The sequence below is a fragment of the Paenibacillus sp. FJAT-27812 genome (assembly GCF_001273905.1).
Taxonomy (GTDB): Bacteria; Bacillota; Bacilli; order Paenibacillales; family Paenibacillaceae; genus Pristimantibacillus.
In genome coordinates this window covers 2,776,318-2,833,988 of sequence record NZ_LIGH01000001.1, presented here as the reverse complement: position 1 = coordinate 2,833,988, position 57,671 = coordinate 2,776,318, and the positions used below count along the sequence as shown (strand labels likewise).

General features: G+C 46.1%; 45 protein-coding genes, 12 tRNA genes and 2 pseudogenes (1 of these 59 running past the window's edge). 8 read left to right on the top strand and 51 right to left on the bottom strand.

Going from position 1 to position 57,671, the window contains the following annotated elements; translation table 11 throughout:
• The 4 genes from ADU23_RS12105 to ADU23_RS12090 all read left to right on the top strand — a co-directional run.
• Nucleotides 1-953 carry the 3' portion of a response regulator gene (locus tag ADU23_RS12105; protein WP_053373971.1) on the top strand. It extends 295 nt beyond the left edge of the window, so the window shows 953 of its 1,248 coding nt (coding positions 296-1,248); the start codon falls outside the window, past its left edge; it ends in the stop codon at nt 951-953.
• A gap of 95 nt (nt 954-1,048) precedes the next feature.
• The gene (locus ADU23_RS12100; protein ID WP_331459238.1) at nt 1,049-2,008 is read left to right on the top strand and encodes a serine hydrolase domain-containing protein; all 960 of its coding nucleotides are present in this window, start codon (nt 1,049-1,051) and stop codon (nt 2,006-2,008) included.
• 296 nt (nt 2,009-2,304) lie between these two features.
• Nucleotides 2,305-2,685, top strand: a complete 381-nt coding sequence (locus ADU23_RS12095) for a MerR family transcriptional regulator (protein WP_053373969.1) — start codon at nt 2,305-2,307, stop codon at nt 2,683-2,685.
• Nucleotides 2,686-2,773: 88 nt separating this feature from the next.
• A complete protein-coding gene (locus ADU23_RS12090) occupies nt 2,774-3,535 on the top strand; it encodes an SDR family oxidoreductase (protein WP_053373968.1) in 762 nt (253 codons plus the stop codon).
• A gap of 69 nt (nt 3,536-3,604) precedes the next feature.
• Here ADU23_RS12090 and ADU23_RS12085 read toward each other — a convergent pair whose 3' ends face one another.
• The 9 genes from ADU23_RS12085 to ADU23_RS12045 all read right to left on the bottom strand — a co-directional run bounded on the left by ADU23_RS12085 (nt 3,605) and on the right by ADU23_RS12045 (nt 14,255).
• A complete protein-coding gene (locus ADU23_RS12085; RefSeq protein WP_053373967.1) occupies nt 3,605-4,186 on the bottom strand; it encodes a GNAT family N-acetyltransferase in 582 nt (193 codons plus the stop codon).
• Between the two features lie 165 nt (nt 4,187-4,351).
• The gene (locus tag ADU23_RS12080; RefSeq protein WP_053373966.1) at nt 4,352-6,592 is read right to left on the bottom strand and encodes an FAD-dependent oxidoreductase; all 2,241 of its coding nucleotides are present in this window, start codon (nt 6,590-6,592) and stop codon (nt 4,352-4,354) included.
• A 29-nt stretch (nt 6,593-6,621) separates the two neighbouring features.
• A complete protein-coding gene (locus ADU23_RS12075) occupies nt 6,622-7,449 on the bottom strand; it encodes a carbohydrate ABC transporter permease (protein WP_053373965.1) in 828 nt (275 codons plus the stop codon).
• Between the two features lie 15 nt (nt 7,450-7,464).
• Nucleotides 7,465-8,349 (bottom strand): carbohydrate ABC transporter permease, encoded by an 885-nt coding sequence (locus tag ADU23_RS12070; RefSeq protein ID WP_063845981.1) that lies wholly within the window; start codon nt 8,347-8,349, stop codon nt 7,465-7,467.
• Between the two features lie 79 nt (nt 8,350-8,428).
• Nucleotides 8,429-9,745, bottom strand: a complete 1,317-nt coding sequence (locus tag ADU23_RS12065; RefSeq protein WP_053373964.1) for an ABC transporter substrate-binding protein — start codon at nt 9,743-9,745, stop codon at nt 8,429-8,431.
• A 105-nt stretch (nt 9,746-9,850) separates the two neighbouring features.
• Nucleotides 9,851-10,612 carry a response regulator transcription factor gene (locus ADU23_RS12060; protein WP_053373963.1) on the bottom strand — a complete coding sequence of 254 codons (762 nt, stop codon included), beginning with the start codon at nt 10,610-10,612 and terminating at the stop codon, nt 9,851-9,853.
• Nucleotides 10,590-12,395: a sensor histidine kinase gene (locus ADU23_RS12055; protein WP_231637360.1), complete on the bottom strand. Its 1,806-nt coding sequence runs from the start codon at nt 12,393-12,395 to the stop codon at nt 10,590-10,592. The genes ADU23_RS12060 and ADU23_RS12055 overlap by 23 nt, the downstream gene beginning before the upstream one ends.
• Nucleotides 12,396-12,716: 321 nt before the next feature.
• The gene (locus tag ADU23_RS12050) at nt 12,717-13,112 is read right to left on the bottom strand and encodes a VOC family protein (RefSeq protein ID WP_053373962.1); all 396 of its coding nucleotides are present in this window, start codon (nt 13,110-13,112) and stop codon (nt 12,717-12,719) included.
• A 333-nt stretch (nt 13,113-13,445) separates the two neighbouring features.
• Nucleotides 13,446-14,255 (bottom strand): heparin lyase I family protein, encoded by an 810-nt coding sequence (locus ADU23_RS12045; RefSeq protein WP_053373961.1) that lies wholly within the window; start codon nt 14,253-14,255, stop codon nt 13,446-13,448.
• A gap of 220 nt (nt 14,256-14,475) precedes the next feature.
• Between ADU23_RS12045 and ADU23_RS32745 the strand changes: the two genes are divergently transcribed.
• Nucleotides 14,476-14,643: a hypothetical protein gene (locus tag ADU23_RS32745; protein WP_197286062.1), complete on the top strand. Its 168-nt coding sequence runs from the start codon at nt 14,476-14,478 to the stop codon at nt 14,641-14,643.
• A 343-nt stretch (nt 14,644-14,986) separates the two neighbouring features.
• Here the strand turns inward: ADU23_RS32745 and ADU23_RS12040 are convergent.
• Nucleotides 14,987-15,812 (bottom strand): annotated as a pseudogene (locus ADU23_RS12040) (IS110 family transposase); the annotation flags it as partial.
• A 506-nt stretch (nt 15,813-16,318) separates the two neighbouring features.
• On the opposite strand from ADU23_RS12040, the gene ADU23_RS12035 reads away from it, so the two are divergent.
• On the top strand, nt 16,319-16,804 hold the full coding sequence (locus ADU23_RS12035; protein WP_331459237.1) for a GlcG/HbpS family heme-binding protein: 486 nt from the start codon (nt 16,319-16,321) through the stop codon (nt 16,802-16,804).
• A gap of 56 nt (nt 16,805-16,860) precedes the next feature.
• Here ADU23_RS12035 and ADU23_RS12030 read toward each other — a convergent pair whose 3' ends face one another.
• From ADU23_RS12030 to ADU23_RS12005, 7 genes and pseudogenes are all read right to left on the bottom strand, one after another.
• Nucleotides 16,861-18,000 (bottom strand): zinc-dependent alcohol dehydrogenase, encoded by a 1,140-nt coding sequence (locus tag ADU23_RS12030; protein WP_053373960.1) that lies wholly within the window; start codon nt 17,998-18,000, stop codon nt 16,861-16,863.
• A gap of 97 nt (nt 18,001-18,097) precedes the next feature.
• Nucleotides 18,098-18,226 (bottom strand): annotated as a pseudogene (locus ADU23_RS33535) (IS3 family transposase); the annotation flags it as partial.
• A gap of 221 nt (nt 18,227-18,447) precedes the next feature.
• Nucleotides 18,448-18,948 (bottom strand): hypothetical protein, encoded by a 501-nt coding sequence (locus ADU23_RS12025; RefSeq protein WP_053373959.1) that lies wholly within the window; start codon nt 18,946-18,948, stop codon nt 18,448-18,450.
• Nucleotides 18,949-19,339: 391 nt separating this feature from the next.
• A complete protein-coding gene (locus ADU23_RS12020) occupies nt 19,340-19,927 on the bottom strand; it encodes a DUF1349 domain-containing protein (RefSeq protein WP_053373958.1) in 588 nt (195 codons plus the stop codon).
• A 212-nt stretch (nt 19,928-20,139) separates the two neighbouring features.
• Nucleotides 20,140-20,436 carry a hypothetical protein gene (locus tag ADU23_RS12015; protein WP_053373957.1) on the bottom strand — a complete coding sequence of 99 codons (297 nt, stop codon included), beginning with the start codon at nt 20,434-20,436 and terminating at the stop codon, nt 20,140-20,142.
• A gap of 169 nt (nt 20,437-20,605) precedes the next feature.
• Nucleotides 20,606-21,142, bottom strand: coding sequence for a hypothetical protein (locus tag ADU23_RS12010; protein WP_053373956.1), 537 nt, complete (start codon nt 21,140-21,142; stop codon nt 20,606-20,608).
• A 269-nt stretch (nt 21,143-21,411) separates the two neighbouring features.
• A complete protein-coding gene (locus tag ADU23_RS12005) occupies nt 21,412-21,591 on the bottom strand; it encodes an NUDIX domain-containing protein (protein ID WP_231637593.1) in 180 nt (59 codons plus the stop codon).
• 397 nt (nt 21,592-21,988) lie between these two features.
• Here ADU23_RS12005 and ADU23_RS12000 point away from each other — a divergent pair, with 397 nt between their 5' ends.
• Nucleotides 21,989-23,194, top strand: coding sequence for an IS110 family transposase (locus tag ADU23_RS12000; protein ID WP_053373954.1), 1,206 nt, complete (start codon nt 21,989-21,991; stop codon nt 23,192-23,194).
• A gap of 374 nt (nt 23,195-23,568) precedes the next feature.
• Here ADU23_RS12000 and ADU23_RS11995 read toward each other — a convergent pair whose 3' ends face one another.
• From ADU23_RS11995 to ADU23_RS11875, 26 genes are all read right to left on the bottom strand, one after another.
• Nucleotides 23,569-24,057, bottom strand: a complete 489-nt coding sequence (locus ADU23_RS11995; protein WP_053373953.1) for a hypothetical protein — start codon at nt 24,055-24,057, stop codon at nt 23,569-23,571.
• A complete protein-coding gene (locus ADU23_RS11990) occupies nt 24,050-25,813 on the bottom strand; it encodes a sensor histidine kinase (RefSeq protein WP_053373952.1) in 1,764 nt (587 codons plus the stop codon). Before ADU23_RS11990 ends, ADU23_RS11995 begins: the two co-directional genes overlap by 8 nt.
• Nucleotides 25,810-26,490, bottom strand: a complete 681-nt coding sequence (locus tag ADU23_RS11985) for a response regulator transcription factor (RefSeq protein WP_053377594.1) — start codon at nt 26,488-26,490, stop codon at nt 25,810-25,812. Before ADU23_RS11985 ends, ADU23_RS11990 begins: the two co-directional genes overlap by 4 nt.
• 334 nt (nt 26,491-26,824) lie before the next feature.
• Nucleotides 26,825-27,163, bottom strand: a complete 339-nt coding sequence (locus tag ADU23_RS11980) for a hypothetical protein (protein ID WP_053373951.1) — start codon at nt 27,161-27,163, stop codon at nt 26,825-26,827.
• The gene (locus ADU23_RS11975; protein ID WP_053373950.1) at nt 27,163-27,363 is read right to left on the bottom strand and encodes a hypothetical protein; all 201 of its coding nucleotides are present in this window, start codon (nt 27,361-27,363) and stop codon (nt 27,163-27,165) included. The genes ADU23_RS11980 and ADU23_RS11975 overlap by 1 nt, the downstream gene beginning before the upstream one ends.
• Nucleotides 27,364-27,570: 207 nt before the next feature.
• Nucleotides 27,571-27,879 (bottom strand): hypothetical protein, encoded by a 309-nt coding sequence (locus ADU23_RS32735; protein WP_157265739.1) that lies wholly within the window; start codon nt 27,877-27,879, stop codon nt 27,571-27,573.
• A 464-nt stretch (nt 27,880-28,343) separates the two neighbouring features.
• Nucleotides 28,344-30,176 carry a glutamine--fructose-6-phosphate transaminase (isomerizing) gene (gene glmS / locus ADU23_RS11970; protein WP_053373949.1) on the bottom strand — a complete coding sequence of 611 codons (1,833 nt, stop codon included), beginning with the start codon at nt 30,174-30,176 and terminating at the stop codon, nt 28,344-28,346.
• A gap of 567 nt (nt 30,177-30,743) precedes the next feature.
• Complete coding sequence (glmM, locus tag ADU23_RS11965) at nt 30,744-32,084, bottom strand: phosphoglucosamine mutase (RefSeq protein WP_053373948.1); 1,341 nt, start codon at nt 32,082-32,084, stop codon at nt 30,744-30,746.
• 62 nt (nt 32,085-32,146) lie between these two features.
• Complete coding sequence (locus tag ADU23_RS11960; protein ID WP_053373947.1) at nt 32,147-33,541, bottom strand: CdaR family protein; 1,395 nt, start codon at nt 33,539-33,541, stop codon at nt 32,147-32,149.
• Nucleotides 33,534-34,376, bottom strand: coding sequence for a diadenylate cyclase CdaA (gene cdaA / locus ADU23_RS11955; protein WP_053373946.1), 843 nt, complete (start codon nt 34,374-34,376; stop codon nt 33,534-33,536). Before cdaA ends, ADU23_RS11960 begins: the two co-directional genes overlap by 8 nt.
• Before the next feature lie 141 nt (nt 34,377-34,517).
• On the bottom strand, nt 34,518-35,156 hold the full coding sequence (locus ADU23_RS11950; RefSeq protein WP_053373945.1) for a zf-HC2 domain-containing protein: 639 nt from the start codon (nt 35,154-35,156) through the stop codon (nt 34,518-34,520).
• A 123-nt stretch (nt 35,157-35,279) separates the two neighbouring features.
• A complete protein-coding gene (gene sigW / locus ADU23_RS11945; RefSeq protein WP_053373944.1) occupies nt 35,280-35,846 on the bottom strand; it encodes an RNA polymerase sigma factor SigW in 567 nt (188 codons plus the stop codon).
• A 720-nt stretch (nt 35,847-36,566) separates the two neighbouring features.
• Entirely contained in the window at nt 36,567-37,709 is a 1,143-nt protein-coding gene (locus tag ADU23_RS11940; RefSeq protein WP_053373943.1) for a S1C family serine protease, read from the bottom strand.
• A gap of 165 nt (nt 37,710-37,874) precedes the next feature.
• Entirely contained in the window at nt 37,875-38,519 is a 645-nt protein-coding gene (locus tag ADU23_RS11935) for a class I SAM-dependent DNA methyltransferase (RefSeq protein WP_053373942.1), read from the bottom strand.
• A gap of 190 nt (nt 38,520-38,709) precedes the next feature.
• Nucleotides 38,710-41,514: a phosphoenolpyruvate carboxylase gene (ppc, locus tag ADU23_RS11930; RefSeq protein ID WP_053377593.1), complete on the bottom strand. Its 2,805-nt coding sequence runs from the start codon at nt 41,512-41,514 to the stop codon at nt 38,710-38,712.
• Between the two features lie 323 nt (nt 41,515-41,837).
• Complete coding sequence (locus tag ADU23_RS11925; RefSeq protein WP_157265736.1) at nt 41,838-47,144, bottom strand: choice-of-anchor I family protein; 5,307 nt, start codon at nt 47,142-47,144, stop codon at nt 41,838-41,840.
• A gap of 636 nt (nt 47,145-47,780) precedes the next feature.
• Nucleotides 47,781-47,854, bottom strand: a tRNA-Gly gene (locus ADU23_RS11920).
• 18 nt (nt 47,855-47,872) lie between these two features.
• Nucleotides 47,873-47,949 (bottom strand) — tRNA-Pro (locus ADU23_RS11915).
• Between the two features lie 34 nt (nt 47,950-47,983).
• Nucleotides 47,984-48,060, bottom strand: a tRNA-Arg gene (locus ADU23_RS11910).
• A 6-nt stretch (nt 48,061-48,066) separates the two neighbouring features.
• Nucleotides 48,067-48,141 (bottom strand) — tRNA-Gly (locus tag ADU23_RS11905).
• 318 nt (nt 48,142-48,459) lie between these two features.
• Nucleotides 48,460-49,308: an ABC transporter ATP-binding protein gene (locus ADU23_RS11900; protein WP_053373940.1), complete on the bottom strand. Its 849-nt coding sequence runs from the start codon at nt 49,306-49,308 to the stop codon at nt 48,460-48,462.
• A 199-nt stretch (nt 49,309-49,507) separates the two neighbouring features.
• Nucleotides 49,508-50,545: a protein-glutamate methylesterase/protein-glutamine glutaminase gene (locus ADU23_RS11895; protein WP_231637359.1), complete on the bottom strand. Its 1,038-nt coding sequence runs from the start codon at nt 50,543-50,545 to the stop codon at nt 49,508-49,510.
• A 27-nt stretch (nt 50,546-50,572) separates the two neighbouring features.
• Nucleotides 50,573-51,391 carry a CheR family methyltransferase gene (locus tag ADU23_RS11890; RefSeq protein WP_053373939.1) on the bottom strand — a complete coding sequence of 273 codons (819 nt, stop codon included), beginning with the start codon at nt 51,389-51,391 and terminating at the stop codon, nt 50,573-50,575.
• Nucleotides 51,392-51,393: 2 nt separating this feature from the next.
• Nucleotides 51,394-53,121: a methyl-accepting chemotaxis protein gene (locus ADU23_RS11885; protein WP_053373938.1), complete on the bottom strand. Its 1,728-nt coding sequence runs from the start codon at nt 53,119-53,121 to the stop codon at nt 51,394-51,396.
• A gap of 16 nt (nt 53,122-53,137) precedes the next feature.
• Nucleotides 53,138-53,635 (bottom strand): chemotaxis protein CheW, encoded by a 498-nt coding sequence (locus ADU23_RS11880; RefSeq protein WP_141680477.1) that lies wholly within the window; start codon nt 53,633-53,635, stop codon nt 53,138-53,140.
• Between the two features lie 7 nt (nt 53,636-53,642).
• The gene (locus tag ADU23_RS11875) at nt 53,643-55,616 is read right to left on the bottom strand and encodes a chemotaxis protein CheA (RefSeq protein ID WP_269433166.1); all 1,974 of its coding nucleotides are present in this window, start codon (nt 55,614-55,616) and stop codon (nt 53,643-53,645) included.
• A 446-nt stretch (nt 55,617-56,062) separates the two neighbouring features.
• Here ADU23_RS11875 and ADU23_RS11870 point away from each other — a divergent pair, with 446 nt between their 5' ends.
• A complete protein-coding gene (locus ADU23_RS11870) occupies nt 56,063-56,422 on the top strand; it encodes a helix-turn-helix domain-containing protein (protein ID WP_053373935.1) in 360 nt (119 codons plus the stop codon).
• A 208-nt stretch (nt 56,423-56,630) separates the two neighbouring features.
• Here the strand turns inward: ADU23_RS11870 and ADU23_RS11865 are convergent.
• From ADU23_RS11865 to ADU23_RS11830, 8 genes are all read right to left on the bottom strand, one after another.
• Nucleotides 56,631-56,713: transfer RNA gene (locus tag ADU23_RS11865), tRNA-Leu, on the bottom strand.
• A gap of 85 nt (nt 56,714-56,798) precedes the next feature.
• Nucleotides 56,799-56,881: transfer RNA gene (locus ADU23_RS11860), tRNA-Leu, on the bottom strand.
• Between the two features lie 15 nt (nt 56,882-56,896).
• Nucleotides 56,897-56,972: transfer RNA gene (locus tag ADU23_RS11855), tRNA-Lys, on the bottom strand.
• An 11-nt stretch (nt 56,973-56,983) separates the two neighbouring features.
• Nucleotides 56,984-57,058: transfer RNA gene (locus tag ADU23_RS11850), tRNA-Gln, on the bottom strand.
• Nucleotides 57,059-57,067: 9 nt separating this feature from the next.
• A tRNA-Val gene (locus ADU23_RS11845) sits at nt 57,068-57,143 on the bottom strand.
• A 35-nt stretch (nt 57,144-57,178) separates the two neighbouring features.
• A tRNA-Glu gene (locus ADU23_RS11840) sits at nt 57,179-57,253 on the bottom strand.
• A gap of 40 nt (nt 57,254-57,293) precedes the next feature.
• Nucleotides 57,294-57,369: transfer RNA gene (locus ADU23_RS11835), tRNA-Thr, on the bottom strand.
• Between the two features lie 4 nt (nt 57,370-57,373).
• Nucleotides 57,374-57,449: transfer RNA gene (locus tag ADU23_RS11830), tRNA-Asn, on the bottom strand.
• Nucleotides 57,450-57,671: the final 222 nt, after the last annotated feature.

Genomic DNA, 57,671 nt, shown 5'->3' with positions numbered 1-57,671 from the left:
TCGAAGATTATTTGCTCAAGCCTATTGACGCATCAGAGCTTACCGAAATTATAGCCTCCTGCACAGAACGCTTTCAGGGGCAATATATTGCCGAGCAAATGCAGCGAGAGTCGTTCCAATTGTTGAAAAATAATATTTTGCTTCGCTGGGTGCAAAACCGGATTCAGCATGATCAGCTGCGTGAAAAGCTGAAATTTTTGCAATTGCCCCTGCTGATGAATGAACGGTACCAAATTTGCATCATTGATTGGCGTAACCCGCAGGAAGGAGAGCTGCCCCGGAATGAGGAGCAATACCGCTCATTTGCTATCCTTAATAGCGTGGAGGAAGTGCTGCAGGAAAGCGGACGCGGAATTGCCTTTCTTAATGAGCACAGGCAAATTATTGTGCTGTTCACGGACGAAGGTCATGATGCCGACCGGTTCAGCGAGAGCAATCACAGCTGGATGACCGACATTTCCAAGCGGTATGGTGAAATACTGAAAACCCCCTGGATCAATTACTTTGGGAAGGTCACCTGCCTGCCTAGCCAGCTGCATGAATCGTATAATGAAGCGCTGGCACTCTGCAATAATAAAGTATTTCTTGAGACAGACCGGGAAATGAACCTGATCTCACAGAACCCGATAGCCAGGCAGGTAGAACGATATGTACAGAAAAACTATAGCGAGGAGTTATCCTTGCAGCTGCTGTCGCTGCATTTTAATGTGAATAATGTTTACCTTGGAAGACTATTCAAGAAGGAAACGGGAGAGTTCTTCAATGATTATCTTAACCGTGTCAGATTAAGCCATGCCAAAAAAATGCTTGCCGTTACGCCATTAAAGGCATCAGAAATCGCCACCGCAGTCGGATTTCTTGACCCTAATTATTTTTTTCGCAAATTCAAGCTGGTGCATGGCGTCTCTCCCTCCGACTATCGGCTATCCGTTAATAACCTCACGGAGCAGTAGCGGGCTGCGTCCCCCTTTGCTTGACCCTCCTTTTTGTTTGAGCTATTGTTAATATGCTTTTGAGAGCACATAACGAGAATAAAGGAATGGAATGCATGAACCTATCTGAACTATCATCAGCCATTGAACCCATAGACTTGAGAAGCTGCCTGATCACCCAAAGCAACCGGATGCTGTTTGAGCACTATCGGGATCCGTCCATTCCGGCAGTAATCTCCAAAATAAACTCCTGCACAAAGAGCGTTCTATCGGCTCTGGTTTGCATCGCCATGGATCAAGAAATATTACCGGAGGCTCACACTCCTATCTCCGATTTTTTCCCGCAGCTTCTTGCGGATCCAGATCCCCGAAAAAGTGAAATCACGCTGGAGCATCTCTTGACGATGACTCCGGGGTTCGATTGGAACGAGTTCGGCGGGCAAAAGTCATTTCCGCGCATGACACGGTCCAGCGATTGGGTTGATTTTGTATTGAAGCAGCCCCTGTCCGTCGCTCCGGGAACCCGGATGGAGTACAACTCCGGGGCATCCCAGCTACTGTCTGCCATTCTTGTACAGGCAACCGGCATGCCTACAGCCCGCTTTGCCGAGGAGGAGCTGTTTGCCCCGCTTGGCATCGAAGACTATAAATGGGAAGCCGATCCCCAAGGCATCCATACCGGAGGATACGGCTTGCAGCTGCGCCCTGCGGATATGCTGAGGTTCGGGCTGCTGTACCTGCAGCAGGGACGATGGGAGCAGCGGCAGCTGATTTCCAAGAAACGAGTGCTTCATTCCGTACAGCCCGCCATTCTCGCAAGTTCGCCAAACCGCGGCTTTTACGGCTGGCATTGGTGGACGGATACGTTCGGCGAGAATAGGGTTGATGACCAGGAATGGTCCTCCCCTTCGCCTTCTTTTGACTACTATTACGCCAGGGGATATGCCGGACAGTTCATTTATATGATTCCCGTCTTGGATATCGTAGTGGTACTCACCGACGATAAACGGAAAAAGGATCGGCATCCATCAAATGTGTTCCGTGATTTTATCGCTCCTTTGCTGCTTAGCGCTTGAAGTAAGCTGCAAAGTAAATATTTTACGAGCATTGAACAATCCAATTGGCACAACCCCATTTCCTACCGTTCGCCTCCTCAGGCTCTTCGTCGTCCTTGTGGCTGTCTTCCGCGACCTTCAAGAGCCTGGGAAAGAACACAGCTTGCCCCGTTAAGGCTTCCGAATCTCCCTCGAAATCAGCATACGCATCTGTAACTATCTTATATATTTTATTGTTTTTTTTGTTGACTTAAACCATGGTTTAAGTCGTATCCTATTCCTGTCGACAATGAAAGATAAAATTTGGAGGTCTCCAGATGAAGTATTGTTCCATTAGCGAAGCTTCAGCCAAATGCAATATTCCCGAATCAACGTTACGTTATTATGAAAAAAAAGGACTGCTACCGCTAATTGAACGTGATGAAGCCGGCAGGCGGTTATTTTCAGAAGATCAAATTGCGCTCCTCGAAACCGTTATTTGTTTAAAAAACACGCATATGCCTATAAGCGGTATTAAGCAATATATGGATTGGGTAATAGAAGGAGATCGCACCATTGAACTTCGATTTGAAATGATGAAAAATCACAAGCAAACCGTGCTTGGCGAACTTGCGTTGATAACAGAATCCTTAAGAGGGATTGACGTAAAAATTACCCGTTATACAAATCGCATTCAAGAAAAATCAGAAGAAGGATAAGATGATACAAGTGTTCGTAACCGGCGCATATAAAGGAATTGGCTTTGTTTTTATGAATTGAAGAACATCAAAGAGAAGAGGAACGAGAATGAAGCTTTCAGGAAATACAATACTAATTACAGGCGGAAGCTCTGGAATAGGATTAGCTTTTGCAGAACGCTTTATTAAGGCTGGAAATAAAGTCATTGTTTGTGGACGACGTGAACATGTACTTCAAAATGCGAAAGAAAAATTCCCTAGCATGATTACTCGCGTAAGCGATTTGGATATTGAATCCGAGCGTGTCGCATTGTTTGATTGGGTAACAGAAAACTATCCGGACGTGAATGTGTTAGTCAACAATGCAGGGATTCAACAACGCTTTAATGTTTTAAAAGCGGATGCGAGGAACAATTGGCGTTATTTCAGTAAAGAAATCACAACCAACCTTGAAGCGCCTTTCCATCTCTCCATGCTGTTCGCTCCATATTTTGCAACGAAAGAAGAGGCTGCTATCCTTAACGTGACATCTGGGTTAGCTTTTACACCGTTTGCGATTGCTCCAATTTATTCGGCAACGAAAGCGGCGCTTCATTCATTTACGATGAGCCTACGGCACCAGCTTTCTGATACTTCTGTAGAGGTAATCGAAGTTGCTCCTCCGGCAGTGAATACAGATTTAGGCGGTGCAGGGCTGCATACGCAAGGAGAACCATTAGATGCCTTCGCAGACGAAATTTTCAAAGGATTAGAAGGGCATAAACAGGAAATCGGATATGGTACCTCTGTGAATCGCTTGCGCATGTCACGAGATGAAGTCGACGAATACGTAGAAAATATGTATAAGGCAACGAAAAGCACAATTGAATAACTACACTTATTCTTATTCAGCATAACAACGAGGCTGCCATTAGATCCTATGGCAACCTCGTTGTTTCGTTTATTTAGGCTCCCGTTCTCCTTTAGAACGACGATACGCTTTTTCATGGAATCGAGTAATGCTGCGAAACAGCAGCTTCCCATCATCCGGCAGCCGAATATCCTCTTCGAAATTCAAATACATCGCCTGATAGGGCTCTGGAACCCAAATGTACTGGTGAATATAAGCAGTGAGATGGAAACCGTTTGATTCCCAGAAATGGATTCGCCGGCTGTTTTCCTCGGTTGGTTCGGATTCCACTTCGACGATGATCCCTTTGCAGTTCGCAGCTGTACGCGCCCATTCCTTGATACGGTCAAGAAATAGTCGGCCGTATCCGCTGCCGCGAAAGTCCTTACGAACCGCTATATAATCAATTAGCAAAGCTCCAGCATGCTGATCGATTCCGGTCAATGCCATACCAACCATTTCTGAGTCCTGGGCCATTGTGTGTAGCTGGCACATCCGTTTTTCAAACATGCGACGAACGATATCACGGCTTTTCTTGCCGTCAAGGGGAAACGCTTGCTCGTAGATTCGCTCTGCTGCGATCCACCGAGCTTCATTCCATTCGTCGGTAATGCTGTATTCCAAAGCCTCCAATGATATTCACCGCTTTCGAAATCCTAATCGATATTCCTTTACGAGATCACGTTATTATGCCCGTAAGCCGAGCTTACTTTACTTGTTAGTTCAAGAGTTGGTAATCGGGAAACAGCCTTGCAGATTTCTGCACGGCTGTTCTTATCCCGCTTCATTATTTCGCATTTACTCATAAGCCCGTATTTCAATAATTTCTGCATAAGGGCATCCATTTGTAGCTTCAATTACAACACGTATCTTATTTGTAAGGGTAGGCACCAGCTGATGAGTCCGCTTACGTTTCTTATTATCCGTCTCACGCAGCAGTACCTTCCACTGCTCATCGACAAAAGCCTCAATCCGATAATCCTTCACCAGCTCAGGAATAACCTCAAATGGCGTCCTATGATGATGCAAATTGATGAGATCCTCATTCACATCATCATTGAAGGTAATATGAATGTCTGACAGGCACACGGAGGAATCCCACTCAAGAGAAAGCCATTCCGGCTTATTCGTTTCCATTCGATTAGATACCCATGTATGAGGACCGGCATAAGGTCTTGTGTATCCATCAATAGCAGATACCGCTTCATATGCTGTAGTCTCTGGGAATACTTTGAAGCAGAAAGGGGTGCGGTTTAGAGCTTTCATTTGCCAAGCCATGGTCTGCTGCGTATCCGAGAAACTGGAGAAATCAGCGGATGAATCGATCTTATTCTCGAAGCACAACACACCGTAAAGCGGTGTTTCAGACGTATACAATTGCAGCTCTTTGTTCGACTGAATCACAACGAATAAATTGATCATTTCTTCCGTCCGGTAATCAAGCGCAAAATCAACCCACTGCTTCGTTCCCTGCGTTACGTTCACTGTATGCTTGGAGATAAGTCCCGTTGGAATGTAGTTTTCTTTCTTTCCGGTAGAATGCAGCTCAATCGTCATTTCTGTATTCGCCAAAGCATCAACTAGCAGAGAAAGCTTATTTAGCTCCGCTGTGACCGGGAACGTTATCCCGGCCGGATTAAGCAAAGAATAGACCTTAGACGCATCATCTATATGCACGTTTCTCATCGTGCTTGAAGCAGTCGCTTTGGCGATTCTCCCTAGATCGCTGGCCTCTTCATTTCGAATACCGATAACGGAAGCATCTTGTCTAATCAGCGTTTGCTGCAGCTCTGCAAGATGAGACTGACCTAGCTCTCTTGGTGTAATTCCCTTCATAGCAGAGAGGGCAGCTCCCGTTCCAGCCGCTTCTCCCATTACCGCGCAGGTTGCCATCACTCTGGTCGTGCCAAAAGCAACATGTGTCGCACTAACATTCCTGCCGGCGAACAATAAATTGTTAACGTTGCTGGAATAAAGCGAACGGAACGGAATGTGATACGTGCCGTCTGCGTGGAAGTGCTTGGAGCCGCTCTCTTCCGCGTACATGCCTTTCGGCGGATGCAAGTCGATGGACCAGCCTCCGAAGGCTACGCGATCCTCAAATTGCTCTTGAGCTACGATATCATTCTGATTTAGGATATAATCACCGACAAATCTCCTGTATTCCCGTTTGCCAGGAAGAGAACCTACCCATTCCAGAGTCATATTTTCCGCTTCAAATTTGCCTGAGTTCTTAATGTAATCCCAGATTCCATAAATAACGGACCACAGCTCATCCCGTATTCTCTCATTCTCATGAACGGTATCCAGCTCGCCGCCCCATTCGATCCACCAGTAATGACAGCCCGAATCTCCGCTTCGCATCACCCGACGTACCGGTATGGAGGTTTGGGAGATATCCTTGGCAAAGCTTGGCGGGATATATTTGACTGGCTGGCCAGCATCCTTTGTATAAAATAAAATCGTGCTTCCGAGCGTAATGTCATCCGCAGCCTCAGGAGCCCAATCCTCCTTAAATTCATGCTGCGCTTCCCGTCCAATTCGAAACTTTGCTCCTGCTAGAAATCCTACCAGACCGTCCCCGGTACAATCTAAAAAAACTTTGCTCTCAAAGCGAATTCTGCGTTCAGATCCCATCATCCAGCCTGTCACGGAATGAATGTGGCGATCCGCCTCTGAACCTGTTGCCTCCACCTCATGTACATCCGTATTGAGAAACAGCTCTATATTTTTCTCCGCTTTAACGGCTTCTAATACGATTAAATCCCAAAGATAAGGATTGCCATCCGGATTACGATACTGATTCTCGACGAACAATTCACCCATAATACCCGTTTCTCTGGCATAACGATTCACGCCATGCCCTGTAGCGCCGCATACCCAAACGCGCACCTCGCTGCTGGAGTTGCCGCCCAAAACAGGACGGTTTTGCACCAAGGATACCGTTTGTCCCAATCTTGCCGCAGCAATGGCAGCGCAAACGCCGGCGAGCCCGCCTCCAATGACGGTTACTTCTGTCTTCATGTTCTCAGATCTCATGTCAGCACGCTCCTATTCTTTATGAGTGATCAGCCCTTAACGGCAGAGCCGGATATGCCCTGAATAATATATTTTTGACCTATTATGAAGATTAGGATCATTGGGATGATCGCAGCGGTTGCCGCGGCCATCATGCCGTTGTAATCGACGTTATTTTCCAAAATGAAATTCTGCAAGCCAAGTGGAATCGTATACAAATTCGGGCTGGATAAAAATACGAGCGCATTCTCAAAGTCATTCCAGTGCCACGAGAAATCGATAATCGTAAAGGTAGCTAGCGCGGGCTTTGCTAAAGGCAGAACAAGCCTAAAGAAAATACGAAAATGACCGGCACCGTCTATAAAAGCAGATTCCGTAATTTCCTTCGGGATGCTCATGAAAAATTGCCTTAGCATAAATACGCCAAAAATCGAGAACAAGCCCGGCAGTATAAGCGCCCAATGAGTGTTGTATATATGCATCCAGTTAAACATGATGAACTTGGGAACAAAAATAACCTGTGGCGGTATCATCATCATGGATAAGTAGACGAGGAACATCGCATTTCTGCCCCTGAACTCGATTCTTGCAAAGCCGTATGCAGCGAATGCGGACAGAAACACTGCGCCGACTGTGCTGATAATGGAGATTTTAATAGAATTCATATAATAAGTAATGAAGCTATAGTTACCTGTCCAAATCCGTTCATGGCTTCTCCAATCAAGCTTAGAGGGCAGCCATCTCGTAAATACTTCGCTTGGACTCTGCAGGGACGTGCTGACCATCCATAGAAACGGAAGTATCATGAACACGCCGCAAACGAGCATGAGTACAGTTAACGGCATCTTGGTTTTGAAAGAGCCGGCTAGATCGTTCATTGAAAACTCCCCTTTCTAATAGTGGACCCAGTGCTTCTGGCTAAACCATTGAATGACGGTTATCCCCATAATAATGGCGAATAAGAACCATGATATCGCTGAGGCATAGCCCATTTCATAATAGCTGAAGGCTGTTTTGTAAATGTAAAGCGATAAGATCGTCGTACTGCCGCTGGGGCCGCCTTGTGTGATCGCTTGAATTAAGGAGAAGGATTTCATCGTCATGATTAAGCCCGTAATGAGCAGCATAAATGTAGTCGGGCTAACGAGCGGCCATACTATGCGCCACGTGATGGTTCTGCTTTTTGCGCCGTCAATCTTTGCTGCTTCCAGCAGCTCAGGCGATACTTCTTGAAGGGCAGCAAGATAAATAATCATGTTGTAGCCTAACAAGAACCATATCTGTATGATATCGATCGCATACATCGCAGTCTCGGCATCTGCGAACCAGCCTGGCGGCGATACAATGCCAATCCAGCGGAGTATTTCATTGATCGGTCCTTGAGAGGGCTGAAACAAGAGCATCCAAACGAATGCAACAGCTACCCCGCTAGAAATATAGGGAAGAAAAAACATCCCCCGCAACAGCCCTTTCAAATAAACATTCTTATTCAGAACGAGTGCGACGACAAAGGCCAGCCCAAGCGACACCGGAACGGAAAGAAGGAATATCGCGGTATTCTTAATGGCGTTATAGAACTGTTCATCCTGAAACATTCGCTTAATATTGTCTAGGCCCGTGAACGAAACATTGGGATTCGAAAATTGATAATCGGTAAAAATCAGTCCAAAGGAGAATAATGCAGGCACGACGAAAAACAACAACACTCCCAGCATATTCGGAAGAATAAACACATATCCCAACCAGCTTTGCTTGCGCAGCCAGTTCGTTTTAATCATAACAACCCGCCTTTCTTCGTTCACCGATAAAAAAAAGCAAGAAGGACTTGGCCGCTCCTTCTTACTCTCTTTACGCAGCTTATTTCTTGATAAATTGGTTGTGCCGCTCTGCCATGTTTTTCAACGTCGTATCGATGTCTTGCTTATTAAGGAAATACTTCTCATATTCCTCTTTGCGCGCATCGATAACTTGCTGAGGCACGTTAAGCTGGAATGATTCAAATTGGCCGAATACCACTTTATTTAGAGAATCCCGATCATACATGTCCTCATATCCTTTTAGGAGCAAATCGATAGCTTCCGTGCTGTCTACGCTTTTGGATGACGGAATTCGTCCTCCCGGAGCCATTGGCAGCATACCGCCATCAGCGTACCATTTCACAAACTCCCAAGCCGCTTCTTGATTTTTGGACTTCGCATTTACGGATAGCACGTCGCCCAATCCGCCTGGATATTTGAAGTTTGTTTGATCCTTGGAGATACGCGGAATGGGTGCAAAAGCAATTTTGAAATCATGCGGGAAATCGACTAGATTGTTCGCATTGCGGAAAATAAATTCACCAGCCGTCAGCATCGCTGTCTCGCCTTTTAGGAACATCGTATCCACCGGCATCTTGCTGGTCAGCTGCTCGCCATATTCCGGAGTCGATTTATCCTTGAACATCATGTTGTGCAGAATTTCAAACCCCTGCTTCCAGTAAGCATTATCGAAGTTAGATGTGCCGTCTGCTTTCACATACCCGTCTCCACCGATCGTGCCGTCGAATTGCGTAGTAAATGCAGCATCATGCTGGAGGAGGCCCCATACATTAGGTTGTTTCAATTTCAATGCATATTCCTGTACGTCAGACCAAGTCCAATCTAGCGGAGGAATAGGCAGACCCGCGGCATCAAGCATATCTTTGTTCAACCAAATAAATGCCATGTTCTTCTTTGTAGGCATGCCGTAATACTTGTCATTAATCATCCATTGCTTGGCATCAGGACCCATTTGCTCGTCAATGTTATAATCCGTCTTTGCGCTCATATCTACGGCTACACCCGCATCTATTCTCTTTTGAAGACGCGAGAGGGTGTAGTTTATGTAAAGATCTGCGTCTTGCCCAGCAATCAAAGCGGTATCCAGCTTTAAATTGCCTGCATCATCATTAACGAACCGCACATATTCCACTTGTACGTTTGGATTTTTGGCATTCCATTCGTCAACAACCGCTTGCGGCCCCGCTTCAGGAGGCACGCCGCCCCATAACGTAAGCTTAATCTTCTTAGTTGATGTGGCGCTACCGTCTGTTGGCGTTCCCGAAGCATTGTTATTGTTGTTTCCACCGCATCCAGCGATCAGAACCATGACAAGAATAAGAGAAAGCGCGGTCATCAGCATTCTGTTTCTTTTCATTTCTTTGCCCCCTAGAAACTTGTTTAATTGCTTAGTTAAATCTTATCACCGGGCATTTCGCGGGGTAAGGAACGATATTTGGCGATTGATGATACATTCTTTGGATCATTTATTTTGCTCTTTGCGAAATTCGCTTGGCGTCGTGCCGCACCATCGTTTAAATATTTTAATAAAATAGTTGTCATTCTCGAATCCTACTTGCCTCGCAATCTCGCCTACCGATTGGCTTGTTTCCGCGAGCAGCATCTTTGCTGCCTCAACACGGCGGTTCTGTACATAGTGAATCAAAGTTTGGCTCGTTTTTTTCTTAAACAAATCGCTCACATAGCTTGCATCCATCGAGATGAGCTCAGCTACACGCTTTAGTGTAATTTCCTCAGAGTAATGCTCCTCAATATGCCGAATAATCTTATTCATTTCAGGATGGTCCGTAGGTTCAGTCACATTTTTCCTCGGAAACCACTTGGCTGCTTTTCTTAATTGTTCTCGCTGCTCTAGTTCAAGGGCTACCTTCTCCAGGGCCTGCTTCAATCCGCTCACATCCATCGATAGCTTAAGTAAATAGCTGGACGCCCCGAACTCCAGCGACTGCCTTGCATACTCGAATTCATTCATGCAGGTAAGCATGACAAACCGGCAATCAAGCCCTGCTTTCCGCACAGACTTCAGCAGCTCTACTCCGTCCATCAAGGGCATATCAATATCGGAAATAACCACGTCTGGCTGCAATGCTCGAATCGCCTGCAACGCTTCCTCGCCGTCATTAGCCGTGGCTACGATTTCAAATGGAAGATTAGCTTTGCTCATCAGCTTGCTGAGACTCGCTCTCGCATGCTGTTCATCATCAACGATCAATACGGTCCACATCGCCGTCAGCCTCCTTTAAATAGGGTTTCGATAACAATAGAGGGAGATGCATCATGACCTTCGTTCCCTCGTCTGATGACGCAAGAGACAAGCCTGTACTCTGATTTTTGAAGAGCAGCTCCAGGCTTTCCCGGATATTTTGAATACCGATGCTTTTCCGCTTACGGAATACCTTCTTCGTTTTGGCGCGTTCTACGCCTACCCCATTGTCCGCCACTTCAAGATACAGAAGATCATGTCTTGCCTCCGCTTTGATTTCAATCCGGCCGTCACTCCGCGTCCCTCCAAGCCCATGTATAATTGCGTTTTCTACCAGCGGCTGAAGACAGAATTTTGGGATCAGTGCATATTTCAGCTCATCGCTTACCTCATAGCTGATTGTAATATGACCGCCGAAGCGCGCGTTTTGGATGCGCATATAGGAATCAATAAGCGCAATCTCATCCTTCAACAAGATAAGATCAACCTCTACATTCAATGTTGTCTCTAATATTTTTCCTAACGAGACACAAATTTCATAAATGTCATCCTCATCCTTCTCGAGCGCAATGCTTTTAATAACATTAAGCGTATTCAAGAGAAAATGCGGGTTCATCTGAGATAAGAGAACCTGAAAGCGGACGACCTGCCTCTGCCGTTCCTCCAATTGAAGCCGTTCCATTAAGCCATTTATATCGTCAATCATCGTATTGAAGCTTCGAGTGAGTGCAAGGATTTCGCCTCGCCCTTGCTCTGGCAGCTTTACCTTGAGATTTGTCTTGACCGAAATCTCCATCTTACGCTGCAGCGTTTTTAGAGGGACGGTAATCGTTGAAGAAATAAAATAGGTCATGATGACAAACACAAGCGTAATCAACCCAAAGATGACAAAAAAGCGTTTTTTCAACGTTTCCACTTCTTCAAACAGCAAGGACAAGGGTACCTTTTTTACGATAAACCCATTTAACTGGGCAATACGGCTGAACGTATATAATACCTTCTCGTCTTGACTAACAATCGAAGCTGACGCAGAGGGCTCTTTTACGTCTAGCATAGCGGATAAAATCACAGGATCAATCGTTTCATTGGCATCAGACTGCACCATTGATCTTCCTGTATGATCTAATAAATAATAAATGCCTTCGCGCTGCCTATCTCTCATCACCCTGTTGAACCATTGCTCATAATCGATGCTGATACGGGCATACGCGTACTCTTTGAGATTCTCATCGCGGAGCATCTGATAGAGACTAAGCATATTTTGATTCGGTTTAATAACCGTACTCACATAATTGGTATCGCTTGCATTCCAAATGTAGCTTTCCCCTTCACTGGAGGTAAGCTTCTTTACCCATTCTTCATTGGTAATCGAGGAATAATTCAATGGCTCACGAGGAGCAAAGGAGGTGTAAGCGTAGCCATGTTTGTCTACCAGCGTATAATACACCGTTGCGTCAGTCAGGAAGAAGCTGTTCTCAATGCTTGCGAACTTGTTCTCCACCAGTTCCTTCCGTCTTAGCGGATCTTGCTGCTCCGGATTTTTCATAACCGAGCGAATGGTGGCATCCTGCTCTAATAACAGACCTGTCTTCATAACAAGTCCGAGTACATCTAGGAAAGACTTCTCGATATCGAGAAGCTGGTCCTGGTTTTTGGCGGAGGCTTCCTCCTGCAGAACCCTTTCCGTTTCACTGAAATTATAGATGACTAATAATACGAATGGAGCTAGCACGAATAGCAAAAAAGCCATCAATATTCTGTTTTTGAACGTTTCTGGAGTTAAGCCTCTAATCCATTTGTTCACGCGATATGCCCCCCAAGTGCTCTCATCTGTTTAAAAATCGATTTGACATACCTCTCAACATAACGCGAATAGCCCTTAGGAGCAAGCATGAAAATAGAGCTGATAAATCTCCTTCGTCATGGCTATGTCCTCGCGAAGAATGTCCCCGTCCTAATAAGTTTACTACTCCCTGCTTCTATTGTTCTGTGAAAATTAAGGAATAGACAGACCCGAAAAACGAAACAGCAGCAGCCATGGACGAGAAAATAAGTCCTAGGCTGCTGCTGTTTTATTGAACAAACGTTTCCCGATAGTTAAACTAGATTTAGCATTTCATTTTATTTAGACAAAGTTTATTTGCCACGAGACTCCGAAGCGGTCATTCAGCCAACCGAACCTTTTGCTAAACCCATAATTATTTAATGGCATTAGAGCTTGTCCACCTTCTTCAAGCTTCCCATAAAGACCATCAATTTCTTCCTCAGTATTACAAGCAACATAGATTGAGAACGAAGGTGTAAAGGAAAATTTATGTTTGACATTACTATCAATGCACATAAACTCCTGCCCTTTTAATGTGAAAGTAGCCTGCATTACTGTTCCTTCTTCTCCTGCTTCATTAGCACCATACCGAACAATGCTTGTAATTTCAGAATCCTCAATGAGCGATGTATAAAAGTTCATCGCTTCTTCTGCCTTGCCATCTTGAAACATTAAGAAAGGTATTACCTTGTCCATTATATGCTCCTCCTTTAAATCTTTACTTTATATTATATCCGATCTTCATTTAAACTTCCCAAAGCGTAATGGGGCGTTACCAGTCTAATACTTTATTTTCGTTCAACAGCTGCACCACCGGACGAGTCTGGGAATCTGGTCTGCTACTCGTTCCGACCGCCTTCAAGTCATAAATACGGATCAAACAAGGAGCGAGGCGATCAAACCAATGGCGAGTTCGAGCGCATCAGCGGCCACAAAATGTCCAACGATCGCATCATTCTAGGATAACGTTTAGCGGATATAAAATGAAAACCGTCAAAGGATAATGGACCCTTTGACGGTTTCTTCTTGTTATTCTGTAATTTGAAAGTCGGCAAATTGGATTTTTGCTTCCTGAATGCCGGTAAACAATTTGCGGTAAATGCCCCATTTCGGACGATTAATAGTGGCGCCGGATCTCCAGTTGTCCTTCGTTCCGCTGTATGACATCAAGGTCGTTCCGTCTAGCTTTTTGAGTGTCATATTGATCGAGCCGCTATCGCTATGCTTCATGGTAACTGTGGCTTCAACCCATTGACCGTCGATATTGGAGAACGCCGTTTGCGCCAATGTTTGGACCTGAGAAGCATCTGCTCCGATCGGGCTATGCTTGAATTTCAAGTTGCCGCCATCGACCGAGAACGTCAGAATCGGATAACCATCGTCCCCATCCACCGCTTTCACTTGGAAAATATGATGGAAGCTGCCTGAAGGAGATTGCGGATAAGGGCTCATCGGACGGAACTTCCACTTGTATGTAGTCGTTTGGTCCTTTGAAGCCGTTGCATTGCTAGGCGACCCTTTGTACGCTTTAACCTCGACACGCTGTCTGTCCGTATTCGATCCGTCGAGAGCAGCCGTATCAGATGCGTCTCCCACCTTGAATTGAAAGACATTGTTACCCGCGATCTGCGATGAGGTCGTTTCGCTGATATGGTAGGAATCCGTCGGACCGTCGACGGGATCGCTGCCCAAATATTGCTGAAAGATTTGCAGCGGCGTCAAGCCGGTGTTTGCGCCATCGGAATTGATGGTAATTGTCGCAGCGTATGCGGTGGTTGCTACTGCTACGATAGACGCGACTGTAATTCCTGCGACGAATGATTTCATCCTTTTGTTCATTAAACTAACCTCCAATTGTTTTAGTGTTCTTGATCATGCATGCTGGTTGCCGTTGCCGTTACATGATGTGAAACTACAATTTAAAGCGCTTTCACCTCCTTGTGCCTATCATATTGGAAAATAAATCTAGTTTGGATGTGATATTTTACGCATAACCTGTATTTTTTTAAAACTTATTACCTTTTCAATATTCCTGGGCAACCTCCTACTTGGTCACCCCGTGGAGAACCGTGGCAACTCCAATATCGTGCTGGCCACTATGATCTATGAGTTTACGATGATGTTCCTGAATATCGACAGCGAGCGGCGCTACAAGCTTCTGTTCGGCGAAAGCCAGACGGCACTGCGCGTATGGAGGAGTTCATATGGGACAACGGAAGAAATTTAACAAGACCTTTAAAGAGCAGGTAGTCCTGCGTATTTTAGCTGAAGAAGCGTAAAGGGAGCTGCCGCGGCAGCTCCCTTCATCGTTTGTATAGAGTGCTTCTTTGAACTCACTCAGTACCATTCAATTTTCTCACAAATACTCGCTTATTCGCACGATTTCACCCTTTCCGAAAATGCGGAAAGATAGTAGAGAAAGATAGTTGCAGACCAGGACAACATGAAGGCGTGAGGAAATAGAGGGTGAGCTTACAAGCCCCATATCCTTCCATATACTGCACGCATTCTCCACGCCGCCCCTGGAGGTTATCACTCCCATCTCGGGGAGGGTCTTTGCCCTCTCAAGCCTCTACGACTTGCAGCTGTTGGCAAGCCAGGTCGTATTCAGCGAGAAGTTGCGTTAAGTGGAGCTTGTACGCATCAGTTGCCTGCTTAGAGCCAACAGAATGACGAGCAAGCGCAATAAGGGTCTGAGCTTTCTTGTTCCCGGGTTGACGTTGCATAATGGATTTCCAGCCACTCACCACGTCCTGAGGCGCTAGCTTTCTCAGTTCTTTAGGCGTTGGGAAAAGACGTAGTGTGGCCAATGCCCCCCCGCACAACAGGTTCTTAAATACTTGCCGCAGCTCAGGGAACACTACGTCAACCCAGCGATGGATTTGGTTTTTAGCGCTTACGAGTCTCGTCACGACAGAGTCGCGGTTTGAGAGATAAACACGCAGCTCTTCAAAGGCCTCAGGCATGCTACGAATAAAAGAGTAATAACCGTTTTTGACCATGTCTGCGATGACGAGAGCATCCTTTTTGTCGCTCTTCGATGGTGTATTGTCACGTTTTTCCTTATTCTTTTTCACGAGATGAGGATTAACAAGAACAACTTGAAATTGTTTCTCGGATAACCATCTAGAGATGCTTAGCCAGTAATGCCCCGTCGGTTCCATGCCGATAATTGCTAAGGTTATGGGCTTCTTGCAACGATTGAATCCAGCGAAGAAGGGCTTGAAATCCTTCTTTATCATTAGAGAAAGATAGCGGATTGCCAATTGCGATCCCGCGGAAGTTTACTGCACGAGCGACATGCGTTAGTTGTGCAATGTCGATTCCGAAGACGAGATGCTGAGGGGTTATTTTTTCAATGAGTTGATTATGTTTGTCTTGGGCTTTAAACTTCATAGTAGAGCGTCCTCCTGGATGATGTACCCTATTCAGTTTTTACCCATTTTACCGCATCTTCTACCGATCCCTCTGATCTTACATCCAGTGGAAGCTCAAGAACAGTAGTATATCAATTTTCTTTAAGTTTTTTACGGGTTCAGTTAATTTTGACCCTGGACGGGATGCTAATGCTACTTTTGCAAGAAGGGCTTCTGTCATGGCATAACCTAAGCCGTCGGAGGCACCGGTAATGACAACTTCTTTCATTTTAATATTTTAATCACGCAACTTTTAACATTTCCTGTATTGTCTCCACAAACCGTTCCTTTCCGTCAAAACACTTTAGGATAATACAATAGAGAGCAAGAAAAGAAGCGGAATTTTACCCGCTCCATTCATGGATGTACGAATGCCTATGATGACGGGATCGAATGCATACCTAAAGCGTATGATTCATATCATGTATCGAATCAGTCGAGAGGGAGAGGACGCAGATGTTGAAAATCACCCTAGAAGTCGCCAAAGTGTTGATTCACGCAGCGGAACTCCGGGCAAGGGAGCTCGGGATCGCGGAAGTGATCGCCATCGTAGACGATGGCGGGAATTTCGTTGCTTCTCATCGGATGGACCATGCCTGGCTGGCCAGTGTCGACATCGCCCATAATAAGGCATGGACGGCGGTCGCGCTAAAAGTGCCCACGGCGAGCCTTGCTCCGTTGGCGGTCCCCAGCGGGGAGCTGTACGGGATCAATACGACCAACCACGGACGCGTTGTCGTGTTCGGAGGGGGATTCCGTTGTCGTTCGAAGGGAGAATCGTCGGGGCGGTCGGCGCAAGCGGCAGTACGGTCGCAAACGACATTGAGGTTGCGGAAGCGGCGGTGCGAGCTTTCGAAACCTATCCGAAGGCGCGGATCGGGTCTTCCGGGAGATTGCTGTAAACCTGGCGGCTTTAGCCCTATAACGAAACTAGGTCCCGCCAATATTGGCGAAAAATCGGCTAATACATAGGGCTGTCCCTCAGTGTACAATACACCGTGGCACAGCCCCTCTTCTCATGCCATCATTTAAGGCTTCAGGACGAATTTAATGCATTCGTCCGCATGGTTGTAAAAGGTGTTGTACGCGTTATGTGCCTGATCGAGCGGCACTTTATGCGTGATGATCTCCGTCGGATCGAACTCGCCTGCCATAATTTTTTGATACAGCATCGGCATGTAATGAATCACGGGCGCCTGTCCCATGGTCAGCTTCACGTTTCGTTCCCAAATGTTTCCGAACATGAACTGGTTGTATTTAGAACCGTATACCCCAGTAATCTGAATCGTGCCGAATTTCCGCACCGCATTCATCGCGATGTTGATCGGGCTGAGCGTTCCGCCAACCAGCTTGGCCTTCTGCTCTTCCTCCTCCAATGGCGTCTTCTTGCCGTCCATTCCGACACAATCGATGACGACATCCGCACCCCCGCCCGTTATTTCTTTTATATACAGCCCCATGTCTTGGAAATCTTCAAAGTTGAAGATTTCGACGTTATTCATTTTTTTGGCATGGTTCAGCCGGTACGGGAGATTGTCGATCGCGATGACCCGTTTGGCCCCTTTCATCCAGGCGAATTTTTGCGCCATCAAGCCGACGGGGCCGCAGCCGAGCACCACCACCGTATCCCCCTGCTTCACGCCTCCGTTGTCCACGCTCCAATAGGCCGTCGGCAGCACGTCGGACAGGAACAGGAGCTTCTCATCCTCCAATTCACATGACTCCGGAATAACGAACGGCATGAAATTGCCGTACGGCACGTAAAGCAATTCGGCTTGTCCGCCCGAATAATTCCCGTAACGTTCGGTAAACCCAAAGTAAGCTCCTGTATCCACTTGGGGATTGGGGTTGGAGTTGTCGCATTGGCTCTCCATTTCATGCTGACAGTAATGACAGCTGCCGCACGAGATATTGAAAGGGAGCACGACCCGGTCCCCTTTTTTGACCTTTGTCACCTCAGGGCCCACTTCTTCGACGATGCCCATCGGTTCGTGTCCGACCACGTATCCGGTTTGGGCTTGAATAGCCCCTTGATATATATGGAGATCGGAACCGCATATGGCCGTCGAGGTGATCTTGACGATAATCCCGTCTTTTTTCTGAATCGTCGGATCCGCGACCTGCGTCACTTGCATGTTCTTCATGCCATTGAAAGTTACAGCTTTCATAATCACCCTCCTGTTATGGCATACCTTGAATTTGCATGCATTCTTCTATTATGGAACTGGAGAGTGGGGATCATACATTCGATGTACGGTATTTTCGATCGGATAATTCCAGTTCTAACTGTCTTAGACTCTGGAAATTCATCTGGTTCACGAACTCTGTTTTCATAATTTTGTAAGTGGCTTCGGCTACGGCATTATCATATGGACAACCTTTCATACTTAGAGATCATAGAGAAGCTTAAAGGTGAATTAGAGATTATGAATAATCTCCTTACCCGAGCCGAAACCGATCTTGCCGAGCTTCAAAATAATTAAACCAACTACAAGGGCTCTCCACACGGAGGGCTCTACCGGCTTACGATTTATCTTCTGGTGAAATCCTGCGAATAAGCGAGTATTCTTGAGAAAACTGCGTCGTACCGAGGGAGTTTAATGAAATAAGCTCATTTAGAAGCTTATTGGTGCATAATAAGCTAGTAATCGTGTTGTCTTTTCTCTATCAGTAAATTTTACTACAAGTTCTGTATCCATTCCTTCACCAAGTATTTCAATAATTTTACCAGTACCATACTTAGGATGTAGAATTTCTTTATTGATTCCAAGAGATTCAACAAATCGTTTTTTCTCATCAAGAATCTCTACTTCAGGTTCATTTAAATCTTGCTTTAAGTATTCAGGAGGTTGCGGATATTTATTTTCGTCATTGTTGTAGTATTCTCCATCATCTCCTTGAACCCGAGCATCTATTCTATTTGCAATTTCAATCATAAGTCCAATTACCCTTTCGTCAGCACGACTCAACATAAGCCTACCATCTTTATATTGAAAAGGTATTCCCTTGAATATGTCTAAGAGATCAGACACCTTCTCTAGGTCTTCAGCTGTTATAGGATTTTTTTCACTATATATCCAATGCTCTGCCTTAGTAATATGGACATCATAACTCATATAACCACTTCCTCAGAATTTAGAGTATTTGTAACATTCTAGTTGTAAATAAATAATCCCTTCAAGGTACACGATTTTTACAAGACTTATTAAACTAAACTGTCCGTTAGCTCAACAAAAGAAGTGCCTAAACATGAATAAGAAATTCAAAAACCCGACCTCATGAGGTCGGGTTTTCCATGGTGGGTATGGAGGCGATGGGGGTCGCCCCCCTTTATATACAGAATTTTTTCTCAGTACATTCTCACTACTAAGACATTAGTTTTAACTTCAAATGCTACAAGATCAGCGCATATGCTATTTTTCTTATTGACCCTTTCATTAACGAAGTTCACCTGAAGTTCATCATTTTCTAAGCAAGTTAACTTACGAATAGTTTTATCAACGAATTCTATTGATGTGCTTCCCATTTACATTCCGTTAATTCAAGTTCACTAAAAACAGCTTCAAAAGAAGAAATTTCAGGGCTACAAGCATATACTCCAAATTGTATTTCTCCTTCTCCTTCAAATAAATGGAATATACGCATTTGTTTATAAACTAACCCATCAAATGAATTTTCAATACAAAAATCACTTTCACGGCGGCTTAATCTATAGAAAATCGTCTTTATATCTGAACTGATGTCAGTGGTGGCCCAATCAGAATATCCGTGGTTAGTAACCACACTTCCTAACCTTTGATATTCCTCATTTTCAAATTCAATAGATGCTTTAAACCAATTATCACTGTTTTGATAAATGATTACGCCGCATTGGTCGAAACGTTTTTTACTGTCAAATTCCGTTCTGACAACAAATGAGAAGTATGGAGCGATTGTCTTCATCAATAAAGCCGGAGCAGAATCATTACGAAAACCATAATAGGTACGTTGCCAGAAATCCGTTTCCGGCTCTGTTTTAATAATAATCTTGTCTCCCTGAACGGAATAATCTTTTGGTTCATGAATCCAGAACAGTTTATCTAGTTCATATTTCATTTTGCAGTCCTCCAAAAATATATTAATAAAAATCCCTTAGCTTCACCATCCATTTAATTCTAAGAGCTTCTTACATAAGCTTTCAATAACATTACAATAACCCAAAGACGAATTTTATAAAACTTCCAGTTAGCTAAGCGAGGTTACCGATTAATCTCTCGGCAGCCTCGTCATGTAGTTTATTGAGCTCTCGTTTCCCGTTAGCTCAACGTTTAATTGTATTCCCCTTTAAATGGCTTTTTAAAATCCCGTATTTGTTTGTTATTTTGATCGTATTCAGCCCAATAGAACACATCTCTAAAATCTATTTTTGCAATGTTGAGATATTTTTGAAGCTGTTCAATACTTCCTTCAGATAAAAACAAAATTGATCTAATTAATCTCAATATAAACTCTTCTTCGGTGTGGAAAAAACTTTGATTAGTTAATAGGTCTTCAACACAATCGTATTGATCCTTATATTCCTGCTGTATTTTTTCAATAATATCCAAAGGAAGAATTAAACTCATATTTCAACTCCGAGCTTAATGGATTTTTGAAATTAATGGCACTACCGCAGTTTCTCATAGCGTCTTATTTGCGATGACCGTAAATTTCCCATAACTTTTGTCGGACCGAGAGCCGAATGGCTCGAAACGTGAATATGATGTTATATGATAGGAATGCCTTCGTGAAATACTAAAAAAGCACTTCTATTTGTTTATAATCTTTCGAAGGTGATTCCTTTGTTAAAATCTCTTTGTCATCACTATGACCATTATAAATATTCAATATCTTTAACTGATAAATCCAATCTCCTGTATCTTCGTGTACTAATCTACCGTTATAGATAATCCTTCCATATTCACTACTTTGAAGTATAAACGTGATTTCAGATAAGTATTGATATCTTGAATCATAACGAACAGGCTTGCCACAAGAATCAGAATACTTAAAATATACTTGTAGTTCGTCAATCTTGTTTTGTATTTCAGTACTAGCTATCTTCCATTCATTTAGGTGTGAGTCAAGATACTCGACTTTATTACTTTTAATTTTAAATCCATTTTTATTTTGAATAATTAGTATTTCCTGAAAAGGAATCGTAGTGCTTCCAATATAATTTATCAGCTTATCTGGAATTGGGAACGACTTGCTAAATCTATTTCTCAAAGTAGAGTATGGAGCTCCTCTGACCTTTTTGTCCCATAATATTGTGATAGATTGAATGATCACAAATATTCGCTCCTTAGTTTAAGTATTACATTCCTTTCATGTAACGTCTCATGTACGAACTACGCATATTCTCCATACTTGAAGTATTCGTGAAGTAGTTAAACTAACCTGCCCGTTAGCATAGTAATTCGAGCTCTCATAGCCGTTAATGATTTTCTTAATAATTCCCATCGTATCCACGGGAATTTCGATTGGTCTAAAGAACCCATATTCAATAACTTCTTGATTATCAATTTTAATTATGCCTTCAAAGTTACTGCTTATGTATGTTATAGCAATATAGTGAATCTCGTCCCCCGATGTTCTTCGTGAAGTTCCCTCTTAAGCGCTTCTTCAACCGATTCCCCGGGCTCTAATAATCCACCTGGAAGTCCCCATAAACCATCGCAATGCTTCACGAGTAATATTAGACCATTACAATTTCGCAATATTAAAGTTGGTCTTACCATTATCAATGGCAAGTCTGGCACACGATTAATAAGTTTCTGGATGTACATAATTGTTCTCCTATAAGTTATTTTCATCTGTCGTTTAACATACCCGCATGCATATTATTCTAGATAAAATAATTATTCCCTGTCTTTTGAAGCTATCCTGCCCATTCGTATTATGAGGTCACCAGATCTTTCTGGTAGACCTCATTTTTGTGAGGTCATAAGATAGCGGTAGCCGGGGATCGAACGTTTCTGCCCGTGGGAGTTGGATCCCGAGAGCTATACAGTTCATCCCCCCTACTTGTTAAACCATGATTAGGCTAGTTGGGACAATGATCCCGAATCACATGCGATAATGTGGACGACGAGAAGGTTAGGGGTTGCCGGCGAATATAATATCGGGAGTGATTGAATGAACCCTGTCATTGGATTAGATGTATCTAAAGGGGAAAGTCATGCACAAGCTTTTTCTGATCGAGGAATGCCTTACGGAAAGACCTTTCGATTTGAGCACAATCTTGAGGGATTAGCGTCCTTCCTCCGCTTTGCTCAAAACGTGGAGTCCTTTGCTGGGCAGCGTCCGGCCATTGTGTTAGAAGCAACGGGGCATTATCATAGTCCAGTTATACAGTTTCTAGATGAGCATCAATATCTGTATATCATTATCAATCCGTTAATTTCACACCAGGCGAAAAAGATGAATTTACGTAAGGTGAAAACGGATGTTGCTGACGCTTACCAGCTGGGGGAATTGTTCTACAAAGAAGAGCTGGAGCCTTACAAAAAACGGRGTCAGTATCTGATGAATCTGCGATACCTGACTCGGCAACATGAGTCACTGACAGAAATGTATGTCCAGACAAAGTTGCAGTTTCAAGCGGTACTGGATCAAGTCTTTCCAGAGTATCACGGCGTGTTTGGTGACCTTTATTCTAAGGTGTCGCTTCGTTTCCTGGCTCAGTATCCAACGTCTCAATCCGTGCTAGCGATGACCGAGGAAAACGTTACGGCGAACATACAACGCCTTGTTGGACATGTCGCCTCGAACCGGTGGTCGCTGGAACGGGCACAGAAACTAATGGCTGCAGCACAGCTAAATCCCTTTAGGGAGACCGCATTTCCGAGTCATTTAATCTCATTAGAGCTGTTCATTAATTTACTTCTTCAGTACCAGGAGCATCTAACGAAACTTGATAAATCGATAGAGGCCCTGGCTGAAGAATTACTGGAGTATGATTTAATCCAATCGATACCCGGCATTGGCACTAAAATTGCTGCAACAATTTTAGCTGAGATCGGAGAAATCGATCGGTTCGATCACGCAAAGAAGCTGGTTGCTTTTGCCGGTATTGATCCAAGTGTCTWTTCTTCTGGTAAATTTACAGCAACCCGAAATAAAATCACCAAACGCGGCTCCAGAAGACTCCGGACAGCCTTATATCAAGCTGTGCGATGTGGTTTGCGAAGCTCACGTAATAAGAAAATCAGAGCTTATTACGATAAAAAGCGAGCAGAAGGTAAACTAWTTAAAGTAGCCGTGATTGCATGTGCAAATAAACTAATCCAATGGATTTATGCAATTTTGACCAAGAAAGAACCTTACCGCTTGACTGAATAAGAAACGTTTAGATATTGAGGAAAACCTTCCCAAATTCTATGGGGCGGTTATTTGTCGTGCATTTTTACCAGTATAGCACCCTTCGTTTACTTCATTAATAATTAAATATTGACAGGCTATTAGCTGGTATAGCGTAATTAAGCAGCCGATCATTGTGGTCGGCTGCTTCCGTGTTTTTATTGAGCTATCGTTACCCGTTTGTTTAATAAAGTAAGCCTTCCTTGTCTGTTATAAATTTAGGCAACTTTGTGCTTATTATTTTCCGGTAAGAGTATGGTTCTTCAACCTCACAAAACTTCCGGTAAACGGCTATGAAGCGCATCTACATGAAAAAAGCAGCCGCAATCGGCTGCTTTTGACATGAACATTGATGTTTATTTCAAAGTGATTTCCTTTTTCCACGTTAATTCCTTGCCTTGCTCATTCTTGAACACGAATACAACCTGCCCTTTCTCGCCCTTCATCGCATCCGGATAGAAGAATCCAGTAAATTGTCCGTCGCCGCTAATATAGAAGCCGTCTCCACCGCTTGCTCCATGTTCAATGGCTACTTGAACCGAATTGATGATTTGGTTTTCCTTGGACACCCACTGCATTTCGGCAAGAGCAAATCCTTCCGAAAGCTGCTCCACGACAAAATCGAAGCTGTTGCCCTCAATTGGCTTTTCCGTCTGGTCAATGATAATTAATATTTTCTTGTCAGAGTCCGTATCCGCTGCTTGATCGCCTGTTGCTTCGTTCTCTGGCTTCGTTATAGGTGTAGCCGTAGCGTCTAATTCGTTGTTGGACTGATTGCCGCATGCGCTGGCCAGCAGCAGTACGATCAAAGCTGATATCAAATACATATATTTTGTTCTAGTCATAGGTTGTTCCTCCGTTTTCATCTAATGTAAAAGAAAATGCTACGCCTTGCTTCGTGTTCTCCACGCCATACTCGCTTCCATGAAGCTCCAAAATATGCTTGGTGATGGCGAGTCCTAGTCCCGTTCCACCGGATTTACGATCCCGTGAACGCTCCGCCCGGTAAAAGTGATCCCAGACCCGACTGATATCCTCTTCGGGAATCGGCGGTCCAATGTTTTCAATGACGGTTGTTATTTTTCCTGGTGCCGTTCGCTGGATGCCGATCGTAATGGCACTGTTCACATCGGCATGCCGAATGGCGTTGCTCATGAAATTCAGAATGACCTGCTCGAGGCGTCTGGGATCAGCCCGTACTAGCAGCTCTTCCTCTTCCTCTTTATCCGCGTTTATCCGCAATTGAAGCTGTTTCATCTCCAATTGCTGAGAGAATGCATCACTCACCCTTTGAATCAGGCTTGCCAGAGCTAAGCTTCTCGGCTGCAGCTGAATGGCCTTCGCTTCGAATTTGGACAGCTCCAGCATATCCATAATTAATGCATTCATCCGATCCGTTTCATTGACGATGAGGGCCAGATAACGTTCGCTTTTGTCGCTCGCCACGCCGTCCTGCAGCCCTTCCGCAAAGCCTTTCACAATCCCGAGCGGCGTCTTCAATTCATGAGAAATGTTCGCGATCAGCTCTTTGCGAAGCTGCTCGGACCGCCGTTTCTCCTCCACATCCTCCTGAAGCATCGCATTCGCATGGGTAAGCTCCTTCATGGAGGCGTCCAAATTCCGCGACAACGCAACCATGCTTCTCGACAGCTCCCCGAATTCATCCTTCGAATCGATTGCTGACTGCTCCGTAAAGTCCAGCTTGGCAAGACTCGCTGCAGAGCGGCTAAGCAGCACTAAGGGACGGGAGACAATTCTGGAATAAATCAAAGACAAAACAATCGCAAGCAGAACCATAAGCGGCGCCAAATAAACGACATATTGCTTAAGAATCCCGACAGCTTCCCCTACAGGCTGCATAGAGGTCATAACGAATAAATAGCTATTCTCTTCGTTGCCCTCTGAGAGCAGACGTATGAGAACCGTATAGGGGATACCACTCCATTTATCCTGCCAATCCAGCTGCAAGACCGAACCGCTCCGCAGCCTTGACTGCCATTGTTCCATTTGCGAATTCCAATCTAGAAGCACATCATCGACAAGAGCATCCTGATAAAGCGGATTATATGACCGCCGCTCCGGCAGCATGAGATCCGTTACTTTTCCTCGCACGCGTACTAAGCCCTCTTTGAGAACGGTATCGGTCTGCTGGATAACAACAGGATGCATAATCGTATCATCCTCATTCATGAAGATCCCATCAACCACCAGCGTCTCGCCTATTTGAATCTTTTGGGGGATTTGATCCACAGTCATGCCTTCTTTAGAAATCTGAATCGTTATCGTCTTGCTGCCAGCTTCCAGTTCCAAATAATAAGGATGTGTGCTTGTTCGCTCAAATCGGCTATTCAGGATGTCGGTACTCGTATCATGCTCATTCATGAATACACCTAGCAGTCGTGACACCTGTCGTTCACTCGATTGCGCCTCTTTGTATTGGCGAGCGAATTTATTCATGCTCTTCTCTAAAACATTAATTTTAGACATACGGTAAAACCGCTCGAAAAACAATCCTTGTGCAAGCAGCAATATGGTGAACACAAGCAGGATCAACACGGAAGTGACAACGAATAGTTTAAGGGCTACACCTCTTCTTTTCATCGACCCATCTCGAACTTATATCCAGAACGAATAACTGTCGCTATCGATCGTCCTTCGTCTCCGAGCTTTGCTCTTAGCTTTTTAATGTGGGTGTCCACCGTTCGCAAATCCCCCAAATAATCGTACCCCCAGACAGAGTCCAAAATATACTCTCGCGACAGCACCTTGCCGTAATGTTTGATGAGAAAGAGGAGCAAATCGTACTCCTTAGGTGACAAATTGATCTTAGTACCCGCTACAAAGACGGTATATGCCGACCTGTTCACCATTAAATCACCATAGACAAGCGTATCTCCCTCGCGTCCCATCGTCCCTTCCGTTCTCTTCATCAAAGTAGTAGCGCGGGCTACCAATACCCTTGGGCTCAGGGGCTTCGTTACGTACTCATCGGCGCCAAGCTCGAACCCCATCAACTGGTCGTCATCCTCTGCTCTGGCAGTCATAATCATAATCGGGACATCCGATTTTTCCCGGATACGTTTGCATACCGACCATCCATCCATTTCCGGCATCATAATGTCGAGGACGACCAAATCAACGGAATTCTGTTCAAAAATGTCAAGCGCGACCCTCCCGTTTTCCGCTTCAAACACGTCCCATTGTTCCTTCTTGAAATAGTCCATTATCACCTCTCGCATAAGCGTATCGTCTTCAACCAGCAATATCGTTCGTTTCATTCCACCGCACTCCGCTTTCGCCTGCATTTCTAAGTTTTATTACTCCCACAACCTACTTTAAAGGACACCTGTGTACGTTGTGTGTATTTCAAATGAATGAATCAACTTTATGTACTTCTCCGACTCATTTATTGGCCAGCAGCTTCCCGTTAGCAGCAAATGCTCTATTCGATAAACTATCCTCGTTAAATTCATTGCGTCGATTATAGCATAGTGATCTACAAACACTTCCCGCATGGTAGCTATCCTTAAATTTAGTCCAGCACATCAAATTAATAACTGCGACGAGAATAAATTGGCATGTTTAACGCCATTTAGTTCCTTCTCTCCAATCTTATGGATTATTACCTGCCCCAACCACAACCGAGATAATACCACTATCATCGTGCTTCAAGATAACGATGAAGATACCAGGCTTTGATTCGGGATCGAGAGTTACAGCGAAATCATAATATCCTTTCAGCCGATCTGCAAGGAGTTTACTCTCATACTGAAAGACCTTACGGACTTCGTTATCTGTATATTCCTTGACCTTGACAGCATCACTTGGAATGACCGAGGAAGAGTCATGTAATGCTTCCTCTGCAGTTCGCCATCGCGAATCCGTAGCTTCAAACGACAGGGTTATGTTGTTCGCTGTGTTTTTCTTCGTCACATCATCTTCGGCATACATTACGAGAATTGTATGTTTACATTTTCTGTATCCGTATTGGTTTCTTTCGCTGCAGCAGTCTCAGCAACTTCACTCTTTGCGGCCTCTTCAGAATTTCCAATCCCTATATTCTCGTTGGCTGGCCCACCACAGCCAGCTAAGGCTATTGATAAAGTAATAAGCCCAGCTATGACAAACAATTTCTTCTTGTGAATACGCATATCCAACTCCCAGCTTTATTTATACAACTCTACAATTGTAACATGACACTGTTTAATATTTCCTATTTCCATATTAATTTACATCTCGTTCATATATAACTGTCAGCTAGCCGAATAGGCTGCCGATGATCTGGCAGCCTGTTGTCATGGTACTATCGTGTCCCTAGTTGAACGAAAAAAGCAAGCCTATTTCAGTAAATAATTTGGCTATTCTTGAATTGCAGTTACTTCACCATCATCAAAATAAACATAACGACCATTAGCATAAACCCACTGTTCACTGACACCGTATTTAGTAGTTGTTTTGTTTGTATCTTCAGGTGCACCCCAACTTGAAGATCTAACTTCATCAGAACTCATTCCTATCTGAGGGGAAACCTTTTTGGGTTGATTTCGGATTCGATCTAGATTAGATAATGTAGCTGAATATTCTTCAAGATCTCTTTTATACTTTTTTTTATAAGTTAATATCTCATTTGACATTATTCCGTTATAATCATCCGGAATATTAATCAATTCTAGATAGCCGGAATAAACACCTTGTCGGATTTTAACTATTGTCCTTATAGCATCTAAGGTGACATCAACATTTACTGTCTGATCATATTTTTCAGTGATATCAAATGTATCCTCATATTTTTTCTTTTTAATTAAATCAAGTAGTATTGACTCTACCTCCCCCTTTTTCTTTTTTATCTCTTCATGAAATATTCCTTCATAATCTATTGGAATTTGGTATAAAAAATCGTAGATTAAAATAGGAATAAAACTAGAACAGGCAAGGGATTACGAGAATATTGATTGGGAAAAAGATCGAGGAAGAGATTGAAATAGAAAGAAAAAGCCGAGTGCTTTCAGGTGGAAATGCCTGAAATCAGTTCGGCTTGTAATTAGACTTTATAAGCTTTGTGCATGGTTTTAATGGTGGGCTTTAGAGTTTGGTGGATGTTAACACAACCGAACACTGTACCCCTAACTCCCTACTCCACCGTAACGCTCTTAGCCAAATTCCGCGGCTTATCCACGTCATGCTCCAAAGCAAGCGAAGCATAGTAGGAAATCAGTTGCAGCGGGATAACCGACAACGCCGGTGACAAGATCGGCAGCGTCTTCGGAATTGCGAATAGCTCGTCGACGGATTTCATGACTTCGTCTTCTGTGCCTACGTTCGCGATACCAAGGACATGTGCGCCGCGCGCTTTAACTTCCTTGATGTTGCTTAGCGTTTTCTCGTACAGCTCTTCCTGCGTTACTAATGCGATAACAGGAATGCCGTCCTCGATAAGCGCCAATGTTCCGTGCTTCAGCTCACCAGCAGCATAAGCTTCGGAGTGAATATACGAAATTTCTTTCAGCTTCAGCGAGCCTTCTTGCGCGACTGCGTAGTCTACGCCGCGGCCGATGAAGAACAAATGCTTGTGTACCGAAATCGATTCCGCAACCTGCTTAAGCACAGCCGCTTGCTCTAGAATACGTTCTACCTGTGCAGGCAGCTCATGCATTGCAGCAATGACCTCCGCGATATAAGAAGCGTCTTTCGTCTCAAGCGTGCTAGCCAGATGCAAGCCAAATAGATAAAATGCGATCAGCTGCGATGTGTATGCTTTTGTCGAAGCAACCGCAATTTCAAGACCAGCCCATGTAATAAGCACATGGTCCGCTTCACGGGCAACCGAGCTGCCGACTACGTTCGTGATCGCAAGCACGCGAGCGCCGTTGCGCTGTGCCTCGCGTAGAGCCGCAAGCGTATCTGCCGTTTCGCCAGATTGGCTTACAACGATTACTAGCGTATCCGGCGTTACGATTGGCGAGCGGTAACGGTATTCGGATGCAACATCCGTCTCTACCGGGATGCGCGCAAGCGACTCAATGACCGATTTGCCGACAAGACCTGCATGGTAAGCTGTGCCGCATGCTACGATCTGTACCTTGCGAATCGATTTAATATATTCAGCTGTCATGCCCAGCTCTTTTAATTCAACAGATTTGCCGTCTTCGGAAATACGGCTCATCATTGTGTCGCGATACGCTTTTGGCTGCTCATGGATTTCCTTCAACATGAAGTGATCAAATCCGGCTTTCTCCGCCGTTACAAGATCCCAATCGACATGAAATATTTCCTTGGAAATAGTTTCGCCTTCAGTCGTCATCACTTCGACAGCATCACGTGTCAAGATCGCCATTTCGCCGTCGTTCAAAATATATACGTTACGCGTATGCTCCAAAATAGCCGGAATATCCGAGCCAATGAAATTTTCGCCTTCGCCTACACCGATTACTAGCGGGCTTGCAAAGCGTACAGCAACAAGACGATCAGGTTCAAACTCTGTCAATACGCCAAGCGCGAACGCGCCACGCATACGTTTAACCGCGCGTTGAACGGCTTCCACGATATTACCGTTATATTCGTCAGCGACAAGATGGGAAATAACTTCAGTATCCGTCTCCGACACGAAAATATGCCCTTTAAGCATCAATTCTTCTTTCAAGTTCAAGTAGTTCTCGATGATTCCGTTATGGACAACGGAAAATTTCGCCGTGTTGTCGGTATGCGGATGGGAGTTCACATCCGACGGTTTCCCGTGAGTTGCCCAGCGAGTATGGCCAATTCCGACAGAGCCTTCAAGCGGCTCCTCGCGCAGCAAGCCTTCAAGGTTAGCCAAACGACCTTTGGACTTCGTAATTTCGAGCCCGTTTTTCGTGAAGACAGCGATACCGGCGGAATCATAACCCCGATACTCCAGCTTCTTCAATCCTTCGAGCAAAATGTCCTGAGAGTCGCGTTTACCAATATATCCTACAATTCCACACATAATTTAATAGGCCTCCGATAAGGTTATTTTCCCGTCCTTGTCGGATGCCTGCCAATGCGTGGCACAGGCAATATGAAGTTGTCACAGATCAGTTCCGAGTTATAGCGGAAAAATGTAACCCCTCTGCCCGTGCCCACCCCACCGGTGGCATCTTGGACATACGGGAGTAATCGATAATTGCATGAAAAAATAAGCAGCCTGCTGCACGATTGTATGACCGGTCGCCCGGCCGTTTTACGTAACAGCTTTCGGTTGGCTTGCAAATACCGGAAGGTCCCCGCCGAATGTTTCGAACACCTTCACCTCGTCAGCTTCCCGTATGAACACCCGCTTCAAGCTTTTCTTCCCAGCTCTACAACAGATCGTTCATCACGCAAGCTCTGGCGCTTAACTTGCTTAAATAACCTCTATCCTCGCTTTCCTTCTTGAATCATACTACCTATCATATTCATTTTATTGCTGCTGTGCAACCTTTCCTTGAAAATATCCACGCTTATTTTCCAAAAAAGGGCAGCAAAGGCCTGTCAGCAACAAGATCCGACAAGCCTTCGACACCATATTATAAAATTAACCTAGCTCACTTTTAACGACATCAGCAATCTGCGCAACATAAGCCTCGACTTGGTCCTTCTCAGGCCCCTCCGCCATTACGCGGATCAAAGACTCCGTCCCCGATGGGCGGACAAGCACGCGGCCGTTGTCGCCAAGCTCCAGCTCCACGCGTTTAACGGCTTCCTCAATGGCTGTATTGCCTTGATACAAGCTCTTATCGGCTACACGAACGTTAACAAGCTTTTGCGGGTATTTGCGCATAAGCCCTTTAAGCTCGCTTAACTTTTTGCCGGAAGCTGCTAGTGTATCGACAAGCTGAAGCGCAGTAAGAATGCCGTCGCCAGTCGTAATATGGTCAAGGAAAATGACGTGGCCGGATTGCTCTCCGCCAAGGTTGAAGCCGCCGCGGCGCATTTCTTCCATCACGTAACGGTCGCCTACAGCCGTTTGAGCCGTTTTTAGGCCAATGCGCTCCGCGCCTTTAAAGAAGCCGATGTTAGCCATAACTGTCGTTACGATCGTGTCTTCCTTAAGCTTGCCGGCCCGCTTCATCGCATCGCCAATAATGCACAAAATAAAGTCGCCGTCTACCTCTTCGCCTTTCTCGTCAATCGCAATCAGACGATCGGCATCCCCGTCGAAAGAAAGACCAAGATCCGCGCCATGCTGCAGCACCTGCTCGCGCAAGTATTCAGGATGCGTCGATCCCACGCCTGCATTGATATTAAGCCCATCCGGCTCTGCGCCTACCGTAATAATGTTCGCGCCAAGCTCGCGGAATACGGATGGAGCCAGCTCGTAAGCGGAGCCGTTCGCGCAATCAAGCACGATTTTCAAAGAGCTGAATTCGCCCTTGATCGTTGTCTTCAAATAGTCCAAATAACGCTGCTTAGCACCTTTATCGCTTGATACCGCTCCGATATCCCCGCCTTCAGGGCGTGGCAATTCATCTGTAAGAGCATCAATCAATTGTTCGATTTCGAGCTCGGTATCATCCGATAATTTAAAGCCGTCGCCAGCAAAAAATTTAATGCCGTTATCTTCTACTGGATTATGCGATGCCGATATCATAACGCCTGCGTCCGCATTAAGCTCACGCGTAATATAAGCGACTGCCGGTGTAGAAACAACGCCAAGGCGCACTACACTCGCACCAATAGACAATAGGCCCGCGATTAGCGCAGATTCCAGCATCGGACCGGAAATCCGTGTATCCAAACCGATAACAACCTTAGGCTTCTTCGCCTTGTGTGTCAACACATAACCGCCGCAGCGGCCGATCTTGTAAGCCAGCTCTGGTGTAAGCTCGCGATTGGCTACGCCCCGCACACCATCAGTACCAAAATATTTCCCCATAGTTAAAATGCTCCTTTGTTATATGTTGCGTTCGTTATCATCTGCTATATCTGCTAGTTAGTTTAAGGATTCGTATTCGTGCCGCTGCCACCGTTGCCGCCGCTGTTACCGTTCTCCTCGGCGGTATCTGGCGGCGGTGTAGCGGTAGGAGGCTCATCCGTCGGAGTTCCCCCGACTTCCTCTGAGTTGTCTCCCCCGGTTCCTGCAGTTGCATCATTGATAATTTCGATGGAAACGGTCAGCTTCTGCCCTTCTGTAAGAACTGTAGATACGTAAGCAGGCACATCAACCTGCAGCGTTACGACATGCAAGCCTGGCGCGAGCCCTTCCGTATTCGCAATAACCGTAATCGCCTCTGCCTTAAGCCCAGACAGCACCGATTCCGCTCCGCTGACGGTCACATTAAATTTGCCATCCGCAGGCGTACGTATGACGGCAGAGGTACCGGCTGCCAGCCCCTCGATCGTCACAGGCAATCCCGTAAAGGTCCGTGTAATATTAGGCGCTACGACCACGTCAAGCGTCACTTCACCCGGATCAACGGATTTAATGCCGTCAATTGGCTCGGCCTTCACCTGAATGCTGCCCGACTCCTTCACCTTCGAGAGATCGAGCACCACGCCATCATAAACCTTAAGCTCATCTAACGCCTTCTGTTCGCCGTATACGGTGACTTTATCGATAGCCGGCTTAACGGATACTAAGCTGAGCCCGTCAGGTAAAGTGCCGGTATAGCGGACCTGCAATGGCAGCGACTTAAATGGCGGCGTAATCTTAACCTCTACATGAACGGTTTCCGGAGAAATGATTGCATTCGTCATTTCAATGCCGTCTGTATCATATACGAGAACTTTAGCTTTTTTGTTCACAACTGTTTTATCAGCGCCGTCGATATTAACCTCCGTCGTGACCAGCCCGACGCGGCTCATATCATCTTTTGGCAGCGTAACCTGTACGGCTGGCGTTGGCGCTACGATCGTTGAGGCGCCTACTACATATCCAGGTGCAGGATTTCCTTCGGTAACAACCTGAAGTTCGAATGGCTTCGTCAAAATCTCCTCGATTTGCACCATTACGGTACGCGGCGACATGTCGATGAGCTGAATTCCTTTAGGTAAGCTTACGGTCAAGGGCAGCTCCTGCATGCCTGCTTTCGTCCCTTTCAAGTCCACCTTCACGACATAATCATCCAGTGAGGAATTTTTGAGCAGATCGGAGAGCCGGCCCTGTACGTTAAGCCTTACAACCGTTGGTTCCATGGCGGTAAGCACGTACTTGTCAGCATCTAGGCCCTCTGGCGTAATAACGGATGCCTCTATCGTCTTTGTATCAAAATTGGTTGTCGTTACGGTCTGAGGCGACGTGCCGGGATCAATATGTACAATCCCCCAGAGCAGCAGACCTATTAATACGGAAATGATTTTGAGCGCGGTGGGATGACTAAGCCATTTATCCATCACGGCCTCCTTTCCGCTTCCACAGGGATGACACGGTAACGCGTTCCTTCGTGCGTGCGTTCGTTTTTGGTGTCAGCTCATCGAATAGCTTGGAAATTAGCGACTCCTCGTTAATATCCCGAACGATCATGCCTCCGAGCGATAAGGATACTTGCCCCGTTTCTTCCGATACGGTTACCGAAATCGCATCCGTTACCTCGCTTACCCCGATAGCAGCGCGGTGACGGGTACCAAGCTCCTTGCTTATAAAAGGGTTCTCCGACAGCGGCAAGTAACAGCCAGCTGCCATAATTTGATTGGAGCGAATAATGACCGCACCATCATGAAGCGGCGTGTTCGGCGTGAAAATATTAATGAGCAGCTCCGACGTAATTTTCGATTCCATCCGGATGCCCGATTCAATCAATTCACTGAGTCCCGTACTGCGCTCGAAAACGATCAGCGCTCCGATCTTGCGCTCTGCCATAAAACGGACAGCCTTAATGACACCGTCAATTTGTTCATTAACGACATCCTTGTCAAGCGAATAGGCTCGCGCAAAAAACTTTCCGCGTCCAAGCTGCTCAAGCACACGTCTAAGCTCAGGCTGAAAAATAATGAGCACGCTCACGATACCGAATGTGAACATCTGGTTCATAAGCCATTTTAACGTGTACAAATTGAACCAGGTGCTCAGCCCCCATACCGCTACGAGTATAAATATCCCTTTCAACAGCTGAACCGCACGGGTTCCGCGTACAAGCAAAATCATTTTATAAATAATAAAGCTGACTATGCCAACATCGATGATGTCCTTTAACCAGTCATGCCAAGTCGAATCTGCGAAATAACTCATATGCCAACCCCCAACAGCCGATCCCCTTATTCTTGTCTTTATTGGTTTTCAACTTTATTATTTTCTAGATGTGGGATTGGAAATCCTTTTTTTCAAAAAAAAAATAAAAAAAGCCTCCCTGCGAGAGGGAGGCGGCATACATTAACGGATATTTCCGCCAAAAGTTTGCGTCACCTTATACCAGAACCAGTCGAGCGCTTGATCAATGGTCCTGCTCTGCCCCGCAATATGTCCGGTAGATGCCAAATTCAAAGTGCCGTCGATTACGGTTACGTTGCCGTCAATCTCGCCTTTTACATCAGCAATTCCATTTTCGACCGTCAGGTTACCCGTTAAATGGACGCCTTCCGGAACGATTACCGTGTTTCCTTCTATGATGACTTGCTGAAGATCCTCGCCTGCTACGATAAGCTTAGTGTCCTCTTCCCACATGGTAAAGAAGCTTCCTAACATAACGAGTACAAATACAGCAGCAGCGGTTACTCCAGGATAGCGATAAATAAATCTTACGATCCCGTTCCGCTGCTTGCTTTGTTTCTTCGGCAACTGCTGCATAATCCGCTGCGTTAATAGCTCCGATGCCTTCTTGTCATAATCCGCGGCTGGCTTAATCGCTTCTACAGTATGGAACACCGCGGCGTCCGTCTTCTGGAGCTGTTCAAACCGACTGCGACAAGCCGGACAGGAAAGCAAATGAGATTTTAACGTAAGGATATCTTCTACGGGCAGCTCGCCGTCCAAATAGTCATGCATCCATACGATGGCGACGTTGCAATTCATAGCAGCCAGTCCTTTCTTTCAGATGCTCGCGCATTAAGTTCTATTCTCGCTATTAGGATACGTAGCTAAAGAGGGGATGTTTCACTTTTTTTCGAAATCAAAAAAGTTGTGCCCGTGCACAACCTATAATTTGTGCTCGAGCTTCTTCCGCAGAAACTCCCTGCCGCGGTGAACGCGCGTCTTAATCGTCGTTACGGGCATGTCCAGCACGTCGCCAATCTCCTGCAAAGATAGATCCTGCATATAGCGAAGCGTCATCACGCTCTTATATTTTGGCGGCAGCGATGCGATGGCTGCATGAATAATCTGCTGCGTATCCGACAGCAGCAGCTCCGATTCCGGCGTCCGATTGTCGCTCGGTATCATCGAATAACCGTCCAGTCCTTCGTGCTCCGAGGACTCGGCGTCAAGCGAATAGCTCGGCTTGCGCTTGCGCAGCCGGTCGATGCACAGGTTCGTTGCGATCCTGTAGATCCATGTCGAAAATTTTAGCGTATCATCGTATCTATCCAAGTTTTTGTACACCCGAAGAAAGGTGTCTTGCACGACATCCTCCGCCTCCTGGCGACTGTTTAACATTCGATATGCCATATGAAAGAGCTTATCTTGATAGAGGTCTACAAGCTCAGCAAATGCCTGCTGATCGCCTTTGAGCGCTAACTTCGCCAGGCGTGCTTCCAATACATTCACCTTAACTCCTCCAAACCTTCCGTTCGTTCGGCTGATCGCCCTGCCCATTGCCGGAATAACGCTGCCTAGCTGAGCAAGCGCTATCCCATATCCGATAAGCGTTCATTCGCCTTCGCCTGCCCTAGCCTCATTCCGTGCAGCAAAGCGATTACGATATAACCGAACGTTATCATCATCGCAGATTTGTTGACGGAATCATAATCCGCTCAGCAATCGGCCTGTGAGAAACAGAAACAAACTTTATGTAACCGCGGATGACAGGCCGCTTAAGCCCCCTGCGCTATTCATCATTGCGAAATGATTCTGCTCCGGCAAACCCGGCAGCAAGCAGCGCATCTGCCTATTCGACAAGAATCGCGATAATTTGCCGGTATGCAGGCCAGCGTCAAAGCTATAAACACTCTAGAAAAATCGTAATCCACATGAACTGAAAAAGCAAGACCAATGAGACGTAATCTTCCAATTTCTTCAAAGGTTTATGTTGGAATGCAGTCATGCCTATGCCTTATCCGGCGAGCATGGTCCATTTTCTAAAGTTCATTGTTGCCAGTCTCCAGCGAGTACTGATCGTTCTGCCAATTATATACGTTTAACGCAGCGTCAGCAATCGACCTTAGGCTAGTTGACGATTCGACTTCCGGCTAGTTTTCACCATTTTTTATGTCAAAAAAGGTCTAGAAGACAGATGTCTCCCAGACCTTTTACAATTCTCTTTTGTGATTACAAAGTGTTTGTTTTCAATTTCTCGAGCACCTGATTAATGGTTGTAGTCGGAATGGCGAAGCCGATGCCCTGTGCCTCAGCGTTTACCGCCGTATTAATGCCGATCACCTCGCCCTTCTCATTGAGGAGCGGTCCGCCCGAGTTGCCCGGATTGATCGAAGCGTCGGTTTGCAGCAAATGCTTGTACTCATGATCACCCTGCTCATCCGCAATGGTTATCGGACGCTCCTTCGCGCTCAGCACGCCCATCGTAAGCGTCTGGTCGAAGCCATAGGGATTGCCGATTGCGATAACCCAGTCGCCAATTTTGGTTTCATCCGAGCTTCCTAGCTTGAGGGATGGGAATGCTTTGCCGTCCGGGCTCTCCACCTTCAGCACCGCTAAGTCCAGCTCGTAGCTTGAGCCAAGCACCTTCGCGGTAAGCGGCTCGTCGTACCCTTGAACGGTAACCTTCACTTCCTTCGCATCCGCAATGACATGCTCATTAGTCAAAATATAACCATCCTGCTCAAAGAAAAATCCGGTTCCCGAGCCAGTCAGCTGCAGCTCGCCGCTGCTTTCCTGCTGCTGCTGCTGTCCGTCGCCGCCCGATTGGCCGTCTCCAAAAAATTGGCGGAAACGGGGATCATCAAACATCGAATTCGAACGGGCAGGCTCCGCATAATTTTCAATTTTGACCACTGCCGGGCTTGCTGCTGCGTAGACCGAAGCGATGTCATCGCTTGTTTTGAGCGACGCGGTAGATAATCCGGCGTCCTGCTGAGCCGAGTTGCTGACTACGCTTGAGCCCGCGTTTTCCTGTGCTTGCTCATTTCCGCCGCTGAACATGTTGTTTTTATCCGCCATATACGAGAACCCGCCAATCACGATCGCACCGATTAAGAATGAAGCAACCAGCGTCTTAGCCGAGCCTCCAGCGGAACGTTTTTTGCGTTTGCCTCCCGCTTCAGGAGGTATGCTTTTGTCCGTTTGGAGTCCAAGCTCCTTCTCGTAAGATGCTCTGAGCTCATTTGTTGATCTGCTAGATTCATAGACGTAAGTAGTAACGGAATTCGTGTTTTCTTGGTTCGATGTATGGGAAGGATCGGCCGCCGTATAAGTATCGTTACTCGCATCCGTGCGCTTGTTTTCCTCGTTCATTTTTATCATCCTCTCAAATGTTAATGTTTGTTTCCTATGTACCTATCATGCAGGATGTACCTTAAACGAAACTTAAGCGGAATATAAATGAACATAAGAAAATAGAGCTTACGTTGATAAGCTCTTGTGAATGGTTCATATGGCATAATTACTCCGAGGCTCACCTTATACGGTCTCCTTTGTTGCATGCATCAGCCAGACATAACGATTAAGCTGCCGAAAAACAACCGAAAGGCCATGGGCTTTGCATATCCTCTCGAGCAAATCAAGCGTAGAATAATACTCGCTTTGCAAATCCTTTAACAAATTCGTATAACCCGCCTGCTCTGCAGCAAGCTCGGTTTGCTTGCGTGCCTCTTCATTCTCAAAGCTTGTATCTGCGAAAATAATTTGCCCGCTCTCTCCGAGCAGCGTACTGTAAAATGCGATTGCCCGCTCCTTCTCCTCATCGGTCAGATGATGGAAGGCATACGTGCTTACGATAGTATCCAGCTTCACCGGAATGGTCGGGAACTGCTGGAAGTCGCCGTCTAGCAGCACGGCATTTAAACCTCTCTTTTCAAATTGGGCGCGCATGCCAGCCGACGGCTCAACCGCGTAAACGGTGGAGGATTGCCGAAGAAGCTTCTCCGTCAGATTGCCCGTTCCGGCGCCAAACTCAAGAATAGTTCCGTAGGAGCGCTCCGCTACCGCTTCCAGTATGGCATCATAACCTTGAAACACTTCGGAATATTCCTCGTCCTGCCCCCGTACCGTAAGCTCATAATGATCCGCCCAATGGTCAAATAGATCGATAAACTCTCTTCCCATCGCCTCGCCCATCCTCTCACACGTTTAATCCTCATCGATCACATGGGATTAAAGGTATTTATAATCAGCATATGATGGTTGTTCGTAAATGGCGACAGGACGTCTTCTCCAAATGCAAAAAAAGCCAGCCACGGCGTATGCCATGGCTGGCTTTGTGATAGTCATGCTTGCCAAGCGGCAAGCTTGTTTGTTAGCCCGTATTCCGAAGGCCGGCTGCAATTCCGTTGATCGTGAGAAGCACCTCGCGGAGCAGCTGCGGATCATCCTCTTCGTTATCACGAAGAGCGCGAAGCTCGCTAAGCAGCTGCACTTGCATGTAGCTGAGCGGATCGACGTACGGATTGCGCAATCGGATCGATTCTTGGATGACAGGAACGTTATCCAAAATTTCCGTTTGGCCTGTGATGCTTAGAATAAGCTCAGAAGTCAGCTTATACTCTTGTTCGATTTGTTCGAAAATACGATCGCGGACCGTTTTGTCCTTGATCATATCCGCATATTCCTTCGCGATAACGAGATCTGCTTTGGCCAGAGCCATTTGCAGGTTATCGATAAGCGAGCGGAAGAACGGGAACTTCTCGTACATTGTTCGAAGCGTTTCGAGATTGCCCTCGTTCTGGTCGAGGTACTGCTTAAACGCTGTACCCGCAGCATACCAAGCCGGCAGCAAGTAACGGCTTTGCGTCCATGCGAATACCCAAGGAATCGCGCGCAAGTCTTCGAAGCGATCGCTGTTTTTGCGTTTGGACGGACGTGAACCGATGTTCAGCTCGCCAACCTCAGGCAGCGGAGTCGACTCCTTGAAATACGTCAAGAAATCCGGGTCGCGGAAAATAAGATCCTGATACTTCTCGAGCGCAGTCTCGGAAATCGAACGTGCAATTTCATCCCACTCGGCTTCCGCTTGCGGTGCTTGCTCTGGATATTTTGCCAAGCGAGCTGCCGTAATAAGCGCCCAAGTTGCTTGCTCCAAGCTGCGGTAAGCGATACCTTGCATTGAATAACGCGAGGAAAGAACCTCGCCTTGCTCGGTAATTTTGATGCCTCCGCCAACCGTATGCGGCGGCTGTGCAAGAATGCTGCGGTTAAGCGGCATTCCGCCGCGGCCAAGCGCTCCGCCGCGACCATGGAAAAACTTCAATTTTACATCATATTCTTTGCCGGCAGCCGTAATCTCGTTAAGCGCTACGCGCAGCTCCCAGTTCGCCGTAACCACACCGCCGTCTTTGTTGCTGTCGGAGTAGCCGAGCATAATTTCGTGCAGGTTGCCGCGTGCTTCTACCGCTTGACGGTAGATCGGCATTTCAAACAGCTGCTTCATAATTGCAGGCGCTGCGTGAAGATCGTCGATTGTTTCAAACAGCGGTACCGATTGCAGCGTACAGCGGATAGAACCGTCAGCCTCCTTGCGGAACAGGCCAACTTCCTTCGCGAACACCATAACCTCAAGCATGTCGCTCGCCGCTTCCGTCATACTAATCAGGTAGCTGGAGATACAATTAACGCCAAACTCTTGCTGCGCACGGTAAATCGTATGGTATACGTCCAAGCATTCACGCGTTGACTCCGTGTAATCCAGATGGCCCGAAGTAAGCGGCCTTGGATCATTCAGAAGGCGGTGAAGCAGGTCCGTTTTCTCTTCTTCCGAAAGGGATGCATAGTCTGCAACCACGTTCATTTTCGCCAAAATTTCGGACATCGCATTCTCGTGCTCTTGGCTATGCTGACGAACGTCAAGCGCCATGAGGTGGAAGCCGAACAGCTCAACTTGACGAACAAGCTTAGCCAGTGCCGTATCTGCTACATAATCGGCATAGTGATGGCGCAAGCTGCGGTCGATAACGAGCAAATCCTCACGAAGCTCCTCTGGGTGGTTATAGCGCATTTGCGAGCCTTTAAGCGACTCATCGCGCGTATTTGCCAGCTTCTCCAACATAAAGCCAAGCTTAATGCGGTAAGGCTCCTTCGTATTTCTCCATAGATCAACGCATTTCAGTTCAACATGCTCGCGGTCCGAACGAAGCGATTCAACAAGCTCGTCAGATACCTCAACCAGGTTCGTGCTGAAGCTGAGCAGATCCATAAGCTCGCCAAGCTTCTCTTCGTACTTGCGAATCGCCAGCTGGCGGTGCAGCGTCAGCGTCTCCCAAGTGACATTTGCCTTAACGGATGGATTACCGTCGCGATCACCGCCAATCCATGAGCCGAAGCGCAAGTAATCAGGCACATGCCACTTCTCGTCCGGGTAATATTTGCTCAGGCAGCGCTCTAGCTCTTCATAGACGTTAGGCAGCACCTCGAACAACGTTTCGTCAAAATAGTACAGGCCGTTACGAACTTCGTCGATAACGGTTGGCTTACGGTCGCGCAGCTCATCGGTCTGCCACAAAATAAGAACCTCATTCATGAGCTTCTCACGCAGCTTCTCGCGCTCGCGGTACGTCAATGTTGGGTTATCAAGCTCCATCACATCAACGGCGATCCGTTTATGAATATCAAGCACCGCGCGACGAGTCGCCTCGGTCGGGTGTGCAGTCATGACGAGCTCAAGCGAAATATTGCTCAAAATATCTTGAACATCCTCGATCGCGATATTCCGTTCCTTCAAATCCTGAACAGCGCTCTCGATTGAGCCGCGTTGCACCGTTTCGCCGGCAGAAACCTCATAATCGCGTTTCCGTCTAATCCGGTGATTTTGCTCGGCAATATTAACGAGCTGAAAGTAAATAGCAAACGCCCTGATGACTTGATGACGTATTTCCGGGCTTAGGGAAGATACGTTTTCTTTGAATTGATCGAATAACTCCGGTACAAATTCAGCGCGAAGCGCTTTACTTTGCTCACGAATCCGTTCCACGATATCAAGCAGCTCGCGGCCGCCTTGATGCACGAGAACTTCACCAAGAATGTTGCCTAGAAAGCGGACATCGCGTCGCAGCAAATTGTTAGCTTGCTGCCGGTTTGTCGTCAAAGTAGATGCAGATTGATCCGACATACTGTTCCTCCTAAATTTTTGCGAAGCAAAGATCGCTCCGTAAGCATTTACTTGTTTTTGCGAAGCAAAAATCGCTTCGGAAGCTTGCATGTACAACATGAACGTTTTTTGACTTCTACCATCATACTACAAAAACCTACAGGGTTGAAGCCCTGCAGCCAATCTCACAAAATCGGATTGGCGCAAGCCTTGCGGGGAACCCGCTTATTTTGAATCCTCATCATAAGTTAATTTATCCCTTTCAACATTTACTGAATCAGCTTTCCAAAAAAAGGCCGCAATCGCCTCTCTATAAGAGTCGTTGCGGCCCTGCTTCGATTGTATTACGCCATTAATTGTACAAGCTTGGCCAGCATTTTTGCTGCTTCCTCTCTTGTCGCGAAATCTTTTGGCGCAAAATAACTGCCTTCCTTGCTCGCATACGATTTGCCGTTAATAATGCCTGCTTGCTGCACGGCAGCTGCCGCTTCTTTCGCAAAGCCGCTAATGGATGAATCGTCTACAAATGTTATGCCATTTGTTTTCGCTGGCAGGCTGTATTTCATATACTCAGCGAATCTAGCGATCATCGCCACCATCTGCTCACGGCTGATGTTCGCTTTTGGGTCAAACTTCCCGCTTCCAATGCCTCCGGTAATTCCTTTCTCGGAAGCCCATTCTACGGAGGCCGCGTAGTAGTCGGATGCCTTCACATCGCTAAAGCTCGTAGACTTATAGCTGTCCAACTGAACGCCCGCAATTCGGGCAAGGATAAGCGTGAAATCCGCTCGCGTCATGTTGGCCTTCGGCGCAAACTTGTTCTCGCCCATGCCGCCGATAATATTTCTGGCGGACAGATACACGATGGAATCCTTGGCAAAGCTTGCTGCCGTATCACGGAAATCCACATGGCTGTAACCAACTCCGTAAGTGGAGAAATGGCTTACCGTGAAATAAACTTGGCCTGTCTGCGCGTCGTACACGCTGTTAGGTACAACGATAAGCTCTCCATTGTCTGCAATATAGTAGATAACAATGGCGTGGCTGTCTTCACCCGCTTGCGGCACATAAGGAATGCTGATACGGGCATTGCCTCCGCTCAAATCGTGAATTGCTGTATTGCCTGCCAAAACGTCAATGTTATACACCGGATGGCTGCCGACAGCTGCTTGATTAGAAGCGGAAAGCTTTGTCTTATCGGCTTTATTGACCGAGACCGAAAGCTCCGTATTCCCGGCTGCCGCCGTCAACGTTCCAATGGACTTTTTATCAAAGGATATGACGCCAAGCCCGACATTCAAATCTAACGTTTGAAGGCTGCTTGATTTAAGCTGTGCAATCGTCTCCTTCTCGAAACGAATCGTTGCGGAATCAGCATTAGCTGCGGCTATCTTAAATTCGACGGCAGCCGGCTTTCCGTTTCCTGCTTTATCCAGCGCCGCAAGTGTCGCAGCCAATTGCTTTGACGTTACTGTAGCGGAGGTCTTGCCGCTGTTATCCATAGCTGACGTAAGCACGGTTACCGCTTTTACGGTGTCGCCATTTTCAATCGATGTAGCAGGAGCCCCTGGAGTTGGCGTTGGTTTTGGTGTTGGCGATGGCGGTGGTGTTTCTCCTCCGCCAACATCGGCTCGCGCAACGGTTACTACCGTCTCGGCCGAACCGTAACCGTCCGCGCTAAGCGCTGTAATGACGGCTGTCCCTACCGCTACAGCTTTTACATTCCCGCCTGCGTCAACTGTTGCTACGTTCGCATTCGAGGACGACCATGTCGCCGTTGCAGCACTTTCGCCTACTGGCTCAACCGTAGCTGTCAGCTTCGCGGCCGCGTCTCCTACTTTCAAGGAAAGGGCCGTTTTATCAACCTTTACTCTCGTAACTTCCAGTTGATATACGCCTACCTTGCCTCCCACTTCGTAAGCAACTAGCAGCAATGGTTTGCCTGTCGGGCTAATGTTAGCCGGGATAAACTCCAAGCCTTCTGGACCCGTATCGGTGTTCAGGTTGTCCTTGCCTTGACCATCCTTGAACACACGCGTATTCGTATAATTCGCAAATGTCGCTTTCGCAGGGTCGGTTACATCGTAGGTCATAAAGCCGCCAATGCGCTCTAGGCCTACGAAAGCAAAGATTTTATTGCCTACCTTACCGGCCTTAATATCTTCCGGCTCAGGGCCTTTTTTGCCGCTGCGATTGTCGATCGTGGAATTACTGTTGCTTGCGTTGAAGTAGGCCGGCAAACGAGCAGCGGTAATCGTTTCGAAATCGTTGCCGCTGTCATACACCTGCTGCATCGAGCTTGCGTTCCAGATCGAGAAGGAGCGTCCGCCGTACATGTAGATGCCGTCGTTGCCCATATCGCTCGCTACTTCTACGCCGTCATAGGCAGTTTTGCCATTCAGGAATTTCGCTGCCTCCGAATTCGGGTCGAGCTTCCCTTTTAATGCGCCAATGGTGCTTCCATTCGTACGGTTAGGCCATTCCGTCACATCGCCCTCATTAGCCGTAAACAGGTACGTTTGACCGTTAATCATGTGCGTGGCAATACCGTCAGGCATGTACATGCCTTTGAACGGTACGTTTTCCAGCTTGATCGCGCCGTCTTTTTGAAGGTCAAGCGAGTTGTGGACATCGTTATAATCTTTTAGGCCAAGCGCCTTAACGGCATTCACCTTGCCTGTTGCGATGTCAATAATGGCAATTGCGTTATTCTCCTGCAAGGACACATAAGCTGTCTTGTTATCCTCGGATAAGCTGATATATTCCGGCTCCAAATCATATACGGCATCGGCTTTAGTGCCTCTGGATTTGATTTTGCCATCTGCCGGGTCAACAGGTCCGCGGATATGCACGCCATCTTCAATGACGGACGGGTCATCAAAATACACCAGCTTAACCGTTTTATCCACTGTGTTGACGATGGTAATGCTGCCCTTCGGATCTGTTGCGCCCGAACGCGGCTCCGCCTCATCCGCAGTCAGAATGTATTTGCCGTCAGGCGTCGACTTAATCATATCGGGCTGCACGCCGGCCGTATAAGTGGCAACCAGATTGCCGTCATAGTCGAGTACAAGTATTTTGCCTGGCTTCATGGAATCTGCCTCTTGTACCGATACGGAAACGCGCTTAGTCGCCGTATTGATGTCTACGCTGGTCAAGTCGCCGTACGCAAAACCTTCCGTCTCTGCCAGCGGCTTAACGAGTACGGTTTTCTCCTTCGTCAACGTGCCGGTTCCGTTACCCAAGCTTACAATGTCAAGGCTCGGCGGATTTCCAGATCCATTCACGAGATAAAATTTGCCGTTGTCTTTGTTGAATTTAACGATCTCGGCAACTCCGCCGTCCTTGTTGGACAGACCAACCGAGTATTCTCCGATTTTTGAGATGCTCAGTTTATCAACAAATTCAGCTGAAGCAGGCTTAATGACCAAGTCAGATGCCGCGCTTGCTACTGTCAGACGAACTTCGCCGCCAAAAACAGCTAGTGCTCCGGTCGCCTGCACGATATCGCCAGCCGCTACCTGCGGGAATGCGCCATTAATATATAGCAGCATATCATTGTCCAGCTTTATCGTACCAGCAGCCTTGTCAAAAACTTTGACTTTGCTTGTAGTCGAAACTCTTCTGCCATACATCTCAGCCGTTATCGAACTAAACTTGTCTACTGTATGCATAGAGCTATCGAACGTATCTTCTTTATTCAAGCTATATACGTTATTGTTCAGTCGCGTGACTTGCGGATTGCCCTTCACCCGCACTTCTCCTTCATGGAGACCAGCAGTTCCGGTAACCCGCACCTCTGCTCCGACTGGAATAGAAGGGTCCAATCCTTCAACCGCAATCGCTCCCGTGAACGATTGGATATATCTCACCGAATCCGTTTGGCTGTTGTCGGATTTAACGGCCGGTGTCGTGACCAAGCCTTCAATCGTTACAGCTGTATCTGCGGCAAGCTTTTGTAGTGATCCGATAAGCTTAACGAAGCCAGGAATAACATCAACCGTTCCTTCCGCTTTGCCGGATTGAGTTGGCGACGGATCAACTACCGCGAAGTCGGCAGCATTGTTGTTGGAATCTTGAAAGTTAATGCGACGCACACCTTTAATGGCCGCAGGGAGCGATGTGCCGTTACCAGCCGAAGCGCCCTCGTGCAGCGAAGTCTGCACGGCTCCGAAACCAACCGCATCAACAACAGCAGAAGCCGCGTAAGCTCCATTAAAAAGCTCCACCGTTCCATCGGTGTCAGACATGCCGATCGATTGCTCTTTTGTGCTTGCGTAGGCATCGGCATAGTAGGCTTCGCCATAGTTTTTATCGCTCGTATTTCCCCAAGTCGCTTCAAGGCGAACTAAGTAGTAATCATGAGGCGCGATAATCGCATTTTTCTCAAAATCGTAGCCTTGAACCGTCGTTGCGCCTTTATTGCTGTATCTTAAATGATAGCCGTCCAGAGCTATAGGCGAAGCAGTCGGGTTGTATAACTCCACAAAATCATAAAGATAAGGAGAAGCAACGGGAGGAACAGCTTTGTTGATTTTCCCGCCTCCGCCATAAACCTCATTAATTATCACATGGTTTGCAGGCGCTATTTCGGCATTAATCGTGATTGTAAAGGACTTGTCTACCGTAATAGGCGTTCCTGCTGTGCTGTCCGTTACGGTAACGGTTACGGATGCTCCAGCTGCAGCGGAAGTTGGTGTACCTGTAAGAGCGCCATTAGACGCAAGGCTAAGCCCATCAGGCAAGCCGGAAGCAGTGAAGGAATAAGGCGCTACCCCACCTGCGGCATCCAATTTCGCGTTATATGGAGAGTTAGTGTAGCCATCAGGAAGAGTTGAGGTGGTAATCGTTAAAGGCTCGACTACGCCTGGCCCCCAAGCACCGTCAGACCCGCTGCGAGGCGATACTGCAAGCAAAGCTGCTCCAGCTGCCACTTCATAATCAATTTGTTTAAAATCTATTTTATTATTGTCGGTATCCGCGAAATCGCTTCGGCGAATTGCCTTTTTCTTCGATGTGCCCTCAGTCGGGCCTGTAGGATAAGCGGTTTCAAATCCGTCAATATCGCTGCCGTTGTCATTGCTTCCTGATCCAATCATATCGACATAACCAGCAGGCTTTGTTTCAAAAGGATTCGCATCCGTCAGCTGGATTTGATTGCTCATCAAAGCTACTTTAAGCCCTTTGTTATTAATAAAACGCTCCCATGATTGGTCGCCTTTTGCCGAAAGATTCACCTTGGGACTAGTCGCACCTGTTGAGGCGCCTTTAACAAGAAAAGAGGAATGTGCTTTGATCGTTCCTGAGAGATCAAGCTTTTGCCATTGGAGAGTTGGACCTGTCTGAGCGCTGGACCCACGATCCGTATATTGCAAGGACCATCCAGAAAGATCGATATCGCTATTCGTGGGATTGTAAAGCTCGATAAAACCGTGGGAGAGAAGAATCGCAGAATCCGTAGACAAGCCCCCGCCGTATACTTGATTAATAATGACATGAGGGACGGTAACATCATAGCTATTGCCCACTGTATAAGGTGTTCCTGACAACGGCAAGTCTGCTGCCATAGCAGATCCGGCAGGCAGCATCAGGCTCGCTGTAATCTCCGCTGCTAACAGTAAGGATATCAATCTTTTACTATAAATCCTCAAGACAATCTCACTCTCCTATAGGTTTGAAGTTAAACCTTATACTAGAGTACGATTATTTTGTGATGATTAATTTTCCATTAAGCTTTGGTAAACGCTCATATGCGGTCTATGCTCAGCCAATTCAGCGTGACGAAAATCCTTTCCTATTAATATACAGTTTTCATTCCGTCGCACCATAATATAAATGAAAACGAGCCTATAGAAAACGCATCTACGGCTCGTTTGGCACATTGAAAGTTATGGAACCTGCATCGCTAAATTCGGCTAGTTTGAAATAACAGGAAATCCTCCAGCTAATTCACTCGGCAGAGCAGCATATTGAGCACTTAACAGGAAAAACTCCTGTTAATCTGAGCAATATCGCCCCTAATGGGCCTGGATACTAAATATTAACGGGAGAAAATCCATCTAAACGTAATTTTCGTCCGATAACACTTCATATAACGGGAGCTTTTCCTGATAATTCTGCTTTAGATCCGCTACCCTAGCTTACAACCGGTCTCTTGGAGCAACTCAATCCAAACGTTCCACAGTTTGCCCCAAAGCCCGCCTCATACTAGGTCGAGCACTCTACGCTTGTTGGATAGATGAAAACAAAAAAAGCCTTGCTGCGCAAGGCTTTCGGGTTTAAATAGTTGGAGCGGGTGATGGGAATCGAACCCACGCTATTAGCTTGGAAGGCTAAAGTTCTACCATTGAACTACACCCGCAGATAAAAAGTTTAAAGATGGTCGGGACGACACGATTTGAACATGCGACCCCCTGGTCCCAAACCAGGTGCTCTACCAAGCTGAGCTACGTCCCGAAGTGTAAATAAAGTGCATCTAATGAAGTGATAATGGCGTGCCCTAAGAGATTCGAACTCCTGACCTTTTGATTCGTAGTCAAACGCTCTATCCAGCTGAGCTAAGGGCACACATTATGGAGCGGAAGACGGGAATCGAACCCGCGACCCTCGCCTTGGCAAGGCGATGCTCTACCGCTGAGCCACTTCCGCATGTTATTTGCGTCAGCCGTTCGTGATGTTTATCATCGCGGCGACAAGTAATAATATATCACCCCTGAAAACAAAAAGCAACTGTTTTTATAAAAAAGTTTTAAATTATTTTTCCGAACACCAATTTACAGCTTCCAGATTACGAAAAAACGTTGATTTAACGCGGTTTTCCGCATTTTTTATCCTATGCAGCTGGCCATCTATTCATTCGATTTTTTCGTAATCAGGTCTGATCTAGAGGCCAATGACGCCAAAAATCTTTTTATAAAAAAAACCGCAATCCCGGGAGGGATTACGGTTACGGTTACGGTTTGATAATTACGCTCCTGCAGCCGCTAAAGACACAATGCGGCTGTTCATCGCTACTTTATCCGCAGCCGGTTGACCAGCCAGCGCATAAGGCAAGCATAACGGAACGCCTGTGCGCGGATCAGGAACGATATCTGCTTCAATATTAAATACTTCACGCATAATATCAGGGGTCATAACTTCGGCAGGCGTACCTTCGCCAACCACGACACCTGTTTTAATAGCGATCATATGATGTGCGTAACGAGTTGCATGGTTCAAATCATGCACAACCATAACGACAGTACGGTTGTTGGTAGCGTTTAGCTTTTGAAGCAGGTGAAGAACTTCGAGCTGATGCGCCATATCGAGAAACGTCGTTGGCTCGTCAAGGAACAGAATGTCTGTCTCCTGCGCTAGCGCCATGGCAATCCATGCACGCTGGCGCTGTCCGCCGGATAGATGATCGACCGGACGATCGCCAAAATCGTTCATTCCTGTCGCTTCAATCGCCCACTGCACGATGCTGCGATCTTCCTTGCTCATCGAACCGAAGCCCTTCTGGTAAGGGAAGCGTCCGTATGATACAAGCTCAGCAACCGTAAGTCCATCTGGAGCAGTTGGATTTTGCGGCAAAATGGCCAGCTGCTTCGCTACTTCCTTCGTCGATTGCTTATGAATGGACTTGCCGTCCAGAAGCACACTGCCTTGGGATGGGTTCATAATACGGGCCATCGTTTTCAAAATCGTGGATTTGCCGGAGCCGTTTGCTCCCACTAGCGCCGTAATTTTCCCCTGAGGTATAGCAATGTTTAAATTTTGGACGATAAGACGGTCATCATAAGCAATATCAAGACCCGACGTTGTTAGACGAATCATTGGACATGCACGCTCCTTCCGCTGCCGTGGCAGACACCTTTTAATCATGTATATGGTTATTCGCTCTAAACTAAAATTGATAACGATTATCATTGACGTTTTAATGATAATGTTTCTCATGCGAAAAGTCAATCATAATCTCTTCCCTTACTTGCAACAAGAAGAGAGCCAACCCGGAAGCAGGTTGGCTCTCTTCAAATTATGACAATAATGAAAGCAGCACACGCGATATATCCGGCAAAGCTGACTGAATTTCCACGGCGCCTAGCTCATAGGCTGCTTTGGGCATGCCATATACGATGGACGTTTTCTCATCCTGACCAATGGTTCGTGAGCCTTTGGTTCGCATGGACAGCAAGCCCCGTGCGCCATCCTTCCCCATCCCTGTCAAAATAATGCCTATTGCGCGATCACCCGCAGCCTTGGAGGCTGACTCAAATAATACATCGACCGATGGGCAATGACCGTTTACCTTCTCCCCGCTTCGGCATACCAGCTTAAAGCGATCTCCTGCTTTTACAAGCGAGACATGCTTGTCACCAGGTGCAATTAGAACGGTACCCGCTTGTACAAAATCGCCATCTTCTGCTTCCTTCACCTGCATCGCGCAGGATGCGTTTAAGCGTTCTGCGAACATGCGCGAGAAGATGGGCGGAATATGCTGTACGACCACCATTCCTGGCGTATTTGCCGGCAGTCCCTTCAGCATAGTATGCATCGCCTCCGTGCCTCCGGTTGATGCGCCAACCACAATGATGTGGTTTCGATTATTGATGGGCTGCTGCGGCTTTGTTTCATTGATCTTCTCGGATCGTTCCTCCTGGATGATCTTCGCCTTAGAGGCTCCTTTGATAGTGCGAATCAGCTCGAATAGGAACTGCTCTACGCGCTGGGGAGTCGCTATATCTGGCTTCGCTACAAAATCAACTGCTCCTGCCCTTAATGCGTCTAACGCTGCTACGCTAATCGAGCTAACCGTAACGATTGGCAGCGGGTATTGCGGAAGCAATCTGCGTATGAATTCTATTCCGTTCATTCCCGGCATCTCGATGTCGCACGTCAGCACATCAGGCTTATATTGAATGATCTTATCACGCGCGTCAAAAGGATCCTTGGCCGTTGCTACCACCTCAATAAAGGGATCAGTAGCCAGACCTCTTGCCAATACCTCACGGAACATGATGGAGTCATCCACGACGAGTACCCTTATCCTTTTATCCACCGTACTGATAATCAACGATGCCTCCTTAAGCCTGAACTGAATTTAGAGCTCTTTCCGATATACAGACGGCATGATATAGGCATATTCCGTTTTGTCGCGCTCAAGCGACTCCGAGAGTCCGATAAACAGGTATCCGCCTGGCTCGGTCATCTCATAGAACTTCCTAATTAGCTCGCGTTTAGTCTCATGATCAAAATAAATCATTACGTTCCGACAAAAAATGACATGGAACTTTCGTTTAAACGGAAAGGTTTTCTGCATTAAATTGAATTGGCGAAATATAACTTCCAATTTCACTTTATCAAGCACAACCGACTGCTCTTCATTCAGCTTGCGGAAGTAACTGGATCGCCAAAGCGCAGGAACGGTATCCAGCGCGTCATTTGAATAAGTTCCTTTTGCTGCAATCTCCAGCACCTTCGCTGACAAGTCGGTAGCCAGCACCTGCGTATTCCAACCCTGCTTCCTTGGACCGAAAAATTCATCCAACAAAATCGCTAGCGTATAGGGCTCCTCTCCTGACGAGCAGCCCGCGCTCCAAATCCGCAAATCATAGTCACGAATTGTGCGGACTATAATGGGGAGCACCTTATCTCGTAAATAGTAAAAATGGTTCGCTTCTCTCATGAAAAAGGTATGGTTTGTCGTAATTCTGTTTGCTAGCATTAAGTCCGAGGCTCCGCTGGAGTCTGCTTTAATATGCTGGAGATATTGCGCAAAGCTATCAAATCCCTGCTCGAGCAAATGACGCTGCAGGCGGGCTACCAGCAGCGTCTTTTTCTCTTGTTTTAAATTAATGCCAAATTGCGCTTTGATATAATGGGCAAGATGCTTGAATTCCTCTTCCGAAATGACAATCATCGTTAATATTTACCGAACTCGCGATCGCTTAACAGGATAGTGGAGCTTTTTGCTGCTGCGACTTCAGGCTGATCGCTTTCAATAACCCAATTCCGTTTCTTCGCCTTTCCAGCCATATTCTCCAGCATACGCAGCATTTCCGGGTCCAGTTGCTCGTATTCTTTATAGGTAGCTGACGGCTGCGTCTTGCGAAGTATGAATCGGCTTATCTGCTGCTTCAGCATCTCTGCTTGGCCTGTTAGCTCCTCAGAAGCTGCCGCACTCTCCTCCGAGGTAGCTGAATTCGTTTGAACGACTTGCGAGACCTGCATGATGCCTTGATTAATTTGCTCTACGCCTGTTGCCTGTTCGGTTGATGCCTCAGAGATGCTGTTAACCAAATTCGCTACCTTAGCTACGCCATCAACGATTTGGTTAAGCGCTGACGCCGTCTCGTTTGCGATTTTTGTTCCATCCTCTACTTTGCGAATCGAGCCCTCAATCATATCCGTCGTTTCCTTTGCCGCATTAGCAGAACGTGCCGCCAGATTGCGCACCTCCTCTGCAACAACAGCGAAGCCCCTGCCATGCTGTCCAGCTCTAGCCGCCTCGACTGCCGCATTCAAAGCCAATATGTTCGTCTGAAACGCGATTTCATCAATAACCTTTATTATTTTCGAAATGCTGCCAGAGGACGTATTGATTTCCTCCATTGCATTCAGCATTTCTTTCATCCTATCGTTGCCCTGCTGTGCATTTATTCTCGCTTGGTCAGCAAGCATATTTGCCTGAACTGCGTTCTCCGCATTTAATCTTGTCTGTGCCGCTATCTGCTCAAGCGAGGCAGTTAGCTGTTCCACAGAGCTTGCCTGCTCGGATGCCCCTTGCGACAATACAATGCTTGATTCCGATACTTGTCTGGCTCCTGTAGAAACCTGCTCTGACGCGTTTTGGATATTAGACAGCACTTCATTCATATTATCAGTCATCTTGCCAAAAGCGGCAGCCAATACGCCTACTTCATCCTTAGTTGCGACGTCGATCGTCATATTCAAGTCGCCATTTGCAATACGCTCAGCAGATTCAACCAGCTTGCTAATTGGCTTGCTAATAATTCGTGAGATCAATAGGCCCAGAGCTACTGCTGTAAGCATCGCGATAATAACAATGGCTAGCATTGTTGCAATTATCGTTTTTGACGAAGCAGTGTACACGGTTGAACGGCGGGCTCCTTCTGTATTTTTATCATGATATAAATCATCAATGAGTCCATCTACTTTTTTGGAAATGGCGGCTCCTGCTTCCAGCTCCTTCATGCCTTGCTCCGTTTGTTGTGACGATGCAAAAGCAATAATCCGATTCTGATACTGTCGATACTCCCCGAGTCCATCTGCCAGCTCGTTAAATCTAGCTTTCTCGTCCTCATTTTGAAGGCTTTGTTTAAAAGTGGCGATCAATGAATCGGTCTCTTTCATTAAACTATTAATCTGTTCAATCGCCTCGCTCTGCTTAGCAGTATCTGTATGCAGCAAAACATCGCGTACTAGAGCGCGAATATTTTGAAAATTCATGCCAATATTGCCAAGCTCCCCAACCGACTGACCAAATTGTTCATATAACTCGTTATAGCGATTATCCATGCTTTTCAAATTCGTGATGCCTATAGCACCGACAATTCCAGCCAATAGTGCTACCATAATAAATGAAGAAGTCAGCTTCTTGCCGATTTTCATATCATAAAACCATTTCATCGTCTTATTCCTCCATTTATTGAGCTATGAATAATTTATCTATTTCATTGTCGTTAAGCATCTTATCGCAATCGAGCAGCAGCATCACAGCAGCTCCTAGCTTGCCTATTCCTTGAATGTAGCGGTTCATGCCGCCGCCTGCCTCTGGAGGAGGAACAATGTCCGAACCGGGAATTGACAGTACCTCAGAGACGCTGTCAACAATAAGACCAACAGATATCTCTTGTATATCGATAACGACAATACAGGTTCTATCGTTGTATTCACGGAATGTTTTTTTAAACCTTAATCGCACATCCATTGCCGGAATAATTTTTCCCCGTAAATTAATAATGCCGCGTACATATTCAGGGAGCTCTGGCACTACAGTAATTGTCTGAATCCCAATAATCTCTATCACATGTTTAATCTCGATACCGTACAGCTCATTGCCAAGCGAAAAGGTTAGATATTTATCCTTCTGCGCATCTTCTTCATAACTGCTGTCCAAGCTCGACTGTTCGGTCATGTCCATCGACTCCTCACCTATTATGGGCAAATGCCGGCATGCTTCGATTTCGATTCATACCCATTAGATCAGCTACATCAAGAATAAGGCTAATACTTCCGTCACCCAGCAGCGTGCACCCAGCAAGTCCTTCCCTATGTATGAATTGTTTAATGTATCGAGGTAGATTTTTAACGACTACCTGCTGCTGGCCTAGAAGCTCGTCTACGAACAAGCACATTCTTTTGCCATCCTGCTCGATCATAACGAATATTCCTTCCGTAAAATCAGTATGGCTATTTCTAGTATGAAACCTCTCATGCAGACGCAGAATAGGATAGCAGTTGCCACGCACCATAATCATTTCGTTCCCGTCAGGATCCGTAATGACATCAGATCGTTTCGGTTTGAAGGATTCCTTAATCGAGGTTGTCGGTACCGTGTAGTTAGCATCTCCAACCCTAACGTTCATGCCGTCAATTATTGCTAACGTTAATGGAATTTTCATCGTAATGCTCGTTCCCTCAAGCTCCTTGCTCACCACAGAGATAACACCGCCGACCGCCTCGATATTGCGAGTGACAACGTCCATCCCAACTCCTCGGCCGCTAAATTCCGTAATTTTGTCTTTCGTAGAAAATCCGGGTAAGAAAATTAAAGCGTATATCTCTTTTTCGGTCAGTTCTCCATGCTGCTGATCGATGAGACCTCTCTCCACAGCTCTTCTTACGATATTATTTTTGTTTAAGCCCTTCCCATCGTCCCTGACAACAATCTCCACGTAACCGCCTGTATTTTTCGCTTCTAATGTAATGACGCCCGACCGTTTCTTTCCTGCTTTCACACGATCTTCGTTTGATTCAATGCCATGATCCAGCGCGTTTCTGACCAAATGCATCAGTGGATCAGAAATTTGATCGATAATATTTTTATCAAGCTCCGTATCTTCCCCGATTATTTCAATGCCCACATCCTTGCTTAGCTTCTGGCACATGTCCCTAACCACTCGGCGCATTTTATGGAAGGTAGTGACAAGCGGCACCATTCGGATCGACATGACGATATCCTGGAGCTCACCTGTTATCTTTCGAAGCTGTCCGGATGGTTTGTTGAAAGCCGAATCCTCTCTTGTATCATTAGAAGCTTCACTGCGGGTAAACATAGCTTCAGCAATGACTAGCTCACCAATGAGATCCAACAGTTGATCAAGCTTATTCACGCTTACGCTAATAACCGCATTTCTTGACGAGCCTTCTGACTTCCCTTCCCGCTCTCGATCCTCAGACCAGTCTGCCAGCTCAAAAGAAAGTTCGGTTTGTTCGCTTTCTGGAAACAACTCCTGATCTTCGGCATCCTCTATCTGGGTTAGATTCAATTGCTCCAGAAAAATTGTTTCCATGAAAAAACCATGAACCTCCTGATAGCTCTTTTCAGACTTAAAAGAGATATGAAACCCTTGATTCCTAATGGCTTCGATACTTCTTTCGTCATCAAGAAGATCAGTCGGCTCATGGTGTAGGATTTCAGATATCTCTTTTAAACGATGAATAATGTTAAATGATCTAATGTTTTCCATTTCGCAATCACTTTGAAAACGAACAACCGCTTGATAGGAAAATAATCTTATATTTATTAGTTGCTTTAGCTGTTCCAAATATTGCTTAATATCGTTAATAATGATGATAGGATTTCCATCCGGCTCCTTGCCCTGTGAGATTTTGCTTACCTCCGCCTTAATGAAATCCGCTACCCTCAGGACGAGATCTGACAAAAAGGTATGATTGAGCGACTGTTCCTTGTTCTCCCTAATAAAGTGAAATAGATCCTCTATAGCATGCGCTACCTCGGCAATGCTCAAATATTGCATCATAGCTGCAGAGCCTTTCAATGTATGCATGTTGCGGAAAATCTCATTTATTGCGTGAACGGAAAAAGAAGCCGCCTGTTCGCAATCAAGGATTGTCGATTCAAGCTGCTCTAATAGTTGTAATGATTCGAATATGTACATCTCCATGATAGGGTCAGTTAAATCTCTTCCATTCATCCATATCCCTCTTTCTATTTTGCTACGAGGAACCAACTGAACACGTATACATATAACGATGAATTATATACAAACAAAGGAAAATGATAATGCAATGAAGAATTATTTAGGGTTATAAACCCCAAGTGATGACTGAACGGTTGCAAAGGCAATTTTCCGTGAAAATTCGATAAGTAATAGGAAGGGTAGAGATGGACCTTAGAATCCCAAGGTTCTTTTTCGCATTTTTTCAATATTATTCAATTTTAGCCACATGAAGTGACAATGCTTCATAATTCGTGCTATTAGACAAATTATATTCGTAAATACGATTAATTGCAACTTTTATTCGTAATTACGATTAAAAACTGCATTCACGCGGATTCCATCACTCATACAAGTGACATTTTTCAATCTAGGAGGTATTCTTCATGCATGATATTAAACGAAGACTTAAACAATTAAGACAGGAGAAAAATCTTACCATGTCTGAATTTGCAAAGTTAATTTCAGTATCCCCCGGTAATGTTGGCGACTGGGAAAGTGAAAGCAGAACCTCCATTCCAGGCGCTAAAGCACTCATTTCCATTGCAACTATATTTGATGTATCTTTGGACTGGATATTGCTAGGCCATAAGTCAACTCCTCTTGACGAAAAACAACAAAATAGCTCTCTCGATCAGCAAACCATTCCTTCTCTAATAGAACTGATTCACACTCTGTCCTCAGAGGATAAACAATTAATCGCCACTCTTGCCAAGAGACTGTATCTCCTATCACACAGACAGTAAGCGATCTCACAACAGAAGCAGCCCAACAGCACTTCTTTCGAATACATATCCATGCAATCCCCATAGCCAGACGCAAAAGAAGCTGGATATAAAAAAGCTCACTAGATCAAATTCGATCTAGCGAGCTCACCCAAAAAAGGTTCAAATTAAATTTTTGCAAAAAAAAAGCCTTCAGGATTAAAGATCCTAAAAGCTTGTGTTGTAAGTATGGTGCGCGTAGAGGGACTTGAACCCCCACGGTCGCCCGCCAGATCCTAAGTCTGGTGCGTCTGCCAATTCCGCCATACGCGCATATAAGGTAAAGCTTATTTGTAGGACTTCCACCTACGGTTCTCTGTTGACATACAGAGCGTTTCCCGATGAAGGGTTTTAAAGATGGTGCGCGTAGAGGGACTTGAACCCCCACGGTCGCCCGCCAGATCCTAAGTCTGGTGCGTCTGCCAATTCCGCCATACGCGCATGTGAGATAAAAAATGGTGAGTCATGTAGGATTCGAACCTACGACACCCTGATTAAAAGTCAGGTGCTCTACCAACTGAGCTAATGACTCATACTATAAAATGGCTGGGGATTCAGGGATCGAACCTGAGAATGACGGAGTCAAAGTCCGTTGCCTTACCGCTTGGCTAATCCCCAGCAGCGATATGGTGGACGCTGACGGGATCGAACCGCCGACCCTCTGCTTGTAAGGCAGATGCTCTCCCAGCTGAGCTAAGCGTCCAAGTGTGAAGGCGCCTTTTTTGTCAAAAAGGAAATTGGTGACCCGTAGGGGACTCGAACCCCTGTTACCTCCGTGAAAGGGAGGTGTCTTAACCACTTGACCAACGGGCCATACATAAATTGAAGCTTGTCCTAACAGTTGAAAGTTTTCTGGAGCTCTCAACCGGGATCGAACCGGTGACCTCATCCTTACCATGGATGCACTCTACCTACTGAGCTATGAGAGCATAATGGCTCCCCGAACAGGACTCGAACCTGTGACAACTCGATTAACAGTCGAGTGCTCTACCAACTGAGCTATCAGGGAACATTGCATTTTTGAGTTGAAATGTCTCCAAGAACTTCAACTGCAAAAGAGGCACGGTTGAAAAACAAGGCAAATTGCGCCCTGAAAACTGGATACGAAAGATTAGGTTTGCTGAAAACCTCTTTAACTGTTGTCTGCTGGATGTATGGGTCGCAGCAAACGGTTTTAGGATAAGCCCTCGACCGATTAGTATTCGTCAGCTACACACATTGCTGTGCTTCC

Bases quoted from the DNA above. Each gene is read 5' to 3' on its own strand.
- ADU23_RS12090 (WP_053373968.1), top strand. From the start codon at position 2,774: ATGAAGCTTTCAGGAAATACAATACTAATTACAGGCGGAAGCTCTGGA.
- glmS (WP_053373949.1), bottom strand. From the start codon at position 30,176: ATGTGTGGAATTGTAGGATATATTGGTAAACGCGACTCTCAGGACATT.
- ADU23_RS11950 (WP_053373945.1), bottom strand. From the start codon at position 35,156: ATGAATTGCAACGTCGCCATCGTATGGATGCATGACTATTTGGACGGC.
- ADU23_RS11985 (WP_053377594.1), bottom strand. From the start codon at position 26,490: ATGAAACGAACGATATTGCTGGTTGAAGACGATACGCTTATGCGAGAG.
- ADU23_RS12005 (WP_231637593.1), bottom strand. From the start codon at position 21,591: ATGGTAAGACCAACTTTAATATTGCGAAATTGTAATGGTCTAATATTA.
- ppc (WP_053377593.1), bottom strand. From the start codon at position 41,514: ATGTCGGATCAATCTGCATCTACTTTGACGACAAACCGGCAGCAAGCT.
- ADU23_RS11935 (WP_053373942.1), bottom strand. From the start codon at position 38,519: ATGGGAAGAGAGTTTATCGATCTATTTGACCATTGGGCGGATCATTAT.
- ADU23_RS12020 (WP_053373958.1), bottom strand. From the start codon at position 19,927: ATGAAATATGAACTAGATAAACTGTTCTGGATTCATGAACCAAAAGAT.
- ADU23_RS12060 (WP_053373963.1), bottom strand. From the start codon at position 10,612: ATGTGGACCGTATTGATCGTTGATGATGAACAGCATGCGAGAGCGAGT.
- ADU23_RS12075 (WP_053373965.1), bottom strand. From the start codon at position 7,449: ATGAACGATCTAGCCGGCTCTTTCAAAACCAAGATGCCGTTAACTGTA.
- ADU23_RS12030 (WP_053373960.1), bottom strand. From the start codon at position 18,000: ATGAAAGCTGTAACTTTCAATGGCATGAAGAACATGCAAGTGACGCAG.
- ADU23_RS11870 (WP_053373935.1), top strand. From the start codon at position 56,063: ATGCATGATATTAAACGAAGACTTAAACAATTAAGACAGGAGAAAAAT.
- ADU23_RS11940 (WP_053373943.1), bottom strand. From the start codon at position 37,709: ATGAACGAGGAAAACAAGCGCACGGATGCGAGTAACGATACTTATACG.
- ADU23_RS12045 (WP_053373961.1), bottom strand. From the start codon at position 14,255: ATGAACAAAAGGATGAAATCATTCGTCGCAGGAATTACAGTCGCGTCT.
- ADU23_RS11990 (WP_053373952.1), bottom strand. From the start codon at position 25,813: ATGAAAAGAAGAGGTGTAGCCCTTAAACTATTCGTTGTCACTTCCGTG.
- ADU23_RS11900 (WP_053373940.1), bottom strand. From the start codon at position 49,308: ATGATTCGTCTAACAACGTCGGGTCTTGATATTGCTTATGATGACCGT.
- ADU23_RS12080 (WP_053373966.1), bottom strand. From the start codon at position 6,592: ATGAGATCTGAGAACATGAAGACAGAAGTAACCGTCATTGGAGGCGGG.
- ADU23_RS12070 (WP_063845981.1), bottom strand. From the start codon at position 8,349: ATGATTAAAACGAACTGGCTGCGCAAGCAAAGCTGGTTGGGATATGTG.
- ADU23_RS11980 (WP_053373951.1), bottom strand. From the start codon at position 27,163: ATGTATGCCGAAGATGATGTGACGAAGAAAAACACAGCGAACAACATA.
- ADU23_RS11975 (WP_053373950.1), bottom strand. From the start codon at position 27,363: ATGCGTATTCACAAGAAGAAATTGTTTGTCATAGCTGGGCTTATTACT.
- ADU23_RS12050 (WP_053373962.1), bottom strand. From the start codon at position 13,112: ATGGACAAGGTAATACCTTTCTTAATGTTTCAAGATGGCAAGGCAGAA.
- ADU23_RS11890 (WP_053373939.1), bottom strand. From the start codon at position 51,391: ATGATTGTCATTTCGGAAGAGGAATTCAAGCATCTTGCCCATTATATC.
- ADU23_RS11880 (WP_141680477.1), bottom strand. From the start codon at position 53,635: ATGGACATGACCGAACAGTCGAGCTTGGACAGCAGTTATGAAGAAGAT.
- ADU23_RS12015 (WP_053373957.1), bottom strand. From the start codon at position 20,436: ATGAGTTTAATTCTTCCTTTGGATATTATTGAAAAAATACAGCAGGAA.
- ADU23_RS11995 (WP_053373953.1), bottom strand. From the start codon at position 24,057: ATGACTAGAACAAAATATATGTATTTGATATCAGCTTTGATCGTACTG.
- ADU23_RS12025 (WP_053373959.1), bottom strand. From the start codon at position 18,948: ATGAGTTATGATGTCCATATTACTAAGGCAGAGCATTGGATATATAGT.
- ADU23_RS12100 (WP_331459238.1), top strand. From the start codon at position 1,049: ATGAACCTATCTGAACTATCATCAGCCATTGAACCCATAGACTTGAGA.
- ADU23_RS12095 (WP_053373969.1), top strand. From the start codon at position 2,305: ATGAAGTATTGTTCCATTAGCGAAGCTTCAGCCAAATGCAATATTCCC.
- ADU23_RS12065 (WP_053373964.1), bottom strand. From the start codon at position 9,745: ATGAAAAGAAACAGAATGCTGATGACCGCGCTTTCTCTTATTCTTGTC.
- ADU23_RS11875 (WP_269433166.1), bottom strand. From the start codon at position 55,616: ATGTACATATTCGAATCATTACAACTATTAGAGCAGCTTGAATCGACA.
- ADU23_RS11885 (WP_053373938.1), bottom strand. From the start codon at position 53,121: ATGAAATGGTTTTATGATATGAAAATCGGCAAGAAGCTGACTTCTTCA.
- glmM (WP_053373948.1), bottom strand. From the start codon at position 32,084: ATGGGGAAATATTTTGGTACTGATGGTGTGCGGGGCGTAGCCAATCGC.
- ADU23_RS11960 (WP_053373947.1), bottom strand. From the start codon at position 33,541: ATGGATAAATGGCTTAGTCATCCCACCGCGCTCAAAATCATTTCCGTA.
- cdaA (WP_053373946.1), bottom strand. From the start codon at position 34,376: ATGAGTTATTTCGCAGATTCGACTTGGCATGACTGGTTAAAGGACATC.